The following is a 54,044-nucleotide window of genomic DNA, read 5'->3' on the forward strand; positions in this document are numbered from 1 at the left end:
GATCCTGCAGGTGCGCTTCGGAATTGACATGCCTATGTTACGTTCTGCTTGGAAGAAGCACCAAGCCGGTTTGGCCGGACGGAGTTGACAGCAGTAGCGACTCTGCTTATAGGCCAGCCATCCGGGACACGGGGGGATTCCCTTTTGCCCGCATATCAGAGCTGAAGTGGACATGAACCGGGCTACTGCTGCCTTGTTCCTCTGGAAACCGACCGCATTGAACCTCCGGTAAGGGTTCGATTGCGGGCTTTTTGTGCTGGCGCATAGCTAGTGCACTTAGAGATAACCGCGGACCTACGGGGCCGCCTTGAGTGTAGGATAGGGACCAAAGCCCAATGCCAACGATCCAACAGCTGATCCGCAAGCCGCGTCAGCCTAAAATTGTAAAGTCGAAGTCGCAGCACCTCGAGCAGTGCCCGCAGAAGCGTGGCGTTTGCACCCGTGTGTACACTACCACCCCGAAAAAACCGAACTCGGCTATGCGTAAGGTTGCGAAGGTTCGCCTGACCAACGGTTACGAAGTCATTTCGTACATTCCGGGCGAAAGCCACAACCTTCAGGAACACTCTGTTGTCCTGATCCGTGGCGGCCGTGTGAAAGACCTTCCGGGTGTCCGTTACCACATCCTCCGTGGTGTTCTGGATACCCAGGGCGTCAAGAACCGTAAGCAGCGCCGTTCGAAGTACGGTGCGAAGCGTCCGAAGTAAGGAGATCACGAAATGTCGCGTCGTCACGCCGCTGAGAAACGTGAAGTTCTGCCCGATGCCAAGTTTGGCGATCGTGTAGTCACGAAGTTCATGAACAACCTGATGATCGATGGTAAAAAATCGGTCGCAGAAAAAATCGTATACAACGCATTCGACCGCGTTGAAGGCAAGCTGAAGAAGGCTCCGGTGGAAGTATTCCACGAAGCTCTCGACAACGTTAAGCCGTCGGTCGAAGTTCGTTCGCGCCGCGTTGGTGGTGCTACCTACCAGGTTCCGGTCGAAGTTCGTCCCGAGCGTCGCGAAGCGCTGGCTATCCGCTGGCTGATCGCTGCTGCGAAGAACCGTAACGAAAACACCATGGAAGAACGTCTTGCTGGCGAACTTCTGGACGCTGTTAACGGCCGTGGTACTGCCGTGAAGAAGCGCGAAGACACCCACAAGATGGCCGACGCGAACAAAGCGTTCAGCCACTACCGCTGGTAAGGAGTCCTACCCATGGCACGCGATTATCCGCTTCCGCGCTACCGTAACTTCGGCATCATGGCTCACATCGATGCCGGTAAGACCACCACTACCGAGCGTATCCTCTACTACACCGGTAAGTCCCACAAGATCGGCGAAGTCCACGACGGCGCCGCGACTATGGACTGGATGGAACAGGAGCAGGAACGCGGTATCACCATTACTTCGGCTGCGACGACCACTTTCTGGCAGCGCCAGGAAGATCCGACCGCTGAAGGTACCTCGGACACCAAGTACCGTTTCAACATCATCGACACTCCCGGCCACGTTGACTTCACCATCGAAGTTGAGCGTTCGCTGGCAGTTCTCGACGGTGCTGTCTGCCTCCTTGACGCCAACGCTGGTGTTGAACCGCAGACCGAAACCGTTTGGCGTCAGGCTGACCGCTACAAGGTTCCGCGTATCGTGTTCGTCAACAAGATGGACAAGATCGGCGCCGACTACTTCAACTGTGTCAAGATGATCAAGGACCGCACCGGCGGTACCCCGTGCCCGATCGCTCTGCCGATTGGTGCCGAGGACAAGCTGGAAGGCATCATTGACCTCATCAAGATGGAAGAGTGGGTCTGGAAGGGTGAAGACCTCGGCGCAAGCTGGGTTCGTCAGCCGATCCGTGAAGAACTCTCGGACCTCGCTGATGAGTGGCGTGCCAATATGATCGAACTCGCCGTCGAACAAGACGACGACGCGATGGAAGCCTACCTCGAAGGCGAAGAGCCGAACGAAGAAACCCTGCGCAAGCTGATCCGTAAGGGTACGCTGTCGCTGTCGTTCTTCCCGGTTCTCGCTGGTTCGGCATTCAAGAACAAGGGCGTCCAGCCCCTCCTGAACGCTGTTATCGACTTCCTGCCGGCTCCGATCGACGTTCCGACCCTGATGGGCTTCTCGCCGGACGACGAGACCGAAGAGCGCAACATCCCGCGCGAAGCTTCGGACGAGTCGCCGTTCTCGGCACTGGCGTTCAAGATCATGAACGACCCGTTTGTCGGTTCGCTGACCTTCGCTCGTATCTACTCGGGCGTCCTCAAGAAGGGCGACGGCATCATCAACTCGACCAAAGGCAAGCGTGAGCGCGTCGGTCGTATGATGATGATGCACTCGAACAACCGCGAGGAAATCGAAGAAGCATTTGCTGGCGACATCATCGCGCTTGCTGGCCTCAAAGAGACCACCACTGGTGACACCCTCTGTGACGCTCAGAAGCAGGTTGTTCTCGAAACCATGTCCTTCCCGGATCCGGTTATCGAAATCGCCGTTGAACCGAAGTCGAAAGCCGACCAGGAAAAGATGGGCCTCGCCCTCGCTCGCTTGGCAGCAGAAGACCCGTCGTTCCGCGTCGAGACCAACTTCGAATCCGGCCAAACCATCATGAAGGGTATGGGCGAACTTCACCTCGATATTCTCGTTGACCGTATGAAGCGTGAATTCAAGGTCGAGGCGAACATCGGTGCTCCGCAGGTTGCTTACCGTGAGACCATCTCGCGCGCGGCAGAAATCGACTACACGCACAAGAAGCAGTCCGGTGGTACCGGTCAGTTCGCGCGCGTTAAGCTCGAAATCCAGCCGACCGAGCCGGGCGAAGGTTACTCGTTCGAGAGCCGCATCGTTGGTGGTGCTGTTCCGAAGGAATACATCCCGGGCGTCGAAAAGGGCATCCAGTCGGTCATGGACTCCGGTCCGCTCGCTGGCTTCCCGGTTATCGACTTCAAGGTTGCGCTGGCTGACGGTGCATTCCACGACGTCGACTCCTCGGTCCTCGCCTTCGAAATCGCGACCCGCGCTGCAATGCGTGAAGGCCTCCGTAAGGCCGGTGCTAAGCTGCTCGAACCGATCATGAAGGTCGAAGTCGTGACTCCGGAAGAGTACACTGGTTCGATCATCGGCGACCTCACCTCCCGTCGCGGTATGGTGCAGGGTCAGGATACCCGCGGTAATGCAAACGTCATTGCTGCCATGGTTCCGCTGGCAAACATGTTCGGTTACATCAACAACCTTCGTTCGATGTCGTCCGGCCGTGCTGTCTTCTCGATGGTCTTCGACCACTACGACGCTGTTCCGCAGAACATCTCGGAAGAGATCCAGGCAAAGTACGCCTAATGGCGAACGGGCAGGGGGCTTTGTCCCCTGCCTTCCCAAATTCGGCAGCCTAGCTGCCTGTGAAAGACTAAGGAGGCCATAATGGCTAAGGCAAAGTTTGAACGTTCCAAACCGCACGTTAACATTGGCACGATCGGCCACGTTGACCACGGCAAAACCACTCTGACGGCAGCGATCACCAAGTACTTTGGCGATTTCAAAGCGTACGACCAGATCGACGGCGCACCGGAAGAGAAGGCCCGCGGTATCACCATTTCGACCGCCCACGTCGAATACGAGACCGAAGCACGTCACTACGCACACGTCGACTGCCCGGGTCACGCTGACTACGTTAAGAACATGATCACCGGCGCTGCGCAGATGGACGGCGGTATTCTGGTTGTTAACGCAGCTGACGGCCCGATGCCGCAGACCCGCGAGCACATCCTTCTGGCTCGCCAGGTTGGCGTTCCGGCTCTGGTTGTGTTCATGAACAAGGTTGACCAGGTTGACGACGAGGAACTCCTCGAGCTCGTCGAAATGGAAATCCGTGAACTGCTGTCGACCTACGACTTCCCGGGCGACGATATTCCGATCGTAGCAGGTTCGGCTCTGGCCGCTATGGAAGGCCGCGATCCGGAAATCGGCGAAGAGAAGATCAAGGCTCTGATGGCTGCTGTCGACGAGTACATCCCGACTCCGGCACGTGCTGTTGACCAGCCGTTCCTGATGCCGATCGAAGACGTGTTCTCGATCTCGGGTCGTGGTACCGTTGTCACCGGTCGTGTTGAGCGCGGTGTGATCAACGTTGGTGACGAAATCGAGATCGTGGGTATCCGCGACACCTCGAAGACCACCTGTACCGGCGTTGAAATGTTCCGCAAGCTGCTGGATCGCGGTGAAGCTGGCGACAACATCGGCGCCCTGCTGCGCGGTGTTGACCGTGAAGGCGTTGAGCGTGGCCAGGTTCTGTGTAAGCCGGGTTCGGTCAAGCCGCACACCAAGTTCGAAGCCGAGGTCTACATCCTGACCAAGGAAGAAGGCGGCCGTCACACTCCGTTCTTCGCGAACTACCGTCCGCAGTTCTACTTCCGCACCACCGACGTCACCGGTACCTGCATCCTGCCGGAAGGCACCGAGATGGTCATGCCGGGCGACAACCTGAAGCTTCAGGGCGAACTGATCGCTCCGATCGCTATGGAAGAAGGCCTGCGCTTCGCGATCCGCGAAGGCGGCCGCACCGTTGGTTCGGGCGTTGTCTCGAAAATCATCGAGTAATTCGGACCAAAATCCGGACTACAAGAAGGGTCGCCAATAGGCGGCCCTTTTTCTATGTGCCCTGCAGTGATTTTCCTTATTTTATGATTGATAAGGTGTTCTACCACGTGTATTGGGCGCGAGTTCGCTATCGGCGAACGACGGATAGGGGATTCGTTCCTTGTCTAGGTTCGACGTGGGGAGGCAATGGTGCTCTCTCGACCTCTCAACCAAAAGCCGCGAAAGGCAATGTATATGGCCGCACAAAGCCAAAACATCCGCATTCGGCTGAAAGCTTTCGATTACCGCGTTCTGGATGCGTCCACCGCAGAAATCGTAAGCACCGCGAAACGTACTGGCGCATCCGTGCGCGGTCCGATTCCGCTGCCGAACAAGATTGAGAAATTCACCGTTCTGCGTGGTCCGCACATCGACAAGAAGTCGCGCGACCAGTTCGAGATCCGCACTCACAAGCGTCTGCTTGATATCGTGAATCCGACTCCGCAGACCGTAGATGCCCTGATGAAGCTCGACCTCGCCGCTGGCGTTGACGTCGAGATCAAAGTTTAAGGGGGATTACCATGCGTTCTGGCGTTATTGCTAAGAAAATCGGTATGACCCGTCTGTTCATGGAAGATGGTAAGCAGATCCCTGTGACCGTTCTCCAGCTGGACAGCCTGCAGGTCGTCGCTCAGCGCACCGTTGACAAGGACGGCTACACCGCCGTTCAGCTCGGTGCTGGTGTCGCCAAGACCAAGCGCGTTTCGAAGCCCCTCCGTGGTTACTTCGCTGCTGCCAAGGTCGAACCCAAGCGTAAAGTCGCAGAATTCCGCGTCAGCGCGGAAAACCTGATCCCGGTCGGTGCTGAAATCATCGCTGACCACTACGTTGCCGGCCAGTTCGTCGACGTATCGGGTACTTCGATCGGTAAAGGCTTTGCCGGTGCGATGAAGCGCCACAACTTCGGTGGTCTTCGCGCTACTCACGGTGTTTCGATCTCGCACCGTTCGCACGGTTCGGTCGGTCAGTGTCAGGATCCGGGTCGCATCTTCAAAGGTAAGAAGATGGCCGGTCACATGGGTGCTGCCCGCGTTACCACTCAGAACCTTCAGGTTGTTCGCACCGATGCGGACCGTGGCCTGATCATGGTTAAGGGTGCTGTTCCGGGTTCGAAGGGTGGCTGGGTCACCATCAAGGACGCTGTCAAAAAAGCAGCTCCTGAAAACCTGGTTCTGCCTGCTGCACTGAAGTCGGACGCTGCTCCGGCGGCTGCTGCTGTTGAAGGAGGCGAAAACAATGAAGGCTGAAGCAATCAAGCTTGATGGCGCTGCCGCTGGTTCCGTCGAACTCAACGACGAAATCTTCGGTCTCGAGCCGCGTGCCGACATCCTGCACCGCGTAGTCCGCTGGCAGCGTGCCAAGGCTCAGCAGGGTACCCACAAGGTACTCACCAAGTCGGAAGTCTCGTACTCGACCAAGAAGATCTACAAGCAGAAGGGCACCGGCGGCGCACGTCACGGTTCCAAGAAAGCTCCGATCTTCCGTCACGGTGGTGTATACAAGGGTCCGACCCCGCGTTCGCACGCTCACGACCTGACCAAAAAGTTCCGCAAGCTCGGCCTGTGCCACGCTCTGTCGGCTAAAGCCAAAGCTGGTGAACTGGTCGTCGTCGAAAGCCTGGATCTGGCTGACGCCAAGACCTCGGCTCTGTCGAAGCAGGTTGCCAACCTCGGTTGGAAGCGTGCGCTGATCATCGACGGTGCTTCGGTTGACGAAGGCTTCGCAAAGGCTGCGCGTAACATCCAAAACCTGGACGTTCTGCCCACCATGGGTGCCAACGTCTACGACATCCTGAAGTCGGACACTCTCGTTCTGACCAAAGCTGGTGTCGAAGCACTGGAGGCCCGTCTGAAATGAGCACGAAGCCCGCACACTACGACGTGATCCGCAAGCCGATCATCACCGAGAAAGCAACCATGGCATCCGAAAACGGTGCAGTTGTTTTCGAAGTAGCGGTCGACGCGAACAAGCCGCAGATCAAAGAAGCTGTTGAAGCTGTCTTTGGTGTGAAGGTGAAAGCGGTCAACACCGTTGTAACCAAAGGCAAGGTCAAGCGTTTCCGCGGTACCATCGGTACCCGTAACACGGTTAAAAAGGCCTACGTCACCCTCGAAGAGGGCAACACCATCGACGTCACCACCGGCCTCTAAGGTCCGCTGGTACAATCGAATTGAAGAAGGCCTCTGCATCGAGCAGGGGCCTTTTTTATGAGGGCTGCGCCCTAACGCAATGCCTTTTCCATAAAAGGCTCAAGTGCTCTCGACAGTAGGCAGCTTCCCTGCTACTGACGCGCAATCACGAGGCCTCGGATTCGTTCCGGGGCCTGTGATTTTATGAGATGGGGACCTTAGGGGCCCTTTAACTGCCGGGATTAACCTCCCGCAAAGCAACGGAAGACAGAGAACATGGCACTCAAGTCGTATAAGCCGACGACGCCGGGCCAGCGTGGACTGGTTCTGATCGACCGTTCGGAGCTTTGGAAAGGTCGTCCGGTCAAGGCCCTCACCGAGGGTCTGACCAGCAAGGGCGGTCGGAACAATACCGGACGGATCACGATGCGCCGTCGTGGTGGTGGTGTAAAGCGCCTCTACCGTATCGTTGATTTCAAGCGTACTAAGTTCGACGTATCGGGCACCGTAGCCCGCATTGAATACGACCCGAACCGCACCGCTTTCATCGCCCTCATCCAGTATGATGACGGTGAGCAAGCATACATCCTCGCTCCGCAGCGTCTGGCTGTTGGTGACAAGGTTGTCGCTTCGGCAAAGGCCGACATCAAGCCGGGTAACGCTATGCCGTTCTCGGGCCTGCCGATCGGTACCATTGTCCACAACGTAGAACTGAAGCCCGGCAAGGGTGGTCAGCTGGCGCGCGCCGCTGGTACCTACGCCCAGTTCGTCGGTCGTGACGGCGGCTACGCACAGATCCGCCTTTCGTCGGGTGAACTGCGTCTCGTTCGTCAGGAATGCATGGCCACCGTTGGTGCCGTGTCGAACCCCGACAACTCGAACCAAGACTTCGGTAAAGCTGGCCGTATGCGTCACAAGGGCATCCGCCCGAGCGTCCGCGGTGTTGCTATGAACCCGATTGACCACCCGCACGGCGGTGGTGAAGGCCGTACCTCGGGTGGCCGTCACCCGGTTACCCCGTGGGGTAAGCCGACCAAGGGTGCTCGTACCCGCAACAAGAAGAAGGCGTCGTCGAAGCTGATTCTGCGTTCGCGTCACGCCAAGAAAGGGCGCTAAGACATGACTCGCTCTGTATGGAAAGGCCCGTTCGTAGATGCTTACGTGCTTAAGAAAGCCGAAGCAGCTCGCGAAGCTAGCCGCAATGAAGTCATCAAGATCTGGTCGCGCCGCTCGACGATCCTGCCCCAATTCGTGGGCCTGACGTTTGGCGTCTACAACGGTCAGAAGCACATCCCCGTGCTAATTACTGAAGACATGATCGGTCAGAAGTTCGGTGAATATTCGCCGACCCGTACTTATTACGGACACGCTGCCGACAAGAAAGCGAAGCGGAAGTAAGTCATGGGCAAGGCACAGAACCCCCGCCGCGTGGCCGACAACGAAGCAATGGCAAAAGCCAAAATGCTTCGCACCAGCCCGCAGAAACTGAACCTCGTCGCCGCAATGATCCGCGGCAAGAAGGTCGAGAAGGCTCTTGCCGACCTCACCTTCTCGAACAAGCGGATCGCTCAGGACGTGAAGAAGTGTCTTCAGTCCGCGATTGCGAACGCCGAGAACAACCATAACCTCGACGTCGACGAACTCGTCGTTGCAGAGGCCTTCGTTGGTAAGAACCTGACCATGAAGCGCGGTCGCCCGCGTGCACGTGGTCGTTTCGGCAAGATCATGAAGCCGTTTTCGGAACTGACCATCAAGGTGCGTCAGATTGAGGAGCAAGCCTAATGGGTAATAAAGTAAATCCCGTCGGTATGCGCCTGCAGGTCAACCGCACCTGGGACAGCCGCTGGTACGCCGACACCAAAGACTACGGTGATCTTCTTCTTGAAGACCTTCAGATCAAGGACTTCATCAAGAAAGAGTGCAAGGCCGCTGGCATTGCACGCGTCATCATCGAGCGTCCGCACAAGAAGTGCCGCGTGACCATTCACGCTGCGCGTCCGGGCGTTATCATCGGCAAAAAAGGCGCCGATATCGAAGTTCTCCGCAAGAAGCTGGCAAACCTGACTTCGTCGGAACTGCACCTGAACATCGTTGAAGTCCGCAAGCCGGAACTCGACGCTCAGCTGGTTGCAGAATCGATCGGTCAGCAGCTCGAGCGTCGTGTGTCGTTCCGCCGCGCCATGAAGCGTGCGGTTCAGAACGCCATGCGCATGGGTGCTCTCGGCATCCGTGTGAACGTCGCCGGTCGTCTTGGTGGCGCTGAAATCGCACGTACCGAATGGTACCGCGAAGGTCGTGTGCCGCTGCACACCCTGCGTGCCGACATCGACTACGCCCTGTATGAAGCCTCGACCCCGTACGGCATCATCGGCATCAAGGTCTGGATCTTCAAAGGTGAGATCATGGAGCACGATCCGATGGCTCGTGACCGTCGTCAGGCCGAGCTGCAAGATGGTCCGAGCCCTCGTGGCGCCGGCGGCCGTCGCTAAGGAGTAATGAACAATGCTTCAGCCTAAGCGTACAAAATTCCGCAAAATGCACAAAGGCCGTATCCACGGTCAGGCAAAAGGCGGTTCGGATCTCAACTTCGGCACCTATGGCCTCAAAGCCACTGAGCCGGAGCGTGTAACCGCTCGCCAGATCGAAGCCGCTCGTCGTGCTCTGACTCGTCACATGAAGCGTCAGGGCCGCGTTTGGATCCGTATCTTCCCGGACCTGCCGGTATCGGCAAAGCCCATCGAAGTTCGTATGGGTAAAGGTAAGGGTTCCGTGGACCGTTGGACCTGTAAGGTCAAGCCGGGCCGCGTGATGTTCGAAATCGACGGCGTGAACGAAGAGATCGCCCGTGAGGCCCTGCGCCTTGCAGCTATGAAGCTGCCGGTTAAGACCCGCACCGTAGTTCGCGAAGACTGGTAATCAGGTCTGCAAGAATTAAGAAAGGCGCCCCTCGGGGCGCCTTTCTTGGTTTTGGACGTTGGGGATGAAGATCACTCCCACTTGTAATTGAAGCTGACGCTGACGCGGTCGAACTCGGACGTGTTGGCGGGCACCTCGTGGCGCAGCCAGCTTTCCCACAGCAGCACATCGCCGATTTCGGGCTTCACATAGATGAAGGCCTTCAAGTCGCGGCGGCAGTCCTTAATGCGTGGCGGGGCGGCCATCATCATGGCGTGGCGGGGATCTTCGAGCTTCAGAGCCGAGGTGCCTTCCGGCATCGACACGTAGGTTGTGCCCGAGATGACCGAGTGCGGGTGGATGTGCGAGCCATGGCCACCTGCTTCGGGCAGGATGTTGATCCAGAGGTCTTCGAGCACCAGCTTGCGGCCATCGAGGTTGAACTCGAGGTCTTCGGCAAACTTGGCGACGTGTTCATCCAGCGCCTCTTTGACGGCGGCGAAGATCGGGAACCGCCACGGTAGGTCGGCGAGGGAGGCGTAGGACGTGTACCCCGGATAGCCGTTTTCTTGGCACCACTCCATGCCCGCTTCGTCGTCGTCCATGATCGCGTAACAGCTGTCGTGCAGCTCTTCTTCGTCAACGCCAGGGCCGTACTCGTTAAGGCGTGCGCGATAGAGGCGGGTGACGAAGAGAGATTCGATTTCTGCCATGTGGATGTCCTCCGGATATTGGGTGCGCTCTATGTACCCGTTGACCTGCGCACCTTAAACTGCTGTTATCGGAGTTGTGAAAGACACAACTGCGCGGCGGGCCTGATTTTATTGGCCGACGCGTAAGTAAGGGTTGCTCTTCCATACCCCCTCCAGTATGTAGCGGCATCTCACGATTCCCCTTTGCGGGATTCGTGTGCTTTTAGTTTGCCCACCAGGCCAATGAGTGACCCGTAGGAAATTCGTGCGGAGCTCTCTGGTGTAAGGAAAGGACAAGGCGATGGACGCCAACGAACTTCGTAACAAGACCCCGGAGCAGCTCCGGGAAGAGCTTGTCTCGCTGAAGAAAGAGCAGTTCAACCTGCGCTTCCAGCAGGCCACTGGCCAACTCGAGAACACTGCGCGCATGCGCAAGGTCAAGCGCGACGCTGCTCGCGTTCTGACTATCCTGAACCAAAAAGCTGCTGCGGAGGCCTAAGACATGCCCAAGCGTATTCTCCAGGGTGTTGTCACCTCGAGCCAGAACGAACAGACCGTAACCGTGCTCGTCGAGCGCCGTTTCAAGCACCCGCTGCTGCACAAGACTGTTCGTAAGTCGAAGAAGTACCGTGCTCATGACGAGCACAACAAGTTCGCCATCGGTGACACCGTCCGTATCCAGGAATGTGCACCGAAGTCGAAAACCAAACGCTGGGAAGTCATCGACGCCTAATGGTGTCGATCTCAGTTAATCGAAACCCTGAGGGTAAGGGCGATACTGCAAGCCCCCTCAAAGGTCGGGAGTAACCCATGATCCAGATGCAGACCAATCTGGATGTCGCTGATAACTCTGGCGCTCGCCGAGTTCAGTGCATCAAGGTCCTCGGCGGTTCGCACCGCCGTTATGCGTCGGTTGGTGACATCATCGTTGTTTCGGTGAAAGAAGCCATCCCGCGCGGCCGTGTGAAGAAAGGTGACGTCCGTAAGGCCGTCGTCGTTCGCACCGCCAAAGAAGTTCGCCGTGAAGACGGCACTGCAATCCGCTTTGACCGCAACGCTGCTGTTATTCTGAATAACAACGGTGAACCGGTTGGCACCCGTATCTTCGGACCGGTTGTTCGCGAACTGCGCGCTAAGAACTTCATGAAAATCATCTCGCTTGCTCCGGAGGTGCTGTAATGGCTGCTAAGCTCCGTAAAGGCGATAATGTCGTCGTTCTCGCTGGCAAGGACAAAGGCAAAACCGGTCAGATCACTTCGGTTGATCCGGCTGCCGGTAAAGCTGTTGTCGACGGTGTAAACGTCGCCATCCGCCACCAGAAGCAGAGCCAGACCGCACAGGGCGGCCGCCTCCCGAAGGCGATGCCGATCCAGCTGTCGAACCTGGCAATCGTTGACGCAAATGGTAAAGCAACCCGCGTTGGCTTCCGCATGGAAGACGGCAAGAAGGTACGCTTCGCCAAGACTACTGGGGACGTTATCTGATGCTTGACACCGCTAACTACACCCCGCGTCTCAAAGAGGTCTACAAGTCGCAGATCCGTGCCGCTCTCAAAGAAGAGTTCGGTTACAAGAACGACATGATGATCCCGCGTCTCGACAAGATCGTCCTGAACATCGGCTGTGGTGCTGAAGCTGTCCGTGACAGCAAAAAAGCCAAGTCGGCTGTTGAGGATCTGACCACTATCGCTGGTCAGAAGGCTGTTTCGACGAAAGCTAAGAAGTCCATCGCTGGCTTCCGCGTTCGTGAAGACATGCCGCTCGGCGCAAAAGTCACCCTGCGTGGCGACCGTATGTACGAATTCCTTGATCGTCTGATCACCATCGCTATGCCCCGTATCCGCGACTTCCGCGGCGTATCGGGCAAGTCGTTTGATGGTCGTGGCAACTACGCCACCGGTCTGAAGGAACACATCGTATTCCCGGAAATCAACTTCGATAAAGTTGATGAAGTCTGGGGTATGGACATCGTCATCTGCACCACCGCGAACAACGACGCGGAAGCAAAGGCGCTGTTGAAGCACTTCAACATGCCTTTCAACAGCTGATCGCGGGGAGATTAGAGTAATGGCTAAAAAATCCATGGTCGAACGCGAGAAGAAGCGCGAACGCCTGGTAGCTAAATACGCTGCCAAGCGCGCTGAACTCAAAGAAATCGCGAACGATGAAACCAAGTCGATGGAAGAGCGCTTCAAGGCCCGCCTGAAGCTGGCAGAACTGCCGCGCAACAGCTCGCCCACCCGTCTTCACAACCGTTGCCAGCTGACCGGTCGTCCGCACGCGTACTACCGCAAGCTCAAGATCAGCCGTATTAAGCTCCGTGAACTGGGCTCGAACGGCGAGATCCCGGGCATGGTCAAGTCGAGCTGGTAAGGAGGGTTAGAAATGAACGATCCTATCGGTGATATGCTGACCCGTATCCGTAACGCCCAGATGCGTGGCAAGTCGACCGTGTCGACCCCCGCTTCGAAGCTGCGCGGTTGGGTTCTGGACGTGCTTGCGGACGAAGGTTACATCCGCGGCTACGAAAGCACCACTGACGCCAAGGGCCACGCAGCTCTTGAAATCAGCCTCAAGTACTTCGAAGGCACTCCTGTCATTCGCGAACTGAAGCGGGTCTCGAAGCCCGGTCGTCGCGTTTACATGAGCGTCAAGGACATCCCGTCGGTCCGTCAGGGCCTGGGCGTGTCGATTGTCTCCACCCCGAAGGGTGTGATGTCGGACGCAAACGCTCGCGCAGCCAACGTTGGCGGCGAAGTGCTTTGCACCGTCTTCTAAGGAGGGGCTGATGTCACGTATTGGTAAAAAACCGGTCTCGCTTCCGAGCGGCGTAACCGCTTCGGTTTCGGGCCAGACCATCGAAGTTAAGGGTGCCAAAGGCTCCCGTTCCTTCACTGCTACCGATGATGTTACCATCGCTGTCGAAGACAACGCTGTTTCGGTTACCCCGCGTGGTAGCTCGAAGCGCGCTCGTCAGCAGTGGGGCATGACCCGCACCATGATCGAAAACCTCGTCACTGGCGTGACCGAGGGCTTCAAGAAAGAGCTTGAGATCACTGGTGTTGGTTACCGTGCTCAGATGCAGGGCAACACCCTGAAGCTGGCCCTCGGTTACTCGCACGACGTCGACTTCGAAGTTCCGGCTGGCGTAACCGTCACCGCTCCGAAGCAGACCGAGATCGTTGTGGAAGGTACTGACCAACAGCTGGTGGGGCAGGTTGCTGCCAACATCCGCGAGTGGCGTAAGCCGGAGCCCTACAAGGGCAAAGGTATCCGCTACAAGGGCGAGTACATCTTCCGCAAAGAAGGCAAGAAGAAGTAAGGAACGCGAAAATGGCAAACAGCAAAAGAACCCTGTTTCTGAAGCGCCGCCTGCGCGTCCGGAACAAACTTCGCGCCGTGAACGCTGGTCGCGTTCGCCTTTCGGTGCACCGTTCGAACAAGAACATCAGCGTCCAGCTGATCGACGACGTCAAGGGTACCACCTTGGCGGCGGCCTCGACCCTCGAAAAGGATCTGGGCCTCGTCGGCAAGAACAACATCGAAGCTGCGGCCAAGGTTGGTCAGGTTATTGCAGAGCGTGCCAAGGCCGCTGGCGTGACCGAAGCCTACTTCGATCGTGGTGGCTTCCTGTTCCACGGCAAGGTGAAGGCTCTGGCCGACGCTGCGCGTGAAGCTGGTCTGAAGATCTAAGGAGACGAGAAAATGGCAGAACGTGAGAACCGCCGGGACCGTCGCGAACGCGACGAAGCTCCGGAATTCGCCGATCGTCTCGTGGCGATCAACCGCGTCTCGAAGACTGTTAAGGGTGGTAAGCGTTTCGGCTTCGCTGCTCTGGTAGTCGTCGGCGACCAGAAAGGCCGTGTCGGCTTCGGCAAGGGCAAGGCTAAAGAAGTACCGGAAGCGATCCGCAAGGCCACTGAACAGGCTAAGCGCTCCATGATCCGTGTGCCGCTGCGCGATGGTCGTACGCTGCACCACGACATGGAAGGTCGTCACGGTGCGGGCCGCGTCGTAATGCGTCAGGCTCCGGAAGGTACCGGTATCATTGCCGGTGGTCCGATGCGTGCCGTGTTCGAAATGCTGGGCATCAAGGACGTTGTGTCCAAGTCGCTCGGTTCGCAGAACCCGTACAACATGATCCGTGCTACCCTCGACGGTCTGAAGAAAGAAGCTTCGCCCCGTTCGGTAGCACAGCGTCGCGGCAAAAAGGTTGCTGACATCCTTCGTAAGGATGAAGCACCGGCCGAAGCTGAAGCGTAAGGAGACAGGACCATGGCAAAAACCATCGTCGTCAAGCAGATCGGCTCGCCGATCCGTCGCCCCGACGTTCAGCGCCGTACGCTGATCGGTCTGGGCCTGAACAAGATGCACAAGACTCGTGAACTCGAAGATACCCCTTCGGTCCGCGGCATGGTCGAAAGCATCCCGCACCTCGTCGAGATCATCGAAGAGCGCGGCTAAGGCTTAGCCCACGCATCAATTCAGAAGGCCCTGCAGGAAACTGCGGGGCCTTTTGCTATTGCGCTGCTGCATGGCTGTATTGCTGCGCTTGCATTATGCAGAATCTGCATGTCGGGCAGACCGAACTGTCCGTTGTTTGCGTTAACGGTGGGGGCTACATCAGGGACACCGAAGACAAGAACACAGAAAACTGCACGGGACACACGGTCCCGACGATCAAAGGAAAATAACTCATGGCATACGTTGCTAACGCTCCCCGCACTGCTTTCGCTCCGGCTCGTTTCGTCGCAACCGTCGCTGAAAACCTCTCGGTCTATCGCACCCGCCGCGCCGCATTCAAGCGCACCCTGGCAGAGCTCGACAGCCTGAACGACCGCGAACTGTCCGATCTGGGACTGACCCGCTTCATGATCGAAGACGTTGCTCGCGAAGCTGCACGCCGCGCCGCATAAAGCACCCCACGCTCTATACGACCCAGCCCCGACGCTTGCGCCGGGGCTTTTGTATTTCTGGGGCCTTGCATTGCGCGGGAGGGGAATCTATACGCCTCCGGTGGCCTTGGAGCCTCAAGAATCAATCTATGTAAGCCGTGTTTGCCCACTCCGTCGCTGGAGGGCAGTTCCGGCAAGGAGAAGCGACATGAAACTGCACGAACTTCGTGACAATGAAGGCGCAACCAAAAAGCGTATGCGCGTTGGCCGTGGCCCCGGTTCCGGTAAAGGTAAAATGGGTGGCCGTGGTATCAAAGGTCAGAAATCCCGTTCGGGCGTAGCTATCAAGGGCTACGAAGGCGGCCAGATGCCCCTCTACCAGCGTCTTCCGAAGCGCGGCTTCAACAAGCCCAACGCCAAGAAGTTCACTGCGATCAACGTTGGTCTGATCCAGAAGTTCATCGACGCCGGCAAGCTCGACGCTGCGAACATCACCGAAGACACCCTGATCGCTTCGGGTCTGGTACGTCGCAAGCTCGACGGCATCCGCATCCTCGGCAAAGGTGAAATCACCTCCGCTGCAACCATCACTGTCACCGGCGCTTCGAAAGGTGCTGTTGAGGCAGTTGAAAAGGCCGGCGGCAAGCTCAACGTCGCTGCGGCGGCGGAATAAGGGTTGAGGGCGCCCCTCCGGGCGCTTAACTACCTTCCTAGTTTTCCTTTCGCCGCCGTCCGGGAAACCGGTCGGCGGCGTTATCGTTGAAAGAGATCCCATCCATGGCTTCTGCAGCAGAGCAAATGGCGGCGAACCTCGACTGGTCGACCTTCGGAAAGGCCAAAGAGCTACGCCAGCGCATTTTCTTCACGATCGGTCTGCTGATCGTCTACCGCCTCGGCACCTATATTCCGGTGCCCGGTATCGACATCGCAGCACTTTCGAACTTCTTTGAATCCCAGAACACCGGTATCGGCGGCATGCTCGCTATGTTCACCGGTGGCGCGCTGAGCCGTATGGGCATCTTCGCACTGGGTATCATGCCCTACATTTCGGCCTCGATTATCGTCCAGCTGGTCGGCTCCATGTACGAGCCGTGGAAGCAGCTGAAGAAAGAGGGCGAACCTGGCCGCAAGAAGCTCAACCAGTACACCCGCTACGGCACTGTCGTCCTCGCGATGTTCCAGTCCTACGGTCTGGCTGTCGGCCTCGAAAGCGGTGGCATGGCGCACGATCCGGGCCTGTTCTTCATCGTTTCGACCATGGTGACTATCGTCGGTGGTACCATGTTCCTCATGTGGCTCGGCGAACAGATCACCAGCCGCGGTATCGGCAACGGTATCTCGCTGATCATCTTCGTCGGTATCGTTGCTGAACTTCCGGCTGCTGCTGCCCAGTTCCTGACGACCGCCCAGCAAACCTCCAACTGGGCTCTGGTCCTCGGCGTTATCGCGATGCTCGTTGTCGTGCTGGCATTCGTGGTCTTCATGGAGCGCTCGCTCCGCAAGATCCACATTCAGTACCCCCGTCAACAGCGCGGTATGAAGGTTTACGACGGTGGCTCTTCGCACCTGCCGATCAAGGTAAACCCCGCTGGCGTGATCCCCGCGATTTTTGCTTCGGCTCTTCTGCTGCTGCCGACTACCATCGCGACCTTCACCCAGAACACCACCAACCCCGTGCTGCTGTGGCTCACCGCCAACCTCGGTCCGGGTCAGTGGCTGTACCTTGTGTTCTTCACCTCGATGATCGTCTTCTTCACGTACTTTTACACGAAGGAAGTCGCGTTCAAGACTGACGACGTCGCCGAGAACCTGAAGAACCAGAACGGCTTCGTTCCGGGTATCCGTCCTGGCAAGAATACTGCGAAGTACCTCGACTACGTTGTGACCCGTGTTCTTGTGCTCGGTTCTGGTTACCTTGCGCTAGTTTGTCTCATGCCGGAAATTATTCGTAGCTTTACCGGTTTCACTTTCTATTTTGGCGGCACTTCGGTTCTGATTATTGTGTCTGTGGGGATGGATACGATTCAGCAGATCCAATCGCACCTGTTGGCCCACCAATACGAAGGGCTAATTGAGAAATCGCAACTGCGTGGTAAACGCAGCGCCAAGAAACGTAGCAGGGGACCCTCTCGTCGATGAACATAATCCTTCTCGGACCGCCGGGCGCGGGCAAAGGCACACAGGCTCGCAAGCTTGTTGAAGAACGCAACATGATCCAGCTGTCGACCGGCGACATGCTGCGGGAAGCTCGCACCAGCGGCACCGAGATGGGTAAGAAGGTTGCCGAAGTCATGGACGCCGGCAATCTGGTCACCGACGAAATCGTCATCGGTCTGATCCGCGAAAAGCTGGAATCGGGCGAAGCTGCCGGCGGCTATATCTTCGATGGCTTCCCGCGCACTCTGGCTCAGGCCGATGCGCTGGGTCAGCTGCTCGACGATCTGGGTGCCAAACTTGACCGCGTTGTTGAAATGCAAGTTGATGATGCCGCGCTCGTCGCACGTATCACGGCCCGCTCGACCTGTGGCAACTGCGGCGAGGTCTACAACGACCAAACCAAGCCGATTCCCGATGACGGCGTCTGCACCTCCTGCGGCGAGAAGGCCGAATTCAAGCGTCGCGCCGACGACAACGAAGATAGCCTCAAGACCCGCCTGTTGGCCTACTACAAGCAGACCAGCCCGCTGATCGGCTACTACTACGCCAAGGGCGACCTCGTTTCGATCGATGGTCTGGCCTCGATGGACGAAGTTGCTGCCAGCATGAAAAACGCACTCGCATAAGTGCAGGGTAGGGGGCTCTGGCCCCTATATCCACTTTGCGGGTTGACGTGTTGGGAATACCCCAATACACAGCCCCATCCCAAAATGGGAATCATCCATGTTATGCGGGTCGCACCCGTAGACGCATGATCACCTCATTGACTGCGGCCCGTCGGTTATCGCCACGGGCCTACGTTGTGAAAAAAGGTTCCGGAACTACGGAATCGCAACGAAAGGAAAGATAACGTGGCACGTATCGCCGGCGTGAACCTCCCTACTGGTAAGCGGGTTCCTATCGCTCTCACCTACATCACTGGCGTCGGTCCTGCGACCGCCGAACAGATCTGCGAAGCCAACAACATCGACCGTACCCGTCGTGTTAACGAACTCTCGGACTCCGAAGTTCTGGCAATTCGCGAATACATTGACGCAAACCTCACCGTTGAAGGTGACCTGCGCCGTGAAGTCCAGATGAACATCAAGCGTCTGATGGACCTCGGCTGCTACCGTGGTCTGCGCCATCGTCGTAACCTGCCCGTTCGCGGTCAGCGTACCCACACCAACGCTCGCACCCGCAAAGGCCCCGCAAAGGCCATCGCTGGTAAGAAGAAGTAAGGGAGGGCATAGACAATGGCTCGTGATACCCGTCGTGGTGGCAAGAAAAAGGTTTCCAAGAACATCGCCGCTGGCGTTGCTCATGTAAACTCCACCTTCAACAACACCAAGATCCTCATCTCTGACGTGCAGGGCAACGCCATTTCGTGGTCGTCGGCCGGCACCATGGGCTTCAAGGGCTCGCGTAAGTCGACCCCGTACGCCGCTCAGATGGCTGCTGAAGATGCAGGCCGCAAGGCTCAGGATCATGGCGTTAAGACTCTCGAAGTCGAAGTTCAGGGCCCGGGTTCGGGTCGTGAATCGGCACTCCGTGCTCTGGCTGCTGTTGGCTTCAACATCACGTCGATCCGTGACGTGACCCCGTTGGCTCACAACGGCTGCCGCCCGCCGAAGCGCCGCCGCGTCTAATCGAAAGATTACCCGCTGGGGCTGTGGTTTTTCCACGGCCCCAGTTCGTCATTTCAACCTCGGGCGTCTGCCTTTTAGGACATGGAAGGTAGACAAGTATGGAGGGACGCATGATCCACAAAAATTGGGCGGAACTGATCAAGCCGACCCAGCTCGATGTCAAACCGGGCAATGACCCGCAGCGCCAGGCAACTGTCGTCGCAGAACCGCTGGAACGCGGCTTCGGTCTTACCCTTGGCAACGCGCTGCGTCGTATTCTGCTTTCGTCGCTTCAGGGCGCTGCAATTACCGCCGTTCACATTGACAACGTCCTGCACGAGTTCTCCTCGGTTTCGGGCGTTCGTGAAGACGTCACCGACATCGTGCTGAACCTCAAGGGCGTTTCGCTCAAGATGGAAGTCGAAGGTCCGAAGCGTCTCACCGTTCAGGCTAAAGGCCCGGGCGTTGTAACTGCTGCTGACATCTCGGAATCGGCTGGTATCGAGGTCCTGAACAAGGATCACGTGATCTGCCACCTCGACGATGGCGCCGACCTGTACATGGAACTGACCGTCAACACCGGTAAGGGCTATGTTTCGGCTGACAAGAACAAGCCGGAAGACGCTCCGATCGGCCTCATCGCCATCGACGCGATCTACTCGCCGGTCAAGAAAGTTTCGTACGACGTTCAGCCGACCCGTGAAGGTCAGGTTCTGGACTACGACAAGCTGACCATGAAAGTCGAAACCGACGGTTCGATCACTCCGGAAGATGCTGTTGCTTTCGCTGCACGCATCCTTCAGGACCAGCTGTCGATCTTCGTAAACTTCGACGAGCCGGAATCGGCACAGGCTGGCGGCGACGACGACGGTCTCGAGTTCAACCCGCTTCTGCTCAAGAAAGTGGACGAGCTGGAACTGTCCGTACGTTCGGCCAACTGCCTCAAGAACGACAACATCGTCTACATCGGTGATCTGATCCAGAAGACCGAAGCAGAGATGCTGCGCACGCCGAACTTCGGCCGCAAGTCGCTCAACGAGATCAAGGAAGTTCTGTCGGGCATGGGCCTGCACCTCGGTATGGATGTCGAGGACTGGCCGCCGGACAACATCGAAGAACTCGCTAAGAAATACGAAGACCAGTTCTAAGGTCTTCAGGTGGGGCGGAAACGCCCCGCCAACACCCCGGGCAATAATGCCCCAAGGAGAGTGGCCAACACGCATAGGCCACCGGACAAAGCATAAAACGCTAGGAGATACAAAATGCGTCACGCTCGCGGTTACCGCCGTCTCAACCGTACCCACGAACACCGTAAAGCTCTGCTTTCGAACATGAGCGGCTCGCTCATCGAGCACGAGCAGATCAAGACCACCCTGCCGAAAGCCAAGGAACTCAAGCGCGTCATCGACAAGCTGATCACCCTCGGCAAGCGCGGCGACATTCACGCCCGCCGTCAGGCTGCTGCGATGCTCAAGCAGGACAAGGACGTTGCCAAGCTGTTCGAAGTTCTCGGCCCGCGCTACAAGGACCGCAACGGTGGTTACTCGCGCGTTCTGAAAGCTGGCTTCCGCTACGGCGACATGGCTCCGATGGCAATCATCGAGCTGGTTGATCGTGATCCGGCTGCTAAGGGCGCTGCTGACAAAGCCCGTCTCGAAGCCAAAATGGCCGACGACGAATAAGAATTCCGATCCTTTCAGGATCTAAAGAAGCCCCGCTCGCACATCGCGAGCGGGGCTTTTTCTTTGCCCTCAAGCGGCCTCCTCCTAAAGTTGATCGCAATACACTTTAAAGTTGACTAAATTTTAAAACAGTTGCCATATAGGTGTATGACCTTGGCGATTGAAACCGCTAACTACTCGGACAGGCTCGATAAAATCGCGCCTCACGGCTACTTTTACGGATTGCATATCCGGGCCGCGATGCCGCTGTTTTCGGCGCAGACGTTCCCAAGGGCATGGATGGATCACTATGTCGAGGAGGCCTATGCGCTCCGTGATCCGATCATTGCTTGGGGGGCTTGATCGGGTTGGAACTGCCAGATGGAGCGAAATAACCATCCCGGACCCGTTCGATATTCTTGGACAGGCTCGCGCATACGGGATGAACTGCGGATTGGCCGTATCGTGCGGTACGCTGAAATCCAGAACGATCGCAACTGCCACGCGACCGGATCGCGAATTCACAGAATGTGAAATTGCCGAATTTGCGCATGTCATCGAGGCGATGCATGCCGACTTTTGCCCCCCGCTGTCCTTGACGGACGCACAATCACAAGCCCTGCGGCGGATCGCCGAGGGGGATCGTCACGCGGCAGCCGCCGCGAAGCTCGGTATCTCAGAAAGCGCCTTCAAGGCGCGCCTGTCGGACGCCCGTTCGAGCATGCACGCCCGGACAACAGTGGAGGCTATCCAAAAAGCAAGGAGCTACCGTCTGCTTTGACGCCTTCTCGGACCGGCGCGGGGGAATAACCCTAAAAAACGCTGGAGGCTACACATGCAAAGCACGGTTCTCTCATTCGCCAATATGCACCATCACGGCGAGCTTTTTGCCAACGTCCTGCGCGCGCGCAGGGACTCTTTTATTCTCAAGCGGTCGTGGGACCTGCCAGAGACAATGGGCATGGAATACGATCAATATGACACGCCTGCATCGCGCTACGTAGCGGTTCACGATGACACCGGCCGCGTGCTGGCAGGCGCGCGTCTTACGCCGACAACGGCACGTTGTGGCATCTACTCCTACATGGTTCGCGACGCACAGAACGGGCTGCTGGATTCGATCCCGCAGGATTTGCTCTATGACGATGCACCTGTGGACGAGAGTGTCTGGGAAGTGACCCGCGGTTTCATCGGGGATGATGTCCCGACCAACGTGCGCTTGCGGGTTCGTCTGTTGCTGACCGGCCAGATCGTCAAGGCGGGCCGCGAGCTCTGTGCGAGCCGGATGGTTGCACTGCTGCCGTCGAACTGGACCCGCTGGTCGAAGCGCGCGGCGCTGGATCTGTCGCCTGCTGGCCGCGTGATGAACATGGGCGGGATCGAGTATCAGGCCGTATGGTTCAACCTTGCGGACAAGCTGCACTGAGTGATTGCAAAGATCGGACATGAGCCTAAGTTGCGCTCATGTCCGATCTTTTCGAAACGCCCTCGGCGACGCCCTCCAACGCCCCGCATCCGCTTGCCGACCGCCTTCGTCCCAAGACGCTGGCAGAGGTTATCGGCCAGAAGCAGGTTATCGGTGAGGACGGCCCGCTCGGCGTCATGCTCGAATCGGGGTCTCTATCGTCGCTGATCCTCTGGGGGCCACCGGGGGTTGGTAAGACCACGATTGCGCGTCTGCTGGCGCGCGAGACGGACCTTCACTTCGAACAGATCAGCGCGATTTTCAGCGGCGTGCCGGAGCTTCGCAAAGTGTTCGAAGCGGCCAAGATCAGGCGCGGCAACGGGCGAGGGACCCTGTTGTTTGTCGACGAGATCCACCGTTTCAACAAAGCGCAGCAGGACAGTTTCCTGCCGCATATGGAGGACGGCACCATTGTCCTCGTCGGCGCCACGACCGAGAACCCGTCCTTTGAGCTCAACGCCGCTATCCTGAGCCGTTCTCAGGTTCTGGTTCTGACGCGTCTCGACGATGACGAACTGGATGCACTGGCGACACGCGCCGAAAAAGAGATCGGGCGCGACCTGCCGCTGGAGCCTTCTGCCCGAACTGCTTTGCTGTCGATGGCGGATGGGGACGGGCGCACGCTGGTCAATCTGATCGAGCAGGTGTCGGCTTGGAAGGTCACCACTCCGCTCGGCGTCGAGCAGCTCACGACCCGCCTGATGCGCCGCGCTGCGAAGTACGACAAGTCGGGCGACGAACACTATAACCTCATATCCGCACTACATAAATCCGTGCGCGGGTCCGATCCCGATGCCGCGCTTTACTGGTTTTCGCGGATGCTCGAAGGCGGTGAGGACCCGCGCTACCTCGCGCGGCGCATCCTGCGTATGTCGGTCGAGGATATCGCGCTCGCCGATCCGCAGGCGCAGACGGTCTGCCTCCATGCGTGGGAAACTTACGAACGCCTCGGCAGTCCCGAAGGCGAGCTCGCGCTGGCGCAGGCGGTGATCTACCTCGCGCTCGCCCCCAAGACCAATGCGGGCTACGTGGCTTACAAAGCGTCCCGCGATGCCGCTCGCAAGTCGGGCAGCGAGCCGCCGCCCAAACATATTCTCAACGCGCCGACAAAGATGATGAAGGAACAGGGCTACGGCGCGGGATACGCCTACGATCACGATGCCGAAGACGGGTTTTCGGGTCAGGACTATTTCCCCGACCGCATGCAGCGCCCGACGTTCTACGCTCCGGTCGAACGCGGATTTGAGCGAGAGCTGAAAAAACGGGTAGAGTATTTCGCGGGGCTCCGGTCCAAGCGAAACAGTCCCCGCGATTGACACTCCGGCCCCAAAGGGTCAAGGAACGCTGATGATTTGGAATACTCTCATAGTGGCCCTCGGAGGGGGGATCGGTGCTGCGGGGCGTTATCTGACGAATGTCGGCGTAATGCGTCTGGTCGGTCCGGGCTTCCCCTTCGGCACGGTGACGGTCAACGTCGCCGGCTCGTTCCTGATGGGCCTATTGGTGATCCTGCTCGCGGAAAAGGGCGGCAACAAGTACGCGCCGTTTCTGATGACGGGGGTGCTCGGCGGTTTCACGACCTTCTCGGCATTCTCGCTCGATGCGGTCGCCCTCTATGAGCGCAACGAAATATTACTGGCGGGCGTCTACGTGCTGGGCACGGTCATCGTCGGTATTGCAGCTTTGGTCGCCGGCATGGCGATCGGACGGATGGTGCTATCATGAGCGGTGTTCAGACCCGTACGATTACACACGACGATGCCGAAATGCGGATCGACCGCTGGCTTCGCAAGGAATTCCCGCACCTCACTCAGGGCCGCATCGAAAAGATGTGCCGCAAAGGTGAGCTGCGCGTCGATGGGGGCCGCGTGAAGCCGAACGCGCGCCTCGAATACGGACAGAAGGTGCGCATCCCGCCGCTGAGCGAGGCTGATAGCCAGCCTGCGCCGGTGACGCTCCGCAAGATCAATAAGTCCGACACCAAGATGATTCAGGACTGTGTTCTCTGGAAAGACGAGCACATCATCGCGCTGAACAAGCCGCCGGGACTGCCGTCGCAGGGTGGCTCGGGGCAGGGCGAACGTCACGTCGACGGTTTGGCCGAGGCGCTGAAGTTCGGCTACAAGGAAAAACCCAAGCTGGTGCACCGCCTCGATAAGGACACCTCGGGCCTTCTGCTGCTCGCGCGCACCCCGCGCGTTGCCCGTGCGCTGAGCGAAGCGCTGCGTCACCGCAATGTGCGCAAGATCTACTGGGCCGCCGTCGCTGGTCAGCCGTCGCCCAAGGCCGGTTCGATCAAATACGGCCTGCTCAAGGCGCCCGGTCGCGGTCAGCGCGGCGAAGGCGAAAAAATGCAGTGTATCCACCCGCGCGACGTTGCGACCACCGAAGGCGCCAAACGTTCGCACACCGACTACGCCATTCAGGACACTGCGGGCACCCGTATGACTTGGGTCGCGCTGGTGCCGATCACGGGCCGGACGCACCAGCTGCGCGCCCACATGGCTGAAATTGGCCATCCGATCGTCGGTGATGGCAAATACGGCGGCTCGTCGTCCGAGAATGCGGGCGATGGTTGGGGTGCCGGCGTCGGCGGAGAGATCAGCCGCAAGCTGCACCTCCACGCTCGTACGCTCATCATCGAGCATCCGATCACCAAAGAGATGATCACGCTTCAGGCGCCGCTGCCTGAGCATATGCAACGCACTTGGGACTATGTCGGCTGGAACGTGGACCACGCGCCGCTCGACCCGTTCAATATGGACGATGACCGATCTTAAGCTGGTAATCTTCGATGTGGACGGCACGCTGGTCGATAGCCAAGGGCTGATCGTGGCGTCCATGACGGCTGCGTTCGAGCAGATCGGCATGACCGCGCCTAGCCGCGATGCCATCAAGTCCATTGTGGGCCTGTCGCTCGAAGAGGGCATGGCGGTTCTGGTGCCAGAAGTTGATGCTGGCGAGCATATCCGTCTGGCCGAAGCCTACCGCCGCGCCTACTTCGAGCAGCGCGAGGCGCGCGGTTCTGTCGCCACGAGCCCGTTTTACGATGGCGCGCGAGAGGTACTCGATCTGCTCCGCGCCGATGACTGGACGCTTCTGGCGATTGCTACCGGCAAATCGAAGCGCGGCGTCGACAAGCTGATCGAAGGGCACGGGCTGGAGGGATACTTCGCCTCCGCTCAGTGCTCCGATTTCCATCCGTCCAAACCTCACCCGTCCATGATCCACGCGGCGCTTCGCGAAACGGGCGTGGATTCGGCAAACGCGGTGATGGTGGGCGATACGACATTCGATATGGATATGGCGAAGGCCGCAGGCGTAAAGGCGATCGGCGTATCGTGGGGCTACCACGATGTAGCCGAACTGAACGCTGACGTGATCATCAACAGCTTTGCAGAGTTGCCCGCCGCCATCCAAAACCTTCTGGGAGACTGACCATGTGGAAAGCCAAGCGTTTCTGGAAAGAGGCCACCGTTGCCGAGGTTGAAGGCGGTTGGACCGTGCAGCTTGACGGTCGTCCGGTAAAGACGCCCGCAAAAACGCTGCTCGTCGTTCCGACCCGTGAACTGGCCGAAGCTGTCGCGGCAGAGTGGGACGCCCAAGAAGGCGAGATCGACCCGAACCAGATGCCCTACACCCGCGCCGCCAACTCGGCGCTGGACAAGGTCACCGTCCAGTTTGACGAAGTGGCCGACATGCTGGCCGCCTATGGTGGCAGCGATCTGCTCTGCTACCGTGCCGACAGCCCCGAGGGGCTCTGCGCGCGTCAGGCGTCAGGCTGGGACCCGATTCTTGACTGGCTTCACAGCACCCACGGTGTGCGTCTGAACAAGATCGCCGGCGTGATGCCGGTGGCGCAGGACGAGGCTGGACAGGTCACGCTGCGCGAGCGCGTTGGCAAGCTCAGCGCCTTCGAAATGGCAGGTTTCCACGATCTTGTGACGATTTCCGGCTCGTTTGCGCTCGCTCTCGCGGTCATCGAAAACCGCCTCCAGCCCGAAGAGGCGTGGGAGCTTTCTCGCATCGACGAGAACTGGCAGATCGAGCAGTGGGGCGCCGATGAAGAGGCGACCGAGCTGGCCGAATACAAAAAGGCCGCCTTCCTCCTCGCGGCCGATCTTTATGCGAAAGCATATGTCGCCTAACCGACAGGACAAAAGTTAATCACGCGATGAAATTTTGTTCGTTTGACCTGTGTCCTCATGTGACTCGGGGGCATGGGCCTCTTGACCTCTAGGCCGCTTTTCGCTCAGTCTACAGCATCGCGTCGGGGCACACCGGCGTGCGCGGTTCCCAATCCGCGGACCAAACTAACAACTGGCTCAAATGCCAGAAACTCAGGAAGAGGTTAAAATGAAGAAATCCGTACTGCTCGGCGCAGTTGCCGTCGCGGGTCTTACCGCTGCCGCTGCATCGGCCGCCACTCTGGACGATGTCAAAGCACGCGGCTCGCTGAACTGCGGCGTCTCGTCCGGTCTGACCGGTTTCTCGGAGCCCGACGCGAACGGCGTATGGCAGGGTTTTGACGTGGCTGTCTGCCGCGCAATCGGTGCCGCTGTTCTCGAAGATCCGACCGCTGTAGAATTCGTACCGCTCACCACTCAGGTTCGTTTCACTGCTCTGTCCTCGGGCGAAATCGACATCCTGTCGCGTAACACCACCTGGACCTTCTCGCGTGATACCGACCTGAACCTGAACTTCATCGGCGTAAACTACTACGACGGTCAGGGCTTCATGGTTCCCAAAGAGCTCGGCGTTACCTCGGCTAAGGACCTCGACGGTGCAACCGTTTGTATCCAGACCGGTACCACCACCGAACTGAACCTCGCTGACTTCTTCCGCTCGAACAACATCAACTACGAGCCGGTTCCGATCGAAACCAACGCAGAAGCTCAGCAGCAGTACCTCGCTGGCGCTTGCGACGTTTACACCACCGACGCATCGGGCCTCGCAGCGACCCGCGCAACCTTCGAAGATCCGTCGGCACACGTCATTCTGCCGGAAATCATTTCGAAAGAGCCGCTCGGCCCGGTCGTTCGTCACGGCGACGACAACTGGATGGACATCGCTCGTTGGACCCTCAACGCTCTGATCGCTGCTGAAGAACTCGGCGTGACCTCGGCTAACGTTGAAGAGCTGGCAGCTGCACCGACCAACAACCCGGAAATCAACCGTCTGCTCGGCACCGAAGGTGACCTCGGCGCCATGATCGGCCTCGACAAGCAGTGGGCTGTCCGCGCTATCGCAGCCGGCGGCAACTACGGTGAGATCTTCGAGCGCAACATCGGCGAGTCGACCCCGATCGGTCTGGCCCGCGGCCTGAACGCACAGTGGACCGAAGGCGGTCTGATGTACGCACCGCCGTTCCGCTAAGAACGGCTCACAGGATAGGGCGCGGCAATGGCCGCGCCCTTTTCCTAAGTAAACCAAGAACAAGCCCCCCACGTCATAATCAAAGAGCATAAGCCAAGGCGTGGAAAGGGAGCCGGGGAGAAATGGATGACGACCCAATCGGACCCGCCGAAGCGTAATGGCTTTCGGCTTTCTCAGCTAATTTACGACACCCGCTATCGCTCGATCACCCTGCAGGTCATTGCGCTGCTTCTGATCGGTGGGGGCCTATTCTGGCTCTACAGCAACACCGTGACCAACCTCGCAGCACAGGGTAAGGACTTCCGTCTCGACTTCCTGTGGAAGCGCGCAGGTTACGACATTAACCAGCAGCTCATTCCGTATACCTCGAACGACACGCACATCCGTGCGGCGGCCGTCGGTATGTTCAATACCCTGCTCGTCGCCCTGCTTGGCTGCGTATTCGCGACGATTCTCGGTATTGTTTTCGGCGTTCTGCGCCTGTCGAAGAACTTTATGGCTTCGCGACTTGCTGCCGTATACGTCGAAGGTTTCCGCAACGTTCCGCTCCTCCTCTGGATCGTGGCGATCTTCGCTATCGTGACCGAAGCCACCCACCAGCCGCGTGACTTCAAAACCGGCGATGCGTCGATGCTCTTCAACGAGTCCGTCGCGATCACCAACCGCGGTACGTTTATTCCGAGCCCGATCTTCGGCGCTGGCTGGGAACTGCTCGCTATCGTGGCGGTTCTGGCCATTGGCGCGGCGATTTGGCTTCGCAAGTGGTCGATCAAGCGTCAGGCTGCAACGGGCGAATCTCCAATGCCGATCTGGCTGGGAATCGTGCTCGTGATTGCCGCTATCCTGCTGGTTTACAGCCTTCAGGCCGGTCTGATGTTCGCGCTGCTGAGCATCATCAAAGTGGCGATCATCGTCGCTATTGCCGTCATCGGCTACCGCGTTGCAAAGACGTTCGTGCCGAATGTGCTGGCCGCTCTGATTGCCGCCGCTCTGATCATCCTCTGGCAGTATTTCATTGCCGGTCCGTTCTGGGGCATGTTCGGCTTCCAGCCTGCGTTCGATCCGTCGGTCACCTTCGATTACCCCGAACTCGGTGGTTTCAACTTCTCGGGTGGTCTCCAGATCCGTAACTCGCTGATCGCTCTTCTGCTGGCGCTGTCGCTCTACACCGGCGCATTCATTGCAGAGATCGTGCGTGCGGGTATCCTCTCGGTCTCCAAGGGCCAGAGCGAAGCCGCTTTCGCACTCGGTCTGCGCGCCAACCGGACCATGAGCCTCGTGATCCTGCCGCAAGCGATGCGCGTGATCATTCCCCCGCTTATTTCGCAGTTCCTGAACCTGACCAAGAACTCCTCGCTGGCTATCGCCATCGGTTACATGGACATCCGCAGTACTCTCGGCGGTATCACCGTGAACCAGACGGGCCGCGAGCTCGAAGGCATTCTGCTGACGGGTATGTTCTACCTCATCCTGAGCCTTCTGATTTCGGCCGGTATGAACTGGTTCAACAACAGCGTAAAACTGAAGGAGCGCTAAGATGTCTGACACACACGCGCAAACCGTCAGGTACGTTCGCGATTCCATGATCCAGCCGTCCGAGCCGCCAAACGCTCAGACAGGTGCGGTCAAATGGATGCGCGAAAACCTCTTCTCGGATTGGGTGAACGGTCTGATGACCGTCATCGCGATCTACATCATCTACTCGGTGCTCGCTGCGATCGCTCCGTGGTTCTACCATTCCGTCTGGAATGCGGGATCGCTGAACGAATGTCGTGAAGTCATCGCGATCAACTCGCCGAACGCCATGCATGGCGGTGGCTGTTTCGCGGTCATTTCCGACCGTTGGCTCCAGCTGCTGTTCGGCTTCTACCGCGCCGACCTTCACTGGCGCCCGATCCTTGCCTTCGTTCTGCTGTTCGTTGCGCTTGGCCCAATCCTGTTCCCGAACCGCTTCCCGCGTCCGCTGATGTGGCTCGCTGCGGCGTACCCGTTCCTCGTGGTATGGCTGCTGTGGGGCGGCTCGTTCTGGGTGCCGATCCTTGCGGCACTCGGCTTCGTCATCGGCGGTATCGTCGGTTACTTCGGTAACAAGGTTGGCGGTCTCGGTGTTGCTGTTGCCGCTGCCGTTGTTTCGGCTGTTGTCTGGTGGGTCTACCTAATGCCCGTCGTCAACGACGGCCTGCACGCAACCGTCGCAGAGGCGCGCCTCGAAACGATTGCCGAGCAGACGGAAGCCGATCTCATCGCCATTCCGGAAGCTCAGGAAGCCATCGAAACGCGTATGGCTGAACTCAACGCTCGCGTTGCCGAGCTTGATGCCCAGCTTGAAGAAATCGTCGCTGTGGAAGAGACCGACGCCGTCAAGGCCGAGTTCAACGCAATCATGGACGAGCTCGAAACCGTACGTGCGGAGCTGCGTATCCTCAGCCGCGACGCCTACTACTACTCGCAGAAATCGACCGATGCGAAGACCATCGCATCCAACCTCGAAATGCTGCCGGAGTGGAAGGCCGCTGCTGCCGAAGGTGACGAAATTGCTCAGCGGAACCTCAGCGACGCCTACGGTCGTCTGGGTCTGGTCGGCCTCGAGCCGGTCACCAGCCGTGAATTCGGTGGCTTCATGCTCGCGATCATCATCGGTGTCGCTGGTATCGGTCTGTCGCTGCCGCTCGGTGTTCTACTGGCGCTCGGTCGTCAGTCGGACCTGCTGGTGGTCAAGGTCGCCTGTATCGTCTTCATCGAAGTCATCCGCGGCGTTCCTCTGATCGTCTGGCTGTTCACCGCATCGCTGCTGCTGAACTACTTCCTACCGCCGGGTACGAATTTCGACCTCGTTCTGCGGGTTGTGATCATGGTCACGCTCTTCTCGGCGGCCTACATCGCCGAGGTGGTTCGAGGCGGTCTCGCGGCGCTTCCTAAGGGCCAGTACGAAGCGGCTGATGCGCTTGGTCTGGACTACTGGAAATCCATGCGCCTGATCGTCCTGCCACAGGCACTGAAGATCTCGATCCCGGGTATCGTGAACACCTTTATCGGTCTGTTCAAAGATACCACGCTGGTCGGCATCATCGGTCTGCTTGACCCGATCAACCTCTCTAACTCAATTCGCGCCTCCAGTGATTGGAACGGCGTCTATTGGGAACTTTTCATCTTCATCGGCCTCGTATTCTTTGTCTGCTGTTTCAGCATGGGCCGTTACTCGCTGTGGCTGGAGAAACAACTCCAGCGCGGACACCGCTAAGGAGACCTGACATGTCTGAACTTGCTATCGACCGCACGATCGACCGTAGCACCATGAAGGTCTCGGACGAGGTGGCTATCCAGATCACCAACATGAACAAGTGGTACGGCCAGTTCCACGTTCTGCGTGATGTGAACCTGACCGTTAACCGTGGTGAACGCATCGTTATCTGTGGCCCGTCGGGCTCGGGTAAATCGACGCTGATCCGCTGTATCAACCGCCTTGAAGAACATCAGGCCGGCCAGATCATCGTGGATGGTACGGAACTGACCTCCGACCTCAAGAACATCGACAAGATCCGGTCCGAGGTCGGCATGTGCTTCCAGCACTTCAACCTGTTCCCGCACCTGACCATTCTGGAAAACTGCACTCTGGCGCCGATCTGGGTCCGTAAGGTTCCCAAGAAAGAAGCCGAAGAGATCGCGATGCACTACCTTGAAAAGGTGAAGATCCCCGATCAGGCCCACAAGTATCCGGGTCAGCTTTCGGGTGGTCAGCAGCAGCGTGTGGCGATTGCCCGCTCGCTGTGCATGAAGCCGCGCATCATGCTGTTCGACGAACCGACCTCGGCTCTCGACCCCGAGATGATCAAGGAAGTTCTCGACACCATGATCGAGCTGGCCGAAGAGGGCATGACCATGCTCTGCGTGACGCACGAAATGGGCTTTGCCCAAGCCGTTGCGAACCGCGTGATCTTCATGGACCAAGGCCAGATCATCGAACAGAACGAACCGCACGAGTTTTTCAACAACCCGCAGTCGGATCGTACCAAGCTGTTCCTGTCACAGATCCTCGGTCACTAATCTGCTGCAAAATCAAAGAGAAAGGCCCAGCGTTTGCCGGGCCTTTCTTCATTCCAGATCCTTGGGCACCGCGAAGTCGGTGACTGTGCCTTTTTCAATATCCCGCCATCTGTCCTGATCAAAATTGAGAACTGTGGTCGCGAGTGTCGGATAGGCGTGGAATTTCGGATGCGCGGCAGGCTCGGCTGCGAGCGCGTAGGCGAGTTCCCCGATGCCGGGGTTGTGGCCGATCATCGCAATGCAGCCTTCCTCGCGCTTCGATAACTCGCGAAACATAACGTCGGGCGTCGCAAGATACAGCGAGTCCTCGTAAATGACCGTGGTGTCCAGAGCGAGCAGATCCAACGTCTCCCGCGTCCGCACGGCAGCAGAGCACAGCACGACATCCGGCACATATCCGTTCTTGCGCAGCCAGCGCCCCAGTAGCGGCGCCTGCCGACGCCCGCGTTCATTTAGATTGCGCGCCTTGTCAGGTTGGTTCAGATCACCCCAATCCGATTTTGCGTGGCGGATCAGGATCAGTCGTTTCGGCATCTCAGGAACTCTTGCAGTGAATAGGCGGATTGATCCGCAGGGCGATTGGCTGAGCCGACATGACACGACCGCCGGACGCGGCAACCCATTTCCAAACAGTCGCTACCCGCTGGCGACCTCAGATAGGCGGCGCATTTCGCAGTATCGTAGCCGCCCGCGTTCAATGCGTCGACAGGGCAGGAGGAGAGGCACGACCGCCGTTCGCAGGTGGAGCAGGGCGCGGTGAGTGTAGCGATCTGAACGAATTTGTCGAAAGCCAATGCGCCGCGAAACGATGCGAACAATCCCGCAGTCCCATCGGCCAGTAGCATAACGGGCGAGGCGCATGCGCCAGCCTTAATGGCCCACTTATAGAACGGGCGGAACGGTGGGTCGGTGAAGGGAAACAGCGGCTTTGCGCCCGATGCCTCGGCAATTTCGCCGATGACACGGGCAGACCAGCTATCGAGCGGATCCGCATGACCGTCGGTCCACTCGGGTGACGAGGTGAACACGATCCAGAAATGCGGTTCGTCGGGTGCCAACATGATAACGGCCTGCACCTCATCGGGCAGGCCGTCAGCGACATCGGGTATGAAGGCGCCAGCTGCGCGCAGGCCGTGCTCGGCCAGTATTTCGCGCAGCGCGTCCAATCAGGTGCGCGGAACGACGCGCGGCGGAGTAGTGCGGATCATCGAACCCGCGCCGTGCTCGGTGAAGAGCTCGAGAAGACATGCGTTGGACACGCGCCCATCCATGATGACCACTGCGCGCACACCATCCTCTACCGCCTTCAGTGCGGTTTCGGTTTTCGGGATCATGCCGCCCGCGATGGTGCCGTCTGCGATCATGTCGCGGACGTCGTCGGGAGTCATCTGGGTGACGATCTCGCCTTCTTTGTTCTTCACTCCCGACACGTCGGTCAAAAGAAGCAGGCGGTCGGCCTTGAGGGCGCCCGCAATCGCGCCCGCTGCGGTGTCGCCGTTTACGTTGAAGGTCTCGTTGTCCTTCATGCCCGTCGCAACCGGCGCGATGACAGGGATGATGCCCGCAGCAAAGAGGTCGCGCAATACCTGTACGTTCATCTCGACCGGCTTGCCGACGAAACCAAGTTCCGGATCATCCGCCTCGCAGACCATCATGTCGTCGTCTTTACCCGACAGACCAACCGCGCGGCCGCCTTCGTCCATGATCGCCTGAACGATCCGCTTGTTGACGAGGCCGGTGAGGACCATCTCGACGACTTCAACGGTTTTTTTGTCGGTCACGCGCTTGCCGCGCACCCACTCGGACTCGATGCCGAGCTTCGAGAGCATGTCGTTGATCATCGGGCCGCCGCCGTGCACGACGACGGGGTTCACGCCGACCTGACGCATCAGAACGATGTCGCGGGCAAATTCCGCCATCGCGTCCTGATCGCCCATGGCGTTGCCGCCGAATTTGACCACGACGATCGCGCCCGAGTATCGCTGCAGATAGGGCAATGCCTCTGACAGCGTGCGTGCGGTTGCGATCCAGTCTTGGTTCATTTCTTGTTTCCTCACGTCCGGCCCCTTTCCGGGTTAGTCAGTCGATAGTGGAGATAATAGCTCGCAAAGTTGCAATGCCATCGCCTTTGTCGGACGACGTCAGCACAATTTCGGGGAATGCGGCAGGGTGACGCGAAAGCGCTTCACGCGTGGCTTCAAGCGATTCATTCAGCTGCTTCTGTCCGATCTTGTCGACTTTGGTCATCACGACTTGGAAGGTCACGGCGGAGCGGTCGAGCAGAGTCATGATTTCTTCGTCGACCTTCTTCGCGCCGTGGCGCGCGTCGATCAGGACGAAGACGCGGCGCAGGGTCTGGCGACCTGACAGGTACTGTTTGAGCAGGTTCTGCCATTTTTCGACCACTGCAACCGGCGCATTGGCATAACCATAGCCAGGAAGGTCAACGATGTAGCGTTCGTCACCGACGGTGAAGTAGTTGATTTCCTGCGTACGGCCCGGCGTGTTCGACGCCCGCGCGAGGCCTTTGCGGCCGGTCAGCGCGTTGATCAGGCTCGACTTGCCGACGTTCGAGCGACCGGCAAAGCAAACCTCGAGCCTGTCCGCAGGCGGCAGGCCGGACATGGCGACGACGCCCTTGAGGAAGTCGACGGGGCCAAGGAAAAGCTTGCGGCCGGTTTCGAGAGTGAACTCGTCAGGCTGTTCGACAATCGGAAAAGTCAGTTGCATCGGGGTTCCCCTGTAAAAGGGCCGCCCTGAGGCGGCCCGATGTATTTACTTCGTTGCGTCGGCTTTGTTCTTGCGGAGCCCGCCGAACATGTTGCCGAGCACATCGGGCTTATGTCCGTGGCTTCGCATGATGCCATACTGCTGCACGAAAGTAATCGTGTTGTTGGTGATCCAGTAGAGCACCAGACCCGAAGCGAAGTTGCCGAGCATGAACATGAAGATCCACGGCATCCAAGCGAAGATCATCTTCTGCGACGGATCGGCGGGGGCCGGATTCAGCTTCTGCTGCAGCCACATCGAGATACCCAGCAGGATCGGCAGGATACCGAGCGAGATGATCGCGAGGAAGCTGGTCGGCTCCGGCGCGGCCCACGGCAGCAGACCGAAGAGGTTCAGGATCGACGACGGATCAGGCGCGGACAGGTCGTTGATCCAGCCAATCCAAGGCGCATGACGCAGTTCGAGCGTCACGAAGATCACCTTGTAGAGAGAGAAGAAGATCGGAATCTGCAGCAGCATCGGCAGACAGCCGGACGCCGGATTGACCTTGTTGTCGCGGTAGAGCTTCATCATGCCCTGCTGCAGACCAGCACGGTCGTCGCCCATACGCTCTTTGAGCTTCTCCATTTCGGGCTGCAGCTCCTTCATCTTCGCCATGGAGACGTAGGATTTGTAGGAGAGCGGCAGTACCAGCGCCTTTAGAACGAAGGTCAGGACGATGATCGACCAACCCATGTTGCCGATGAGCGCGTGGATGTTGTGGAGGAGCCAGAAGATCGGCTTTGTCAGGAAGAAGAACCAACCCCAGTCGATGGTGTTGATGAAGTTAACGATGCCACCATCGTTCTGGTAGGCGCGGATGGTTTCCCATTCCTTAGCGCCTGCGAAGAAGCGGGTCGAAACGGTCGTCTCGCCGCCGGCAGCGACGGTTTCGCTCGGCATGATGGCGTCGGCTTCGTAGACGTCGTTGGTGCCGAAATAGCGCGAAATGGCTTCGAACGGACGGGTCTGATCGGGGATCAGCGTCGTCATCCAGTAGTGGTCGGTGTAGCCGATCCAGCCGCTTTCGGTGACTGTTGTACGATCGGCGGCGGTTTCGTCGGCGATGTCTTTGTATTTGATTTGGTCGAGCGAGCCGTCGGCCATGCGGATCAGGCCTTCGTGTAGAACAAAGAAGCCTTCGAGGTCGTCCGGTTCAGTATAGCGACGGATCAGGCCGTAAGGCGCAACGGTTGCGTCTGCGTCGCCATTGTTAACGACAGACTGATCGATGGTGATCATGAACTTGTCGTCGACGGTATAGGTATTGCGGAAGGTCAGGCCGGCGCCGTTGTCCCATTTGATAGTGACGGGGCTGTCGGGGCTGAGCGTTTCGCCCTCTTCCAGTTCCCACATGGTGTCGGGGCCAGGAACGGCGTCGGCGGCGACGCCCTGATTGGCGCTCCATCCGAAGCTGGCGAAGTAGGCATCATTGCTGCCCGAGGGGCGCAGCAGATGGATCGTGTCCGAGTCCTCTTCGACCGAAACGCGGTAGTCGGTCAGGTATAGGTCGTCGAGGCGGCCGCCCATCAGGTTGATCGAACCCGACAGCTCAGGCGACTCGATCGGAACGCGTGGTGTGTCGGCTACGACTTCGGTCGGGACAGCTGCCACGCCCGGAGTCGCCGAGTTCGCGACAGGTGCATCAAGCGTTTGTTCTGCGGCCACATCTTCGGCTACTGCGGGAGATTGCTCCGGCAGGGGGAAGAGGGTGTACCACACGCCGAGCACACCCGCGCAAAGCACGAGCGCCAACAGCATATTTCTGTTCTGATTGTCCATCTGAACTGCCTATTTCGCCTTATTTTGGTCGGGTTGGTTCAACAGGCCACAGGCTCAAAGGTCAAGCGGTTTTGCGATGTTTTGCAGGCGAACGGGCTTTTGTTTACTCACATTTGCGAAGGTCAGCACGCCCTGAGATGTCGGGGTGGCGGGCTGATCCGCTGTGCAGTGTAGTTCGAAATCCAGTCGTCCACCAATTCGGGCGCGAGCGGGCGGGCGATGCCGTAGCCTTGGACCTCGTGACAGCCCAGCTGGGCCAATTTTGCGCGCTCCTCCGACGTTTCGACCCCTTCAGCGAGGGTTTGGAGGCCCAGCCGCTCCGCCATCGTCAAAATAGCTGCCACCATTTTTTGCTGTTCTACGTCCTTGTCGATGCCAGAGACGAAGGACCGGTCAATTTTGATGCGTCCGACCGAGTAGTTGCGGATCGATGTGATCGATGCGTGCCCAGTTCCGAAATCGTCCAGATCAAGGCTGCATCCGAGGCGCGCGAGGCCGGAGAGGTTGCTGAACAGGATCTCGTCCGCCTGATTGGCGACCACCGTTTCCAGCACTTCGACAGCAATGCGGTCTGGAAGGAGGCGATACGACCCGACACGGCACCGGATGCGGTCCACGAGGTTAATGGCGTGAAGCTCCTCGCTGGAGAAATTCACGCCGACACGTGGCACGGTGAATCCCTTCTGGTCCCAGCGCGTGATGGCTTCGAGCGTGTCGTTCAGGATCACTTCGCCGAGCCGATGCATCATATTGGCCTGCGCGATAGCAGGCAGGAAATCGAGGGGCGGGATCAGGCCGCGGTCGGGATGTTGCCAGCGGGCAAGCGCCTCGAAGCCGGTAATTTCACCTGTCACGGTCGACACCTGCGGCTGGAAAAACGCGCGGATTTCGCCGTCGTGGAACGCGCGGCTGACTTGCTGCATCAGACTATTTCGCGCTTCGATGCGGCTCCGCATGGCTGGCGAATAGCTACGGACTGACGACGGACCGTGGCGTTGGGCCTCGATCAGCGCGTTTGTTGTCGCTTGCAGCAGGTCTTCGGTTCGGGTCGACGAAATGCAGTCGGACATCGAAAAACCGATGGAAGCCGTCATGTGGACGTTCATGCGCCCGACGATCAGCGGACGCTTGATCGCTTGTTGGATGCGGGACGCGAGTTCGAGCGCGTCTTCTATGTCCGGCTTGCTCGACAGATCGGTCATGACCGCGAACGAAAACCCGTCCATGCGTGAAATCAGGTCGGTCTCTCGAATGTTCAGCTTGATCCGATATGCGACAATCCGAAGGATTTCTTCGATCCCGTCGCGGTCGTGCACCTCTTCCAGCAGTTTATGCCGGTCGATTTCAATGAGGAACAAAGTGCTGAATTTGCGCCGCCGTTGGGCGTGGATCAATCGCCGGTGCGCCGCGCTCATGAACGCATCGCGGGTCATCAGGTCGGTCACACGGTCTACTTGGACATCGCGCGATAGCGACTTCAGCAAAACGGGCGGGATAGCAGCGCCAGCAACGAGGCCCGCGTAGCCGAGCATCTCGAATCCGGCGAAAGCTCCGATAGGCGTGATGACCGAGAGCGGCACACTTTCGATCGCGCGCCGCAGGTTCTGGGACACAGTATTGTACCCGATATTCAACATTGTCTTGTCCTTCGCCGTAGCAGTCTTGCCGCCACGCTAGGGAACAACGTTGACCGGATCGTTAACGCAGGTCGGGAATATCGTTAGAATTGTTCTGTTTTCGCTCGCCGATCTCCAGCCCCTTGAAGTCGAACAGGGCAGGGTCGAGCAGGTGGGACGGGCGCGTATTCATTAGCGCGCGGAACATCTTCTGACGGCGACCAGGGGCGTTCTTTTCCCATTGGTCGAGCATGCCTTTGACCTGCATGCGCTGGAGGCCGTCCTGCGAACCGCAGAGGTCGCACGGAATGATCGGGTAGTTCATCGACTTGGCGAACTTCTCGCAATCGGCCTCGGCCACATAGGCGAGGGGGCGGTAGACGAACAGATCGCCGTCTTCGTTTACCAGTTTCGGCGGCATCGTCGCGAGGCGCGAGCCGTGGAAGAGGTTCATGAAGAACGTCTCGAGGATGTCGTCGCGGTGGTGGCCGAGCACAACAGCGCTGCATCCTTCTTCGCGTGCAATCCGGTAGAGGTTGCCGCGGCGCAGGCGCGAGCAGAGGGCGCAGTAGGTGCGGCCCTGCGGGACCTTGTCAACAACGATGGAGTAGGTGTCCTGATACTCGATCCGGTGCGGAACGCCCATGTCCTCAAGGAACTTCGGCAGCACGGTCGACGGGAACCCAGGCTGGCCCTGATCAAGGTTGCAGGCAAGTATATCGACGGGCAGCAGGCCGCGCCACTTCAGTTCATACAGAACCGCGAGCAGGGTGTAGCTGTCCTTGCCGCCTGACAGACACACCAGCCAACGCGCGTCGCGTTCGATCATACCGAAATCGTCGGTCGCCTGACGCACGTTCTGCACGATGCGTTTGCGCAGCTTTTTGAATTCGGTCGACTTGGGAGCGCCGTGGAAGAGCGGGTGGATGTCGTCGAGATCGTCGAGCATGGCGGCCTCCGAAGGCGCTATCAGTCAGGTACGTTGTCGATGCCGGAGCTGCCCCAAGGGTGGCAGCGCAGCAGGCGGTGAACGGTGAGGTAGGTGCCCTTGATCCCGCCGTGCTTTTCCAGCGCTTCCATCGCGTAGGCAGAGCACGTCGGCTGGAACCGGCAGCTGTGTCCGATGTAGGGCGACAGGACCACGCGGTAGGCGCGCACGGGCAGAGATATGACCCACGCAAGCGGGGTCATTGGTGCACCTTTTTCAGTGCCCAGATCAGGTCGCGCTTCATCTGGTCGAAGTTATGGTCGGCAGTCATGTCCTTACGTCCGACGAGGACATAATCCCAACCGTCGCGGCCATGCTTTTGCATGATCAGCCGCGCGATTTCGCGCAGACGACGTTTGGCACGGTTGCGAGCAACCGCGTTACCGACTTTCTTCGAGCAAGTATAACCGACGCGCAGAGGCTCATCGTCGTCGCGCTTACGTGCCTGAAGGTGAAAGCCTTTGGTCCCCTGACGACGCGCGGATGCGGCACGCAGGAAATCGGCCCGTTTTTTCAGGACTGGCGGACGAACGAAAACCGCCGTAGGCGCGGCCTCGGCGGTCTGCGTCTGGTCAAGCTGTTGCGAAGTCACTGATGACCTCGCGGCGCCAATCAGGCGCTCAGCTTCTTGCGGCCACGTGCGCGACGGGCGTTAAGGACTTTACGGCCAGCCTTAGTTGCCATGCGGGCACGGAAGCCGTGACGGTTCTTGCGAACTCGGTTCGAGGGTTGGAACGTGCGCTTCATCGCGTTCTCTCCGGTCTAAAAGAAGGCCGAACCCGTCTCAGGATTCGAGGCCGTTAAGCATTCGAGGCCCTGCCTTTAGTCGCGATACCGTCATGTGTCAACGCGGCTCACCGTGGTTTTTGCCCTGATCCCACGATTCTCCGCCTTGTTATTGCAACAATTTATCATAGCGGCGTGAGAACCCTATCCGGCGCGCTATCTTTCGGCCATTGAGCGCTTATTGCTCGACCTTATTTTACGCGGAAAATTGACCCTATGCCACGATTGATCCGGCTAATGCCCATCGCGATCCTCGCTGTAGCCGCGGCGATTCTCTATGCGATGTATGGCGAGTATCTGAGCTTTGATGCTCTCCGAGATCAGCGTGAGGCTTTGCTGGCTTATCGCGATAGTCATTATGTGGCTGCGGTCATTATTTTCGTTGCCGTCTACGTGGCTATCGTCGCTACCTCTATCCCCGGCGCGACGATCATCTCGCTCACGGGCGGGTTCCTTTTTTCGATTTTTCCTGGGCTTTTGCTGAACGTGCTCGGGGCGACTGTCGGCGCGACGCTTCTGTTCCTCGCGGTACGCTTCGGGTTCGGCGACACGCTGGTGTCCCGCATCGATTCGAGCTCGGGCCGCGTGAAGCGGATCAAGGACGGCATCGACGAAAACCAGTGGTCGGTTCTCTTTGCAATGCGGCTTTTGCCACTCGTGCCGTTCTTTGTCGCGAATCTGCTGCCTGCGCTCATGGGCGTGCCGCTCTATCGCTATGTCGTCACGACTGCGCTCGGCATCATTCCGGGCGCTTTCCTCTATACATCGGCGGGCGCCGGCCTTGGCGCTGTGTTCGACGCGGGAGAATTGCCTGATGCGTCGAGTTTTCTGGAACCTCGCTATCTTGTGATCGTTATCTTGGTAGTTTGTGCGGCGCTGGTGCCGAGCACCTGGAAGCGCTGGCAGGGCAAAAGGACGCCTGAATGAACACCATTAAAACAGATGTCTGCGTGATTGGCGCAGGCTCCGGCGGTTTGACCGTGGCTTCGGGCGCAGTGCAGATGGGCGCCAAAGTTGTCCTGATCGAAGCGGGCAAGATGGGCGGCGATTGCCTGAACTACGGCTGCGTTCCGTCGAAAACGCTGATCCATGCGGGCCGCGCTGGCATGAACTACGCCGAGGCTATGGCCGACGTTCAGCGCGCCATCACGACCATTGCTCCTCACGACAGTCAGGAACGCTTTGAAAAGCTGGGCTGCACTGTCATCCGCGACACTGCGCGGTTCGAGGACGAGGACACCATTATTGCAGGTGATACCCGTATCGGAGCGCGGCGCATCGTGATCGCGACGGGCTCTTCGCCGATGGTGCCGCCAATCGACGGTATCGACAGTGTGCCATACCTGACCAACGAGACGCTGTTTGCGCAGCGGGAGACGCCAGAGCACCTGATCATCATCGGCGGCGGCCCCATCGGGATCGAGATGGCCTTTGCCCACCGGTCGTTTGGCTGCGAAGTCACCGTCATCGACGGCGACCAAGCGCTGAGCAAAGAAGACCCTGACGCGGCTAAGATTGTGCTCGACCGGTTGCGGGCCGAAGGCGTCACTCTCATGGAGGGCGCGAAGGTCGAAGCCGTTTCAGCTGAGAATGGCGTCACCGTTCAAACGTCCAAGGGGCCTGTAACCGGTTCGCATCTGCTCGTGGCCGCTGGCCGCAAGCCGAACCTCGATAAGCTCGACCTTGATAAGGGCAACGTCCCGCGAACGAAGACTGGCGTCGACGTGGACGGTTCCCTCCGTTCGGTAAGCAATAAGAAAGTCTACGCGATCGGCGATGCTGCGGGCGGAATGCAGTTCACTCACCTAGCGGGCTATCACGGCGGGGTCATCATCCGCTCAATGCTGTTCGGTATTCCGGCCAAGGCCAAGACCGCGCACATCCCGCGCGTTACTTACGGCTCGCCCGAGCTGGCCCAGATCGGCCTGACCGAAGCCGAGGCTCGCAAGGAACACGGCGACAAGCTCACCGTCATTCGCGAAGACCTTAAATCGAACGACCGCGCCGTGACGGCTGGCATCACCGAAGGTTTCATCAAGCTGATGGTGCACAAGGGTCGCCCCGTCGGCGTCACCCTCGTCGCGCCGAATGCGGGCGATTTGATCGCACCGTGGGCGCTCGCGATGGCGAACAACATGAAGCTTTCGGCTATGTCGAACGCTGTTTTTCCCTATCCGACGCTTGCCGAGATTAACAAACGCGCTGCCGGTTCCTATTTTAGTCCCAAGCTGTTCGACAGCGCGCTGGTCAAGACTGCCGTCGGCCTCGTGCAGCGCTGGCTCCCGTAGGAGCACGGAGGATCAATGTTCAAGACACTCTCAGGGCGCTTCCTGTTCCTGACGGTCATCTTTGTACTGCTGGCGGAGGTTTTCATCTTCGTCCCTTCCGTTGCGCGCTATCGGCAGGATTATCTGTCATTGCGCCTCGAACGAGCCCAGATCGCCTCGCTGGCGCTACTTGCCGACGGCATGATCTCCGATTCGCTGGAGAAGGAGCTGCTGGATAACGCCGGCGTCTTTAACGTCGTGCTCCGCCGTGACGAAGTGCGCGAACTTGCACTGTCATCGCCGATTCCCTCGCCGATTGTTGCCACTTACGACTTGCGCGACGATGGTGCGGTGACGCTGATTTCAGACGCGCTGTCAGCCATGTTCACCAAGGGTAACCCGATCATCCGCGTCATCGGCAACCCTGTGCAGGACGGCGGTCTACTGATCGAAGTCACGATGGAGCAGGGGCCCTTGCGGCAGGCGATGCTGGAATATGGCCTGAATGTTTTTATCCTGTCGGCTGCGATCTCGATCATCACCGCGATGTTGTTGTTCGTTGCCGTCCGAACCTTCCTTGTTGCGCCGATCAAGGGCGTTGTGCGGGCCATGTCGGTCTATGCAGAAGCGCCCGAGGATGCGCGGCGCATTATCAATCCGACCGCGAGCGTCGCCGAACTTCGCGAGGCGGAAGACGCGCTGCGATCGATGCAGACCCAGCTCACCGGCGCACTGAAACAGCGCGAACGCCTCGCCCAGCTTGGTGAGGGCGTCGCGAAGGTCAGCCACGATCTGCGCAACATTCTCACCTCGGCCCAGCTGTTCACCGACCGTATCGAGGTGTCTACTGATCCCGTTGTGCAGCGACTCGCGCCCAAACTGGTCAACTCGATCACCCGTGCCGTGCATCTTTGCGAAAACACGCTGGCCTTCGGACGCGCTTCCGAGCCGCCGCCGAATCTTACCCGCTTCGCGCTGGCCGAGATTGTATCGGACGTTATCGACAGCGAACGTTTGTCAGCGGGCGATTATGACATCTCGTTTGCCGAGGATATTCCCGCCTCCATGACCGTTCGCGCCGATAGCGAGCAGCTTTATCGCGTCATCGGTAACCTTGTGCGCAACGCCCGTCAGGCCATCATGAACACCGGCGATTCCGGTGAGATCAGCATTCAGGCCAGCGAGGATGAAAACCGTTGGCGCATCGTTGTGGCTGACACTGGGCCGGGTCTTCCGATGCGTGCCAAAGATCACCTTTTCCAAGCTTTCCATGGCGGCGCATCAAAGGGCGGCTCCGGCTTGGGCCTTGTTATTGCTTCGGAATTGATCCGCGGCCACGGCGGTCAGCTTGGTCTGCTAACTACCGGACCGGAGGGCACGACCTTCGAAATCATCCTGCCGAAGAGCGACTTCCAAATTATTTCGACCGAGACATAAAAAAGTTGCTTTTCGCTCTTGCGCTCCCCGAACGCTAAAGGTACATCGCCCTCACTCACCGCGGACTGGTAGCTCAGTTGGATAGAGTACTTGACTACGAATCAAGGGGTCGGGGGTTCGAATCCTCCCCAGTCCGCCACTTCCCTCCCGAAAGTGTAACAAATCCAACTGGCTAAGCAGCCGGATGCGGTTTGATGTTCGCGCGTTGCGACCGTCGGGAACCCAAACATATCTCCGATTGTTTCCTTTCCACGTTATCAAATGGAGGAGACCTATGCCGGACGGTCAGGTGCTATCTTGCGGGTTGGTACATACGTCCGACCGCGAACCAGGTTTCCTGCGGCGTCGCGCAGGAAAAGGGTTCAGTTATCGCGATCCTGACGGCAAAAAGCCGGACGTTATTGCGCTCGAGCGTATACGCGGCCTCGGCATTCCTCCTGCTTATGAAAACGTCTGGATCTGTATGCTCGACAATGGTCATCTTCAGGCCACGGGCACCGACGTTTCGGGTCGCAAGCAATACCGCTATCACCCGCTCTGGTCGTCGGCGCAGGCCGAAACCAAGTTTTCCCAACTGATCGCTTTTGGTGAGGCGTTACCCTCGATTCGTCGCCGTGTGCGGCGCGATCTGCAAGAGGACGCGGGCGATATGGCGTTCAGCCTCGCCGCGCTGGTTCTGCTTTTGGACCGCGGGCATCTGCGGATCGGCAATCCTGCATACACCGCGACGAACCGATCGTTCGGGGCTACGACGTTGCTGTCGCGGCATCTGTCGCTGGGGGATGGCGTGGTGAAGTTGAAATATCGCGCGAAAGGCGGGAAACGGGTGCAGAAAAGCCTGCGCGATAAGCGCCTTCATAAAATCATGCAACAGATCGGCGACCTTCCCGGCAAGCAGCTGTTTAGTTGGATCGACGAAGGCGGCCAGTCCCGCAGCCTCAGCTCGCACGACGTGAACTCGTACCTGTCGGACATCACTGGCCAGAACGTGACGGCGAAGACCTTCCGGACTTGGGGCGGAACGCTCGCCGCGTTTGAAACCGCGCTTGCCGCCGACGAAGACGAGCGCCTAACGATCAAGGCGATGGCCGAGGCTTCGGCAGAGGTTCTCAGCAACACGCCGACCATCAGTCGCAAATCCTACATCCACCCTGACGTGCTGGACCTTGCCGAGATGCCAGATCGCCACAAGATGCTGTCGGGTATCACTGCGCCTGAAATGGCCGAACTGCGGGTGCCTGAGCGCAAACTTCTGACTTTCCTCGGCCGCTAAGCCGTTCACATCACCGTAGGTTTTCCTTTCATCGCCGCCGCGCGCTTGATCTGTCGTGCAAGCAGCAACACTTTATGGGCGAAACCTCATAGGAGACGGCACCGGATGACAGACCGCTATGCGCCTCAGGGCGACAACGGCCATGGCCTGAGACATGCAAGGGAACTCGAAGGACATCTTGCTTGGCTCGATACATTTTCCGGCGCCGCGCTCGCGGTTCTATCCACCGCTTCGGGCATCTACACCTACCTCGGCGTCTCGGGTCTGCTGGACGACACGGGAGCGTTTTCGTTCTTTGCCGCAGCGGCTTATTCCATTGCTGTGTCTGTCGGCATCTTCGTCTTCTGGTCATATCTGATGCGGCTTTTGCCTGCGATGCGGACCACGGCGTCGAAGATTAAACTGACTGGCGCGATGGTACTGGGCTGCGGCGCGATTATCGCGATGTCGTCTTGGCTGAACGCTGCGGCGCTCGCTGGTGCGGCGGCGGTTGAACAGCACTTGGCGGAAACCGTGCAGGACTATCAGGTCGCGCTGGAGCAGGCCCACGACACCGCAATCACCGCGCAGGCGTTGGAGCGCGACGTGGCCCGTGTGCGTCAGAGCTTCGAAGACCTGTCGGCACAGGAAGCAGACGGTAACCTCTCCGGCCTCGCTGGTCGCGGCGCTGTTTTCCGTGTGCTGACCCAGAAGGCTGCGGAATTATCTGCCCTTGAAGAACAGATCGTTCAGCAAGCGCCGTTCATCGAAGCCGCTTTTGACGAAGGCAACGCCACGCTTTCGCGTATGCGCGCACTGACGGTAGAGCAGGGGCCCGTTGAATCCCGTTCGGTCGCGTTCAGCGAGGAAGCTGTGCGCCTCGCAGGTCTTGTTGCGCAGCTCCGCCAGTTCTCCGTTGCTCCCCTTGTCGAACGTGCGGCCGCTGACCTGTCCGAGTCAGTGGTCTTGCCCGAGCTGGATAGCCGCACCACGGACGGGCAAGCCGCGCAGCAACAGACCATCACGTCGGTGCTCGAAGTCCTCCAACTTCGCGCGGCGTCCCTGTCGCAAGCGGCAGAGGAAGTGCTCGCCCGCCCCGCGCCGCCCGAGGTGATCTACACCCCAGTTTCCGCGGCAGACGCGGTGATCCTCTATGCGCGCAACTTCATGCCGTCTTGGGCCGGTGCGATCGCCATCGACCTGCTGCCTGCCGTGCTCGTGCTGATCCTCATGGTCACCCAATCGGCCATTCGCGCCGGGCGAGGTGATTTGCCGCCCGAAGACACGCTGACGCTGGCTGAACTCCGCGCCGCGCTTCATGCCATCCGCGAAGTGGAAACGGCTGTCGAACTGCGCACTCCGCCGCGCGATGTGGTTACGCCGACGGATGCGCCCAAACCGAGTGTGACCGAGTGAGCGGCAAGTCGAACACCGTTCGCCGCGCCATCCTTGCTATTCTCGCTTTCCAGATCGGGATGGCGATTGTGCTAGCGGGCGGCGATCTGATGCGGGCGCTACCGTCACTCATCGCGCCGTCGAACCAGCCCTCGCTCGACAATCCCGTCAGCCCAGGCGATCAGACGCGGCGCTTTCGACCTGCCGACATTCCTGCCCGCCCCGGCAATCCCGACCGCGTGACGGACATCCCGTCGCCGGGGAACATGCCGTCGCGCCTGCGGTTCGAGGAAGCCGGCGATGCCGTGCTGCTCACCGGTACCATCGCGGGTGGGGATGCCGAGCGGTTCGACGAATGGCTCGAAGGACGCGATGCGCCGCAAACTATCCGTCTGCACTCCCCCGGCGGCTCTGTCATGGACGCGCTCGCGATTGGCCGGACGATCCGTGACATGGACGCAGGCACCGTAATGGAGAGCGGCGATATCTGTTTCTCTGCCTGTCCGTATGTCCTCGCCGGAGGTGTGACGCGCACCGTCGATGAGGATTCGCTTGTGGGCGTCCATCAGCACTATTTCGACGAAAACGTCGCCCTTCCCGCATTCATCGCGGTCGAGGATATCCAGCGCGGGCAGGCTGCTGTGGTGGGTTATCTGAGCGACATGGGCATCGACTTGCGGATCATGGAGTTGTCCCTGTCGACCCCACCGGACGAGATTTACGTGCTGCTGCCCGAAGAGCTTGATGAGTACGGAATGACAACGACCGACAGTTAAATGCTGCTCGGAGTATTTCTCAGGTCGCAATCGCGTCCCTCATGACCTATGTCCAAAAAAAATATATGGGACAGCCCGCAACGCCGGGTGGATAGGTGTATGAGCAATAATTTCCGGTTCGATGCGGTTTTTTGGGATATGGACGGGACGCTGGTAGATAGCGAGCCGAACCACCTGCGGTCTTTTGTCGACGCAATGGGCGCGCTGGGCCTGACGATCCCCGATGACTTTCACGACCGGACGCTCGGGATGACCGAAAAGGATGTCCACGAATATCTGCGCAGCGACCTCGGGCTGGAACTAGACCTCGTCGAATGGGCACAGGCGCGTTTCGAGGCCTACGCCGCAAAGCCAGAAATGGTGAAGCCGCATGAGGTCGCTTTCCCGATCTGGGAAAAGCTTGATGAGATGGGCGTGCAGCAGATGGTCGTATCGAACTCGGACCGCCTCATCGTCGAATATAATCTCGAGCGCGTTGGCCTGCTGCGTCCGCAGCTGAAAACCATCAGCCGCAATGACGTGATCAAGGGCAAGCCGGATGCGGAGCCCTACCTGCGGGCGGCTTACCTTTGCGAGGTTGAGCCGTCGAAATGTGCTGTGATCGAAGATAGTGCGACCGGATTGGCGGCAGGTTTCGCGGCCGGAATGACGGTGTTTATGATGCCGGAGTTCGCGTCCGAGACGCCTCATCCATATCAGCCCATCGCATCACTGCTGGGCTAAGTAAGGAGCCCTCCGCGAGATGATCGCGGAGGGCCTTTTCTTTTAGTCCGAAATCGAACCTTCTTCGTCGCGCTTCTCGTGCATCTGCTTCTTCACCTTGCCGCCGATGAACAGCGGGATGATGAAGCCGATGATGCCGATGGCCCACAGGGTCAGCGCCAGCGGAGTGTCGATCAGGGTGAACCAGTCACCGTTGTCGATGCTGATCGCGCGGCGGAGGTTGTTCTCCATCGAGTTGCCGAGCAGCGTGCCGAGGATGACCGGTACGAGTGGAACGTCCAGCTTGCGCAGCACCCAGCCCATGACGCCGAAGCCGATCATGACCAGAAGGTCGAAGCTCGAACCCGAGATGCCGTAGATACCGACGAAGCTGACCATAGCCACGATGGGCATCAGGACGCGCGACGGGATCATCAGAACGCGGGTAAAGATGCCGACCATCGGGATGTTCAGTGCCAGCAGCATGAAGTTGGCGATGAACAGCGCTGCGATTAGGCCCCAGACCACGTCAGGGTTCTGGGTGAACAGCAGCGGACCAGGCGTGATGTTGAGCGACAGCAGGACGGCGAGCAGAACAGCGGTCGTACCCGAACCCGGAACGCCGAGTGCCAGCATCGGAACCAGCGCGCCACCAGCGGCAGCGTTGTTACCGGCTTCCGGTGCAGCGACGCCGCGCGGGTCGCCTTTGCCGAAGGTGCCCTCTTTGTCGACCAGACGCTTCTCCATCGAGTAGGAGATAAACGAACCCAGCGACGCACCTGCACCCGGCAGAACGCCAGCCAGGAAGCCGAGCACCGACGTGCGGAGCATGGTCGGGGTGGTCTGCTTGATCATCGACATCGGCGGGTAGAGCTTACCGATCTTGATCTTCGTGGCGTCGGCATCCGAACCGCCGTGACGGTTTTCAAGGAAGATGAACACTTCGGAAAGCGCGAAGAGGCCTACGATCGCCACGAGGAAGTCGAGACCGTCATAGAGGTGCACTTCGCCGAAGGTGAAGCGCGGAACGCCGGTCTGGGTGTCGACGCCGATAGTCGCAAGACCAAGGCCGAGCGCAGCGGCGAAGGCCGACTTCGCTTGGTTGGTCGAAGACACGCCGCCCAGCGTCATGAACGCGAGGGTGAACAGGGCGAAATACTCGGCCGGTCCGAACAGCAGGGCGATCTTGACCAGCTGCGGTGCCAGCAGGATCAGACCCCACGTTGCGAAGAACGCACCGACGAAGGATGCAATGCCCGAAAGGGACAGCGCCTCGCCCGGTTGGCCTTTGAGCGCCATCGGGTGACCGTCGAGACAGGTCATCATCGCAGGTTCGTCACCTGGAATGTTGAGCAGGATCGACGAAATACGCCCCCCGTACATCGCGCCGTAATAGACCGAGGTCAGCAGGATCAGCGAAGGCGTCGCGCCGAGGCCGAGCGTAAATGCCAGCGGGATCAGGATGGCGACGCCGTTTGACGGGCCGAGGCCCGGAAGGGCGCCCATGATCGTGCCGAGGAAACAGCCCAGAAGGGCCAGTGCGAGGTTCTGCCACGTCAAAGCGATGGCGAAACCGTCCGCGAGTGATGCGAAAGTATCCATATCAGAAACCCCACGGTCCGCGAGCGAGCGACAGGCCCAGCGCGAGATGGAAGATGACGTAGATGCCGACCGAAGTGCCGACGCCGACAAGGATCGCTTCGAGCGGCTTGGAGCCGAGACGCCACGACATGTAGGCCGCAGCGAAAGCGGTTGCGACGACGAAGCCGATTTCGGGCAGGGCTTCGGCGTAGATGATCATCACGACGGCTGCCGCAACGATTTCGACAAAGCGGAGCAGGCTCGGCCATGTCGGTTCGGGGTCAGGACGCAGCGCGATCACCAGCGACGAGATGCCGAGGATGGTTGCGATAATCAGGGGGAAGGCCTTCGGACCGACGATATCGGAGAGGAAGCTCTCCTCGATCTGGAATGCCGCCAAGGCGAAACCGATCGAAAGAAGAAGTCCGAACAGGCCGAAGATGCGATCACTCATGATCCACTCCTTCGACAACAGAATGTTATGAAAAAGCGCGCCCCGAAAGGCGCGCCGGGAGGTCTCCGGCCAGCGCTAGGTCCGGCCGGAGAATTCAGCAATTAGTTGATGATGCCGATTTCTTTGGAGATCTGCTGGATCTGGGCAACCGAGTCCGCAACGAAGGACTGGAATTCGTCGCCCTGCAGGTCGAGCGGAGCCAGACCGTTGTTGGCCATGATCTCTTTCCATTCGTCCGAAGCGTAGAGGTCGCCAATGGCCGAAACCCAAGCGTCGTATGCTTCGTCCGACATGCCGCCCGGTGCGTAGAAGCCGCGCCAGTTAGCGCCGATGGCGTCAACGCCTTGCTCTTTCGCGGTCGGGAAGTCAGCGAATTCGCCGTCCAGACGCTCCGGCGAGAGAACTGCGAGGACTTTGATGTCGCCCGAGTCTACGAAGCCTTTTGCTTCCGAGATGTCACCGGTGAAAGCCTGAACCGAACCAGCGAGCAGCTGGGTGACAGCTTCGCCGCCGCCATCGAATGCGATGTACTTGACCGAACGGACATCATCGATGCCGTAAGCGTTAGCAGCGATGAGAACCTTCAGGTGGTCCCAGCCGCCAACAGCCGAACCGCCAGCAACCGAAGTCGAGGTCGGGTCGTTCTTGATCGCGTCGAGCAGCTGCGGAAGAGTTTCGATTTCGCTATCGGCAGCAACGGCGATCACACCGTAGTCAGCGCCGATCGAAGCGAGCCAGCGAACCTGCTCCATGGTGTTGCCCGGGTATGCACCCTGAGCCAGACGGGTCGCGGTCGCGGACGATGCAGCAACGATAAGGTCGTTATCGTCGTTACGCTTGTTCACGACTTCGGCGTAAGCAACGCCACCGCCACCACCGGCAAGGTTGACGACCTGCATGGTCGAGTCGATCAGACCGAGGTCCTGAAGCGACTTGCCAACCTGACGGCAGGTGAAGTCCCAGCCGCCGCCCGGGTTAGCCGGAGCGATACATTCGGGGTTTTCGGGGCTGAAGTCCTGAGCCGAAGCGGCGAATGCCGACATGCCAAGGATCGCTGCCGCAACGAAGGTGCGGGTTGCAGTGAATTTCATGTTTTTCCTCCTATCGACGACCTTACCTCTGATGGGCTTTGGTCGGAATACCCGTGGAAATGACCGCAGATTGCGGCCCCCCTCCGCACGGGTTAGACTTCAATAGGGGACGAACCTGTCATGAACCTGTCAAACGGTCATGGTGCAGGATAATCGGCGGAGGAAAGCGCGAATGAGGGTTCTTCTGGTGGAGGACACCACCGACCTTGCCGAAGGTGTGGCTGCCCATTTCGCGCGTATCGGGATCGCTTGCGATCTGGCCCCAACGCTGGAATCTGCCCGTGATTTCCGCGCGGTACAGAGTTACGATGCCACTGTGCTGGATATCAACCTGCCCGACGGCTCCGGCCTTGCGTTGCTGAACGAGATGCGCGGGGCAGGGGACCGGACGCCGGTTCTGATGCTGACAGCATTGGTGTCCGTCGATGACAGGGTCGGCGCTTTAGACCTCGGCGCGGACGATTATCTGGTCAAACCTTTCGACCAACGCGAACTGGAGGCGCGCCTGCGAGCGCTCGTCCGCCGTGATGCCGATCAGAAGGGCGGGGACCTGCAACTGGGTCCGTTGTCATTCTCGCCCGCGAACCTGACGGCGACGCTTGGCGACAAGCGGTTGGACCTGACACGACGCGAGGCCGCGCTGCTTGGCGTTCTGATGCGTCATCCCAACCAGATCATGTCGAAGACGCGGCTTTACGACTCGCTGTTCAGCTTCGAGGACGCTGACGTCGGTGTGAACGCCATCGAGCTCTACACAGCCCGTCTTCGCAAAAAGCTCGCGGGGAGCGGGGTTTCGATCTTCACCCAGCGCGGCGTCGGCTACCGGATCGGCCTTGATGAGCAGGAATAACCGTCCGCATAGCCTCGTCACGCGTCTGACGGCTGCGGTTTTCTTCATCCTTATGGCCGGCGGTCTGCTCGTGGCGGGAGCGACGTTCTACAACGGTCAACAGGCAGCGCGGACGGCGTTCGACCGCGTGCTTGTCGGCGCGGCCAGCGACATTGCCGAATCCATCCGCATTCAGGACGGGTGGCCCATCGTCGACCTTCCCGTGTCTGCCTTCGAGCTGCTGGCGCAGGCCCCTGACGACCGCATTTACTACTCCGTCCGTGGCCCGGGCGGCACGGCGATCACCGGCCTTGGCGGGGACGTCCTGCTGGATGCGCCGCGCACCAACACCCAGCCCGTTTTCATCAACGACGCATTGCAGGGCGAGGAGGCGCGCTTCGTCGTCCTCCCCCGCATCTTTGCCGAGCGCGATTTTTCGGGCGAGATCACGGTCATCGTCGGCCAAACCCTGCGTGCGCGCCGCGATATGGCGCTCAACCTGATGATCGACGCGCTCTGGCCGATGGCTCTGGCGGGGGCGGCTCTGCTTGTCTTCGCATGGTTCGCCATACGCTCCGCCATGCGCCCGCTTGAGGCCGTTTCCGACGATCTCACCCATCGCGACCCGTACGACCTGACGCCGATGTCGACCGAGGGAATGCCGCGCGAGCCTAAGGTCATGCTCGATGCAATGAACCGCTTCATCGGGCGTCTGGACAACCAGTTCGAGGCCATGCGGAACGTTATTTCCGACACGGCTCATCAGCTTAGGACGCCCGTTGCCGCCATCCGCGTGCTCGCCGAGACCACGCTGGAAGAGCAGGACCAGACCGCCCGCGACCGCGCGATGGAGCGTCTCTTGCTCCGCACCCGTTCACTGGGCACGCTGCTCGATCAGCTACTCTCCCGCGCGTTGGTGATCCATCGCACCGAGGCCGCTCCCCGCGTGGAATTCGATCTGCGCGAAGTTGCCCTCGATATCATTGAACGTCGCGACCACGATTTGCTCGCCCCCGACAAAGAAGTCAGCCTGATTATCGGAGAAGATCCCGTCCCCGTCTCCACGGACGAATTCTCGGTCGGCGAAGCTGCCAAAAACCTGCTGTCGAACGCTCTGAAATACGGCAAGGCGCCCGTGCTGATCGGCGTTGATCACATCGGCAACGAAGCTTTGATCTGGGTGCAGGATGCGGGCGCTGGGCCGGATGACGCGATCATCGACAGGCTGGGTCAGCGCTTCGCCCGCTCGGTCAACAGCCGCGAAGAAAGCATCGGCCTCGGGCTGTCCATCGTCACCAGCGTGGCTTCGGCCTTCGATGGCCGCGTCGAGATGCGCAAGAACGAGCAGGGCTTCCGCATCTCGCTCGTCCTTCCGGCCCGCACGAAAGGTCCATCCGTATGAGGTATATTCTCGCGTTTCTCCTCATTTTCCCTTTCATGCTTCAGGCGCAGGAGGCAACGCAGACCTTCGGCTCTGGCCCCCAGATTTTCCGTCTCCGCTCGACTACCGATATCGACATCCTTGGCCCGGTTATCGCACGCTTCGCAGAACTGAACCCGGGCATCACGGTCAATTTTGAACAGTGGGGATCAAACGCGCTGTTTGAGAATAGCCGCACCGCTTGCGAAGGCGGTGATGACCCCGCCGACGTGGTGTTTTCCTCCGCGGTGCAGCAGATGGTCTGGCTGGTGAATGCGTCTTGTGCGCGGCCCTACACCTCGGCGCTAACCGCCTCGTTGCCCGACACGCGCCGCTGGCGGAACGAGCTTTGGGGCATCACCCAAGAACCCGCTGTTATCGTGTACAATCGCGATCAGATCAAAGGTGCCGACGTCCCGCGCACCCGCTTTGCCCTGCTTGATCTGATGCGGACACGGCCATCCGACCTGCGGGGCCGTATCGCGACCTATGACATCACCGAATCCGGCCTCGGGTTCCTGTTTGCCCATAGCGACAGTCTGGAGGCGTCTACGTTTGGCGCGATGCTCGAAGGTTTCTCCCGCGTCGGAGCCGTCGCGACCTGCTGTTCGGCCGAGATCATCGACGGTGTCGCCTCCGGTAGGTTCCAGATCGCCTACAACGTCCTCGGCTCTTATGCCGCCAGCAACGAGCGCCCGAATGTTGGCATCATCACGCCTGAGGACTACACGCTGATCCTCTCGCGCGGTTTCATGATCCCCAACAACGCCCGCCAACCGCAGATCGCCGAGCGCCTACTGGATTTCCTGCTGGATGAGGAAGCACAGCAAATGCTCGCGGACGTCGGCCTTCGCATGGCGCACGCGTCCGAAGAAACCGGAATGCCCGTCAGCGCCCGCCGCCCGATTGCCCTGTCTCCGACGCTTCTTATCGCGATGGATCAGGGCCAAAGGCGACAGCTCTTCGCGCTATGGTCCAACGCATTCGAGCCAGATGTTCCGTGATAAGTGGCGACCCCTGAAGGATGAAGGTTGATGGCTGCTATTATGTGTTTAAGTATTTGTTTTTATGATATTCTGAAGGGAACTTTGTAGTGTTATTTGAGTGTGGTGGTCGGTACACTACGTATTTCTCTCCGTCTGCTGACGCGCTATCTACCACCTCCGCGATGACGGTTGATGTGGGGGCAAGGCACCCTTTCGATGATGACCGTCTGGGCGCCCTCTCAATGGCTGTGGCGTACTGGACCGAACAGATGGCCCAAGACAACGAAGAGACCTTCAACAAGGCCCGTGAGCGGGAACGTGACGCTGTCCTCTTGGAGTTCATACGCGAGGCCCGTGGTCAGCATGGCCGC

The 54,044-nt window shown here is 59.1% G+C and carries 70 protein-coding genes and 1 tRNA gene (2 of these 71 only partly in view); 57 read left to right on the plus strand and 14 right to left on the minus strand.

What is annotated here, in order from left to right; genetic code table 11:
- The 14 genes from HCZ30_RS04825 to rplP form a co-directional block, all read left to right on the plus strand.
- Positions 1-88: the 3' portion of a glycosyltransferase gene (locus HCZ30_RS04825; RefSeq protein ID WP_167636877.1), read on the plus strand. The gene continues 761 nt to the left of window position 1, outside the view; the window shows 88 of its 849 coding nt (coding positions 762-849); its start codon lies off the left edge, out of view; it ends in the stop codon at positions 86-88.
- 247 nt (positions 89-335) lie between these two features.
- Positions 336-707, plus strand: coding sequence for a 30S ribosomal protein S12 (rpsL, locus tag HCZ30_RS04830; RefSeq protein ID WP_167636879.1), 372 nt, complete (start codon positions 336-338; stop codon positions 705-707).
- A 12-nt stretch (positions 708-719) separates the two neighbouring features.
- Entirely contained in the window at positions 720-1,190 is a 471-nt protein-coding gene (rpsG, locus tag HCZ30_RS04835) for a 30S ribosomal protein S7 (RefSeq protein WP_167636881.1), read from the plus strand.
- 12 nt (positions 1,191-1,202) lie between these two features.
- Positions 1,203-3,326, plus strand: coding sequence for an elongation factor G (gene fusA / locus HCZ30_RS04840; RefSeq protein WP_167636883.1), 2,124 nt, complete (start codon positions 1,203-1,205; stop codon positions 3,324-3,326).
- 81 nt (positions 3,327-3,407) lie between these two features.
- Entirely contained in the window at positions 3,408-4,583 is a 1,176-nt protein-coding gene (gene tuf, locus HCZ30_RS04845) for an elongation factor Tu (protein ID WP_167636852.1), read from the plus strand.
- A 234-nt stretch (positions 4,584-4,817) separates the two neighbouring features.
- Complete coding sequence (gene rpsJ / locus HCZ30_RS04850; RefSeq protein WP_167636885.1) at positions 4,818-5,132, plus strand: 30S ribosomal protein S10; 315 nt, start codon at positions 4,818-4,820, stop codon at positions 5,130-5,132.
- Between the two features lie 11 nt (positions 5,133-5,143).
- The gene (gene rplC / locus HCZ30_RS04855) at positions 5,144-5,869 is read left to right on the plus strand and encodes a 50S ribosomal protein L3 (protein ID WP_167636887.1); all 726 of its coding nucleotides are present in this window, start codon (positions 5,144-5,146) and stop codon (positions 5,867-5,869) included.
- Positions 5,859-6,479, plus strand: a complete 621-nt coding sequence (rplD, locus tag HCZ30_RS04860; RefSeq protein ID WP_167636889.1) for a 50S ribosomal protein L4 — start codon at positions 5,859-5,861, stop codon at positions 6,477-6,479. Before rplC ends, rplD begins: the two co-directional genes overlap by 11 nt.
- Positions 6,476-6,772, plus strand: a complete 297-nt coding sequence (locus HCZ30_RS04865; protein ID WP_167636891.1) for a 50S ribosomal protein L23 — start codon at positions 6,476-6,478, stop codon at positions 6,770-6,772. The genes rplD and HCZ30_RS04865 overlap by 4 nt, the downstream gene beginning before the upstream one ends.
- A 255-nt stretch (positions 6,773-7,027) precedes the next feature.
- Complete coding sequence (gene rplB / locus HCZ30_RS04870) at positions 7,028-7,867, plus strand: 50S ribosomal protein L2 (protein ID WP_167636893.1); 840 nt, start codon at positions 7,028-7,030, stop codon at positions 7,865-7,867.
- Positions 7,868-7,870: 3 nt separating this feature from the next.
- Positions 7,871-8,149 (plus strand): 30S ribosomal protein S19, encoded by a 279-nt coding sequence (gene rpsS / locus HCZ30_RS04875; protein WP_167636896.1) that lies wholly within the window; start codon positions 7,871-7,873, stop codon positions 8,147-8,149.
- 3 nt (positions 8,150-8,152) lie between these two features.
- Positions 8,153-8,533 (plus strand): 50S ribosomal protein L22, encoded by a 381-nt coding sequence (gene rplV / locus HCZ30_RS04880; RefSeq protein WP_167636898.1) that lies wholly within the window; start codon positions 8,153-8,155, stop codon positions 8,531-8,533.
- On the plus strand, positions 8,533-9,240 hold the full coding sequence (gene rpsC / locus HCZ30_RS04885; protein WP_167636900.1) for a 30S ribosomal protein S3: 708 nt from the start codon (positions 8,533-8,535) through the stop codon (positions 9,238-9,240). Before rplV ends, rpsC begins: the two co-directional genes overlap by 1 nt.
- A 13-nt stretch (positions 9,241-9,253) precedes the next feature.
- Positions 9,254-9,667 carry a 50S ribosomal protein L16 gene (gene rplP, locus HCZ30_RS04890; RefSeq protein ID WP_167636902.1) on the plus strand — a complete coding sequence of 138 codons (414 nt, stop codon included), beginning with the start codon at positions 9,254-9,256 and terminating at the stop codon, positions 9,665-9,667.
- Between the two features lie 71 nt (positions 9,668-9,738).
- On the opposite strand, the gene HCZ30_RS04895 is transcribed toward rplP, so the two are convergent.
- Complete coding sequence (locus HCZ30_RS04895) at positions 9,739-10,359, minus strand: TIGR02466 family protein (protein WP_167636905.1); 621 nt, start codon at positions 10,357-10,359, stop codon at positions 9,739-9,741.
- A gap of 280 nt (positions 10,360-10,639) precedes the next feature.
- Between HCZ30_RS04895 and rpmC the strand changes: the two genes are divergently transcribed.
- The 31 genes from rpmC to HCZ30_RS05045 all read left to right on the plus strand — a co-directional run bounded on the left by rpmC (position 10,640) and on the right by HCZ30_RS05045 (position 31,542).
- Entirely contained in the window at positions 10,640-10,837 is a 198-nt protein-coding gene (rpmC, locus tag HCZ30_RS04900) for a 50S ribosomal protein L29 (RefSeq protein ID WP_167636907.1), read from the plus strand.
- 3 nt (positions 10,838-10,840) lie between these two features.
- A complete protein-coding gene (gene rpsQ, locus HCZ30_RS04905; protein WP_167636915.1) occupies positions 10,841-11,071 on the plus strand; it encodes a 30S ribosomal protein S17 in 231 nt (76 codons plus the stop codon).
- 77 nt (positions 11,072-11,148) lie between these two features.
- Positions 11,149-11,517 carry a 50S ribosomal protein L14 gene (rplN, locus tag HCZ30_RS04910; protein ID WP_067550492.1) on the plus strand — a complete coding sequence of 123 codons (369 nt, stop codon included), beginning with the start codon at positions 11,149-11,151 and terminating at the stop codon, positions 11,515-11,517.
- Positions 11,517-11,822 carry a 50S ribosomal protein L24 gene (gene rplX, locus HCZ30_RS04915; protein WP_167636918.1) on the plus strand — a complete coding sequence of 102 codons (306 nt, stop codon included), beginning with the start codon at positions 11,517-11,519 and terminating at the stop codon, positions 11,820-11,822. The genes rplN and rplX overlap by 1 nt, the downstream gene beginning before the upstream one ends.
- Complete coding sequence (rplE, locus tag HCZ30_RS04920; protein ID WP_167636920.1) at positions 11,822-12,385, plus strand: 50S ribosomal protein L5; 564 nt, start codon at positions 11,822-11,824, stop codon at positions 12,383-12,385. The genes rplX and rplE overlap by 1 nt, the downstream gene beginning before the upstream one ends.
- 19 nt (positions 12,386-12,404) lie before the next feature.
- Complete coding sequence (gene rpsN, locus HCZ30_RS04925; protein WP_167636930.1) at positions 12,405-12,710, plus strand: 30S ribosomal protein S14; 306 nt, start codon at positions 12,405-12,407, stop codon at positions 12,708-12,710.
- A gap of 12 nt (positions 12,711-12,722) precedes the next feature.
- The gene (rpsH, locus tag HCZ30_RS04930; RefSeq protein WP_167636932.1) at positions 12,723-13,115 is read left to right on the plus strand and encodes a 30S ribosomal protein S8; all 393 of its coding nucleotides are present in this window, start codon (positions 12,723-12,725) and stop codon (positions 13,113-13,115) included.
- Positions 13,116-13,125: 10 nt separating this feature from the next.
- Positions 13,126-13,659, plus strand: coding sequence for a 50S ribosomal protein L6 (rplF, locus tag HCZ30_RS04935; RefSeq protein ID WP_167636934.1), 534 nt, complete (start codon positions 13,126-13,128; stop codon positions 13,657-13,659).
- An 11-nt stretch (positions 13,660-13,670) separates the two neighbouring features.
- Positions 13,671-14,030: a 50S ribosomal protein L18 gene (gene rplR, locus HCZ30_RS04940; RefSeq protein ID WP_167636936.1), complete on the plus strand. Its 360-nt coding sequence runs from the start codon at positions 13,671-13,673 to the stop codon at positions 14,028-14,030.
- Positions 14,031-14,042: 12 nt separating this feature from the next.
- The gene (gene rpsE, locus HCZ30_RS04945; RefSeq protein ID WP_167636938.1) at positions 14,043-14,600 is read left to right on the plus strand and encodes a 30S ribosomal protein S5; all 558 of its coding nucleotides are present in this window, start codon (positions 14,043-14,045) and stop codon (positions 14,598-14,600) included.
- A gap of 12 nt (positions 14,601-14,612) precedes the next feature.
- Positions 14,613-14,801 carry a 50S ribosomal protein L30 gene (gene rpmD, locus HCZ30_RS04950; RefSeq protein WP_167636940.1) on the plus strand — a complete coding sequence of 63 codons (189 nt, stop codon included), beginning with the start codon at positions 14,613-14,615 and terminating at the stop codon, positions 14,799-14,801.
- Positions 14,802-15,034: 233 nt separating this feature from the next.
- On the plus strand, positions 15,035-15,253 hold the full coding sequence (locus tag HCZ30_RS04955; protein ID WP_167636942.1) for a DUF1127 domain-containing protein: 219 nt from the start codon (positions 15,035-15,037) through the stop codon (positions 15,251-15,253).
- 187 nt (positions 15,254-15,440) lie between these two features.
- Positions 15,441-15,905 (plus strand): 50S ribosomal protein L15, encoded by a 465-nt coding sequence (rplO, locus tag HCZ30_RS04960; RefSeq protein ID WP_167636944.1) that lies wholly within the window; start codon positions 15,441-15,443, stop codon positions 15,903-15,905.
- Positions 15,906-16,009: 104 nt separating this feature from the next.
- Positions 16,010-17,371 (plus strand): preprotein translocase subunit SecY, encoded by a 1,362-nt coding sequence (gene secY / locus HCZ30_RS04965; RefSeq protein WP_228069232.1) that lies wholly within the window; start codon positions 16,010-16,012, stop codon positions 17,369-17,371.
- Complete coding sequence (locus HCZ30_RS04970) at positions 17,368-18,015, plus strand: adenylate kinase (protein ID WP_167636946.1); 648 nt, start codon at positions 17,368-17,370, stop codon at positions 18,013-18,015. Before secY ends, HCZ30_RS04970 begins: the two co-directional genes overlap by 4 nt.
- Positions 18,016-18,240: 225 nt before the next feature.
- Positions 18,241-18,609 carry a 30S ribosomal protein S13 gene (gene rpsM, locus HCZ30_RS04975; RefSeq protein WP_167636949.1) on the plus strand — a complete coding sequence of 123 codons (369 nt, stop codon included), beginning with the start codon at positions 18,241-18,243 and terminating at the stop codon, positions 18,607-18,609.
- 15 nt (positions 18,610-18,624) lie between these two features.
- Positions 18,625-19,017 (plus strand): 30S ribosomal protein S11, encoded by a 393-nt coding sequence (rpsK, locus tag HCZ30_RS04980; RefSeq protein WP_167636951.1) that lies wholly within the window; start codon positions 18,625-18,627, stop codon positions 19,015-19,017.
- Between the two features lie 110 nt (positions 19,018-19,127).
- Positions 19,128-20,144, plus strand: coding sequence for a DNA-directed RNA polymerase subunit alpha (locus HCZ30_RS04985; protein ID WP_167636954.1), 1,017 nt, complete (start codon positions 19,128-19,130; stop codon positions 20,142-20,144).
- Positions 20,145-20,258: 114 nt separating this feature from the next.
- Positions 20,259-20,678 (plus strand): 50S ribosomal protein L17, encoded by a 420-nt coding sequence (gene rplQ / locus HCZ30_RS04990; protein ID WP_167636956.1) that lies wholly within the window; start codon positions 20,259-20,261, stop codon positions 20,676-20,678.
- Positions 20,679-20,831: 153 nt separating this feature from the next.
- Positions 20,832-21,020, plus strand: coding sequence for an autoinducer binding domain-containing protein (locus HCZ30_RS16805; protein ID WP_348640350.1), 189 nt, complete (start codon positions 20,832-20,834; stop codon positions 21,018-21,020).
- Positions 20,983-21,438, plus strand: coding sequence for a LuxR family transcriptional regulator (locus HCZ30_RS04995; RefSeq protein WP_348640351.1), 456 nt, complete (start codon positions 20,983-20,985; stop codon positions 21,436-21,438). Before HCZ30_RS16805 ends, HCZ30_RS04995 begins: the two co-directional genes overlap by 38 nt.
- A 54-nt stretch (positions 21,439-21,492) precedes the next feature.
- The gene (locus HCZ30_RS05000) at positions 21,493-22,083 is read left to right on the plus strand and encodes an acyl-homoserine-lactone synthase (protein ID WP_167636958.1); all 591 of its coding nucleotides are present in this window, start codon (positions 21,493-21,495) and stop codon (positions 22,081-22,083) included.
- A 38-nt stretch (positions 22,084-22,121) separates the two neighbouring features.
- Positions 22,122-23,438: a replication-associated recombination protein A gene (locus tag HCZ30_RS05005; RefSeq protein ID WP_167636960.1), complete on the plus strand. Its 1,317-nt coding sequence runs from the start codon at positions 22,122-22,124 to the stop codon at positions 23,436-23,438.
- A 31-nt stretch (positions 23,439-23,469) separates the two neighbouring features.
- On the plus strand, positions 23,470-23,847 hold the full coding sequence (gene crcB, locus HCZ30_RS05010; RefSeq protein WP_167636963.1) for a fluoride efflux transporter CrcB: 378 nt from the start codon (positions 23,470-23,472) through the stop codon (positions 23,845-23,847).
- Complete coding sequence (locus HCZ30_RS05015; protein ID WP_167636965.1) at positions 23,844-24,902, plus strand: RluA family pseudouridine synthase; 1,059 nt, start codon at positions 23,844-23,846, stop codon at positions 24,900-24,902. Before crcB ends, HCZ30_RS05015 begins: the two co-directional genes overlap by 4 nt.
- Positions 24,889-25,560, plus strand: coding sequence for an HAD-IA family hydrolase (locus HCZ30_RS05020; protein WP_167636967.1), 672 nt, complete (start codon positions 24,889-24,891; stop codon positions 25,558-25,560). Before HCZ30_RS05015 ends, HCZ30_RS05020 begins: the two co-directional genes overlap by 14 nt.
- Entirely contained in the window at positions 25,557-26,270 is a 714-nt protein-coding gene (locus tag HCZ30_RS05025; protein WP_167637097.1) for an ATP12 family chaperone protein, read from the plus strand. The genes HCZ30_RS05020 and HCZ30_RS05025 overlap by 4 nt, the downstream gene beginning before the upstream one ends.
- A gap of 208 nt (positions 26,271-26,478) precedes the next feature.
- Positions 26,479-27,498, plus strand: coding sequence for an amino acid ABC transporter substrate-binding protein (locus HCZ30_RS05030; protein WP_167636969.1), 1,020 nt, complete (start codon positions 26,479-26,481; stop codon positions 27,496-27,498).
- Positions 27,499-27,624: 126 nt separating this feature from the next.
- Entirely contained in the window at positions 27,625-29,034 is a 1,410-nt protein-coding gene (locus HCZ30_RS05035) for an amino acid ABC transporter permease (protein WP_167636971.1), read from the plus strand.
- A 1-nt stretch (position 29,035) separates the two neighbouring features.
- Positions 29,036-30,739: an amino acid ABC transporter permease gene (locus tag HCZ30_RS05040; protein ID WP_167636973.1), complete on the plus strand. Its 1,704-nt coding sequence runs from the start codon at positions 29,036-29,038 to the stop codon at positions 30,737-30,739.
- A gap of 11 nt (positions 30,740-30,750) precedes the next feature.
- Positions 30,751-31,542, plus strand: a complete 792-nt coding sequence (locus tag HCZ30_RS05045; protein WP_167636975.1) for an amino acid ABC transporter ATP-binding protein — start codon at positions 30,751-30,753, stop codon at positions 31,540-31,542.
- A 48-nt stretch (positions 31,543-31,590) separates the two neighbouring features.
- Here the strand turns inward: HCZ30_RS05045 and HCZ30_RS05050 are convergent, their stop codons facing one another.
- From HCZ30_RS05050 to rpmH, 10 genes are all read right to left on the minus strand, one after another.
- Positions 31,591-32,076, minus strand: a complete 486-nt coding sequence (locus tag HCZ30_RS05050; RefSeq protein WP_167636978.1) for a SixA phosphatase family protein — start codon at positions 32,074-32,076, stop codon at positions 31,591-31,593.
- Positions 32,061-32,708 (minus strand): ferredoxin, encoded by a 648-nt coding sequence (locus HCZ30_RS05055; RefSeq protein WP_167636980.1) that lies wholly within the window; start codon positions 32,706-32,708, stop codon positions 32,061-32,063. The genes HCZ30_RS05050 and HCZ30_RS05055 overlap by 16 nt, the downstream gene beginning before the upstream one ends.
- Positions 32,709-33,584: an acetylglutamate kinase gene (argB, locus tag HCZ30_RS05060; RefSeq protein ID WP_175580962.1), complete on the minus strand. Its 876-nt coding sequence runs from the start codon at positions 33,582-33,584 to the stop codon at positions 32,709-32,711. It abuts the gene before it with no gap.
- Between the two features lie 37 nt (positions 33,585-33,621).
- Positions 33,622-34,272 (minus strand): ribosome biogenesis GTP-binding protein YihA/YsxC, encoded by a 651-nt coding sequence (gene yihA / locus HCZ30_RS05065; RefSeq protein ID WP_167636984.1) that lies wholly within the window; start codon positions 34,270-34,272, stop codon positions 33,622-33,624.
- Positions 34,273-34,317: 45 nt separating this feature from the next.
- Positions 34,318-36,093 (minus strand): membrane protein insertase YidC, encoded by a 1,776-nt coding sequence (gene yidC / locus HCZ30_RS05070; protein ID WP_167636987.1) that lies wholly within the window; start codon positions 36,091-36,093, stop codon positions 34,318-34,320.
- A 122-nt stretch (positions 36,094-36,215) separates the two neighbouring features.
- Positions 36,216-37,730: a putative bifunctional diguanylate cyclase/phosphodiesterase gene (locus HCZ30_RS05075; RefSeq protein ID WP_167636989.1), complete on the minus strand. Its 1,515-nt coding sequence runs from the start codon at positions 37,728-37,730 to the stop codon at positions 36,216-36,218.
- Positions 37,731-37,791: 61 nt separating this feature from the next.
- Positions 37,792-38,658 carry a tRNA 2-thiocytidine(32) synthetase TtcA gene (gene ttcA, locus HCZ30_RS05080; protein ID WP_167636991.1) on the minus strand — a complete coding sequence of 289 codons (867 nt, stop codon included), beginning with the start codon at positions 38,656-38,658 and terminating at the stop codon, positions 37,792-37,794.
- A gap of 20 nt (positions 38,659-38,678) precedes the next feature.
- Complete coding sequence (yidD, locus tag HCZ30_RS05085; RefSeq protein ID WP_167636993.1) at positions 38,679-38,900, minus strand: membrane protein insertion efficiency factor YidD; 222 nt, start codon at positions 38,898-38,900, stop codon at positions 38,679-38,681.
- On the minus strand, positions 38,897-39,289 hold the full coding sequence (rnpA, locus tag HCZ30_RS05090) for a ribonuclease P protein component (RefSeq protein ID WP_432442752.1): 393 nt from the start codon (positions 39,287-39,289) through the stop codon (positions 38,897-38,899). Before rnpA ends, yidD begins: the two co-directional genes overlap by 4 nt.
- A 20-nt stretch (positions 39,290-39,309) precedes the next feature.
- Positions 39,310-39,444, minus strand: a complete 135-nt coding sequence (gene rpmH, locus HCZ30_RS05095) for a 50S ribosomal protein L34 (protein WP_140194174.1) — start codon at positions 39,442-39,444, stop codon at positions 39,310-39,312.
- 276 nt (positions 39,445-39,720) lie between these two features.
- Here rpmH and HCZ30_RS05100 point away from each other — a divergent pair, with 276 nt between their 5' ends.
- The 8 genes from HCZ30_RS05100 (at position 39,721) to HCZ30_RS05135 (ending at position 47,333) form a co-directional block, all read left to right on the plus strand.
- Entirely contained in the window at positions 39,721-40,410 is a 690-nt protein-coding gene (locus HCZ30_RS05100) for a TVP38/TMEM64 family protein (RefSeq protein WP_246212598.1), read from the plus strand.
- Entirely contained in the window at positions 40,407-41,771 is a 1,365-nt protein-coding gene (locus HCZ30_RS05105) for a dihydrolipoyl dehydrogenase family protein (protein WP_167636998.1), read from the plus strand. Before HCZ30_RS05100 ends, HCZ30_RS05105 begins: the two co-directional genes overlap by 4 nt.
- 15 nt (positions 41,772-41,786) lie before the next feature.
- Complete coding sequence (locus tag HCZ30_RS05110; RefSeq protein ID WP_167637002.1) at positions 41,787-43,187, plus strand: sensor histidine kinase; 1,401 nt, start codon at positions 41,787-41,789, stop codon at positions 43,185-43,187.
- Between the two features lie 62 nt (positions 43,188-43,249).
- Positions 43,250-43,326 (plus strand) — tRNA-Arg (locus HCZ30_RS05115).
- 135 nt (positions 43,327-43,461) lie between these two features.
- On the plus strand, positions 43,462-44,460 hold the full coding sequence (locus HCZ30_RS05120) for a DNA topoisomerase IB (protein ID WP_167637005.1): 999 nt from the start codon (positions 43,462-43,464) through the stop codon (positions 44,458-44,460).
- A gap of 105 nt (positions 44,461-44,565) precedes the next feature.
- On the plus strand, positions 44,566-45,855 hold the full coding sequence (locus HCZ30_RS05125; RefSeq protein ID WP_167637007.1) for a hypothetical protein: 1,290 nt from the start codon (positions 44,566-44,568) through the stop codon (positions 45,853-45,855).
- Positions 45,852-46,610 carry a hypothetical protein gene (locus HCZ30_RS05130; protein ID WP_167637010.1) on the plus strand — a complete coding sequence of 253 codons (759 nt, stop codon included), beginning with the start codon at positions 45,852-45,854 and terminating at the stop codon, positions 46,608-46,610. Before HCZ30_RS05125 ends, HCZ30_RS05130 begins: the two co-directional genes overlap by 4 nt.
- Positions 46,611-46,709: 99 nt before the next feature.
- Positions 46,710-47,333, plus strand: a complete 624-nt coding sequence (locus HCZ30_RS05135) for an HAD family hydrolase (RefSeq protein ID WP_167637012.1) — start codon at positions 46,710-46,712, stop codon at positions 47,331-47,333.
- Positions 47,334-47,375: 42 nt separating this feature from the next.
- Here HCZ30_RS05135 and HCZ30_RS05140 read toward each other — a convergent pair whose 3' ends face one another.
- The 3 genes from HCZ30_RS05140 to HCZ30_RS05150 form a co-directional block, all read right to left on the minus strand.
- A complete protein-coding gene (locus HCZ30_RS05140; RefSeq protein ID WP_167637014.1) occupies positions 47,376-48,914 on the minus strand; it encodes a tripartite tricarboxylate transporter permease in 1,539 nt (512 codons plus the stop codon).
- Position 48,915: 1 nt separating this feature from the next.
- On the minus strand, positions 48,916-49,347 hold the full coding sequence (locus HCZ30_RS05145; RefSeq protein WP_167637017.1) for a tripartite tricarboxylate transporter TctB family protein: 432 nt from the start codon (positions 49,345-49,347) through the stop codon (positions 48,916-48,918).
- A gap of 101 nt (positions 49,348-49,448) precedes the next feature.
- Positions 49,449-50,438 (minus strand): Bug family tripartite tricarboxylate transporter substrate binding protein, encoded by a 990-nt coding sequence (locus HCZ30_RS05150; RefSeq protein ID WP_167637019.1) that lies wholly within the window; start codon positions 50,436-50,438, stop codon positions 49,449-49,451.
- Positions 50,439-50,610: 172 nt separating this feature from the next.
- Between HCZ30_RS05150 and HCZ30_RS05155 the strand changes: the two genes are divergently transcribed.
- From HCZ30_RS05155 to HCZ30_RS05170, 4 genes are all read left to right on the plus strand, one after another.
- A complete protein-coding gene (locus HCZ30_RS05155) occupies positions 50,611-51,288 on the plus strand; it encodes a response regulator transcription factor (RefSeq protein WP_167637021.1) in 678 nt (225 codons plus the stop codon).
- Positions 51,275-52,669: a sensor histidine kinase gene (locus tag HCZ30_RS05160; RefSeq protein WP_167637023.1), complete on the plus strand. Its 1,395-nt coding sequence runs from the start codon at positions 51,275-51,277 to the stop codon at positions 52,667-52,669. The genes HCZ30_RS05155 and HCZ30_RS05160 overlap by 14 nt, the downstream gene beginning before the upstream one ends.
- A complete protein-coding gene (locus tag HCZ30_RS05165) occupies positions 52,666-53,691 on the plus strand; it encodes an ABC transporter substrate-binding protein (protein ID WP_167637025.1) in 1,026 nt (341 codons plus the stop codon). Before HCZ30_RS05160 ends, HCZ30_RS05165 begins: the two co-directional genes overlap by 4 nt.
- 224 nt (positions 53,692-53,915) lie before the next feature.
- On the plus strand, positions 53,916-54,044 hold the 5' portion of the coding sequence (locus tag HCZ30_RS05170; RefSeq protein WP_167637027.1) for a hypothetical protein. The gene runs 78 nt beyond the window's last position; 129 of the gene's 207 nt are visible here — the first part of the coding sequence; it begins with the start codon at positions 53,916-53,918; its stop codon lies beyond the right edge, outside the window.

The organism is Marivivens donghaensis (assembly GCF_011806565.1).
Lineage (GTDB): Bacteria > Pseudomonadota > Alphaproteobacteria > Rhodobacterales > Rhodobacteraceae > Marivivens > Marivivens donghaensis_A.

Coding starts and splice junctions, on each gene's coding strand:
- rpsL (WP_167636879.1), top strand. CDS start 336: ATGCCAACGATCCAACAGCTGATCCGCAAGCCGCGTCAGCCTAAAATT.
- rpsG (WP_167636881.1), top strand. CDS start 720: ATGTCGCGTCGTCACGCCGCTGAGAAACGTGAAGTTCTGCCCGATGCC.
- fusA (WP_167636883.1), top strand. CDS start 1,203: ATGGCACGCGATTATCCGCTTCCGCGCTACCGTAACTTCGGCATCATG.
- tuf (WP_167636852.1), top strand. CDS start 3,408: ATGGCTAAGGCAAAGTTTGAACGTTCCAAACCGCACGTTAACATTGGC.
- rpsJ (WP_167636885.1), top strand. CDS start 4,818: ATGGCCGCACAAAGCCAAAACATCCGCATTCGGCTGAAAGCTTTCGAT.
- rplC (WP_167636887.1), top strand. CDS start 5,144: ATGCGTTCTGGCGTTATTGCTAAGAAAATCGGTATGACCCGTCTGTTC.
- rplD (WP_167636889.1), top strand. CDS start 5,859: ATGAAGGCTGAAGCAATCAAGCTTGATGGCGCTGCCGCTGGTTCCGTC.
- HCZ30_RS04865 (WP_167636891.1), top strand. CDS start 6,476: ATGAGCACGAAGCCCGCACACTACGACGTGATCCGCAAGCCGATCATC.
- rplB (WP_167636893.1), top strand. CDS start 7,028: ATGGCACTCAAGTCGTATAAGCCGACGACGCCGGGCCAGCGTGGACTG.
- rpsS (WP_167636896.1), top strand. CDS start 7,871: ATGACTCGCTCTGTATGGAAAGGCCCGTTCGTAGATGCTTACGTGCTT.
- rplV (WP_167636898.1), top strand. CDS start 8,153: ATGGGCAAGGCACAGAACCCCCGCCGCGTGGCCGACAACGAAGCAATG.
- rpsC (WP_167636900.1), top strand. CDS start 8,533: ATGGGTAATAAAGTAAATCCCGTCGGTATGCGCCTGCAGGTCAACCGC.
- rplP (WP_167636902.1), top strand. CDS start 9,254: ATGCTTCAGCCTAAGCGTACAAAATTCCGCAAAATGCACAAAGGCCGT.
- HCZ30_RS04895 (WP_167636905.1), bottom strand. CDS start 10,359: ATGGCAGAAATCGAATCTCTCTTCGTCACCCGCCTCTATCGCGCACGC.
- rpmC (WP_167636907.1), top strand. CDS start 10,640: ATGGACGCCAACGAACTTCGTAACAAGACCCCGGAGCAGCTCCGGGAA.
- rpsQ (WP_167636915.1), top strand. CDS start 10,841: ATGCCCAAGCGTATTCTCCAGGGTGTTGTCACCTCGAGCCAGAACGAA.
- rplN (WP_067550492.1), top strand. CDS start 11,149: ATGATCCAGATGCAGACCAATCTGGATGTCGCTGATAACTCTGGCGCT.
- rplX (WP_167636918.1), top strand. CDS start 11,517: ATGGCTGCTAAGCTCCGTAAAGGCGATAATGTCGTCGTTCTCGCTGGC.
- rplE (WP_167636920.1), top strand. CDS start 11,822: ATGCTTGACACCGCTAACTACACCCCGCGTCTCAAAGAGGTCTACAAG.
- rpsN (WP_167636930.1), top strand. CDS start 12,405: ATGGCTAAAAAATCCATGGTCGAACGCGAGAAGAAGCGCGAACGCCTG.
- rpsH (WP_167636932.1), top strand. CDS start 12,723: ATGAACGATCCTATCGGTGATATGCTGACCCGTATCCGTAACGCCCAG.
- rplF (WP_167636934.1), top strand. CDS start 13,126: ATGTCACGTATTGGTAAAAAACCGGTCTCGCTTCCGAGCGGCGTAACC.
- rplR (WP_167636936.1), top strand. CDS start 13,671: ATGGCAAACAGCAAAAGAACCCTGTTTCTGAAGCGCCGCCTGCGCGTC.
- rpsE (WP_167636938.1), top strand. CDS start 14,043: ATGGCAGAACGTGAGAACCGCCGGGACCGTCGCGAACGCGACGAAGCT.
- rpmD (WP_167636940.1), top strand. CDS start 14,613: ATGGCAAAAACCATCGTCGTCAAGCAGATCGGCTCGCCGATCCGTCGC.
- HCZ30_RS04955 (WP_167636942.1), top strand. CDS start 15,035: ATGGCATACGTTGCTAACGCTCCCCGCACTGCTTTCGCTCCGGCTCGT.
- rplO (WP_167636944.1), top strand. CDS start 15,441: ATGAAACTGCACGAACTTCGTGACAATGAAGGCGCAACCAAAAAGCGT.
- secY (WP_228069232.1), top strand. CDS start 16,010: ATGGCTTCTGCAGCAGAGCAAATGGCGGCGAACCTCGACTGGTCGACC.
- HCZ30_RS04970 (WP_167636946.1), top strand. CDS start 17,368: ATGAACATAATCCTTCTCGGACCGCCGGGCGCGGGCAAAGGCACACAG.
- rpsK (WP_167636951.1), top strand. CDS start 18,625: ATGGCTCGTGATACCCGTCGTGGTGGCAAGAAAAAGGTTTCCAAGAAC.
- HCZ30_RS04985 (WP_167636954.1), top strand. CDS start 19,128: ATGATCCACAAAAATTGGGCGGAACTGATCAAGCCGACCCAGCTCGAT.
- rplQ (WP_167636956.1), top strand. CDS start 20,259: ATGCGTCACGCTCGCGGTTACCGCCGTCTCAACCGTACCCACGAACAC.
- HCZ30_RS04995 (WP_348640351.1), top strand. CDS start 20,983: ATGCGCTCCGTGATCCGATCATTGCTTGGGGGGCTTGATCGGGTTGGA.
- HCZ30_RS05000 (WP_167636958.1), top strand. CDS start 21,493: ATGCAAAGCACGGTTCTCTCATTCGCCAATATGCACCATCACGGCGAG.
- HCZ30_RS05005 (WP_167636960.1), top strand. CDS start 22,122: ATGTCCGATCTTTTCGAAACGCCCTCGGCGACGCCCTCCAACGCCCCG.
- crcB (WP_167636963.1), top strand. CDS start 23,470: ATGATTTGGAATACTCTCATAGTGGCCCTCGGAGGGGGGATCGGTGCT.
- HCZ30_RS05015 (WP_167636965.1), top strand. CDS start 23,844: ATGAGCGGTGTTCAGACCCGTACGATTACACACGACGATGCCGAAATG.
- HCZ30_RS05020 (WP_167636967.1), top strand. CDS start 24,889: ATGACCGATCTTAAGCTGGTAATCTTCGATGTGGACGGCACGCTGGTC.
- HCZ30_RS05030 (WP_167636969.1), top strand. CDS start 26,479: ATGAAGAAATCCGTACTGCTCGGCGCAGTTGCCGTCGCGGGTCTTACC.
- HCZ30_RS05035 (WP_167636971.1), top strand. CDS start 27,625: ATGACGACCCAATCGGACCCGCCGAAGCGTAATGGCTTTCGGCTTTCT.
- HCZ30_RS05040 (WP_167636973.1), top strand. CDS start 29,036: ATGTCTGACACACACGCGCAAACCGTCAGGTACGTTCGCGATTCCATG.
- HCZ30_RS05045 (WP_167636975.1), top strand. CDS start 30,751: ATGTCTGAACTTGCTATCGACCGCACGATCGACCGTAGCACCATGAAG.
- HCZ30_RS05050 (WP_167636978.1), bottom strand. CDS start 32,076: ATGCCGAAACGACTGATCCTGATCCGCCACGCAAAATCGGATTGGGGT.
- argB (WP_175580962.1), bottom strand. CDS start 33,584: ATGAACCAAGACTGGATCGCAACCGCACGCACGCTGTCAGAGGCATTG.
- yihA (WP_167636984.1), bottom strand. CDS start 34,272: ATGCAACTGACTTTTCCGATTGTCGAACAGCCTGACGAGTTCACTCTC.
- yidC (WP_167636987.1), bottom strand. CDS start 36,093: ATGGACAATCAGAACAGAAATATGCTGTTGGCGCTCGTGCTTTGCGCG.
- HCZ30_RS05075 (WP_167636989.1), bottom strand. CDS start 37,730: ATGTTGAATATCGGGTACAATACTGTGTCCCAGAACCTGCGGCGCGCG.
- ttcA (WP_167636991.1), bottom strand. CDS start 38,658: ATGCTCGACGATCTCGACGACATCCACCCGCTCTTCCACGGCGCTCCC.
- yidD (WP_167636993.1), bottom strand. CDS start 38,900: ATGACCCCGCTTGCGTGGGTCATATCTCTGCCCGTGCGCGCCTACCGC.
- rpmH (WP_140194174.1), bottom strand. CDS start 39,444: ATGAAGCGCACGTTCCAACCCTCGAACCGAGTTCGCAAGAACCGTCAC.
- HCZ30_RS05100 (WP_246212598.1), top strand. CDS start 39,721: ATGCCCATCGCGATCCTCGCTGTAGCCGCGGCGATTCTCTATGCGATG.
- HCZ30_RS05105 (WP_167636998.1), top strand. CDS start 40,407: ATGAACACCATTAAAACAGATGTCTGCGTGATTGGCGCAGGCTCCGGC.
- HCZ30_RS05110 (WP_167637002.1), top strand. CDS start 41,787: ATGTTCAAGACACTCTCAGGGCGCTTCCTGTTCCTGACGGTCATCTTT.
- HCZ30_RS05120 (WP_167637005.1), top strand. CDS start 43,462: ATGCCGGACGGTCAGGTGCTATCTTGCGGGTTGGTACATACGTCCGAC.
- HCZ30_RS05125 (WP_167637007.1), top strand. CDS start 44,566: ATGACAGACCGCTATGCGCCTCAGGGCGACAACGGCCATGGCCTGAGA.
- HCZ30_RS05135 (WP_167637012.1), top strand. CDS start 46,710: ATGAGCAATAATTTCCGGTTCGATGCGGTTTTTTGGGATATGGACGGG.
- HCZ30_RS05140 (WP_167637014.1), bottom strand. CDS start 48,914: ATGGATACTTTCGCATCACTCGCGGACGGTTTCGCCATCGCTTTGACG.
- HCZ30_RS05145 (WP_167637017.1), bottom strand. CDS start 49,347: ATGAGTGATCGCATCTTCGGCCTGTTCGGACTTCTTCTTTCGATCGGT.
- HCZ30_RS05150 (WP_167637019.1), bottom strand. CDS start 50,438: ATGAAATTCACTGCAACCCGCACCTTCGTTGCGGCAGCGATCCTTGGC.
- HCZ30_RS05155 (WP_167637021.1), top strand. CDS start 50,611: ATGAGGGTTCTTCTGGTGGAGGACACCACCGACCTTGCCGAAGGTGTG.
- HCZ30_RS05160 (WP_167637023.1), top strand. CDS start 51,275: ATGAGCAGGAATAACCGTCCGCATAGCCTCGTCACGCGTCTGACGGCT.
- HCZ30_RS05165 (WP_167637025.1), top strand. CDS start 52,666: ATGAGGTATATTCTCGCGTTTCTCCTCATTTTCCCTTTCATGCTTCAG.